General features: G+C 71.1%; 68 protein-coding genes and 1 pseudogene. 42 read left to right on the forward strand and 27 right to left on the reverse strand.

All coding sequences use genetic code 11. The features are described 5' to 3' along the window. Window positions 1–115 precede the first annotated feature (115 nt). Together ACZ6ZN_RS06510 and ACZ6ZN_RS06515 are read left to right on the forward strand one after the other, a co-directional pair. Window positions 116–559 (forward strand): hypothetical protein, encoded by a 444-nt coding sequence (locus ACZ6ZN_RS06510; protein WP_469643566.1) that lies wholly within the window; start codon window positions 116–118, stop codon window positions 557–559. Between the two features lie 79 nt (window positions 560–638). Beyond that, complete coding sequence (locus tag ACZ6ZN_RS06515; protein ID WP_469643569.1) at window positions 639–1,331, forward strand: hypothetical protein; 693 nt, start codon at window positions 639–641, stop codon at window positions 1,329–1,331. A 171-nt stretch (window positions 1,332–1,502) separates the two neighbouring features. Here the strand turns inward: ACZ6ZN_RS06515 and ACZ6ZN_RS06520 are convergent, their stop codons facing one another. From ACZ6ZN_RS06520 to ACZ6ZN_RS06530, 3 genes are all read right to left on the reverse strand, one after another. Beyond that, entirely contained in the window at window positions 1,503–2,324 is an 822-nt protein-coding gene (locus tag ACZ6ZN_RS06520; RefSeq protein WP_469643572.1) for an SPDY domain-containing protein, read from the reverse strand. Window positions 2,325–2,339: 15 nt separating this feature from the next. Further along, the gene (locus tag ACZ6ZN_RS06525) at window positions 2,340–2,630 is read right to left on the reverse strand and encodes a hypothetical protein (RefSeq protein WP_054100434.1); all 291 of its coding nucleotides are present in this window, start codon (window positions 2,628–2,630) and stop codon (window positions 2,340–2,342) included. A gap of 105 nt (window positions 2,631–2,735) precedes the next feature. Continuing rightward, window positions 2,736–3,089 (reverse strand): SPDY domain-containing protein, encoded by a 354-nt coding sequence (locus tag ACZ6ZN_RS06530; RefSeq protein ID WP_469643575.1) that lies wholly within the window; start codon window positions 3,087–3,089, stop codon window positions 2,736–2,738. A 278-nt stretch (window positions 3,090–3,367) separates the two neighbouring features. Between ACZ6ZN_RS06530 and ACZ6ZN_RS06535 the strand changes: the two genes are divergently transcribed. After that, window positions 3,368–4,228 carry an abortive infection family protein gene (locus tag ACZ6ZN_RS06535; RefSeq protein ID WP_185015068.1) on the forward strand — a complete coding sequence of 287 codons (861 nt, stop codon included), beginning with the start codon at window positions 3,368–3,370 and terminating at the stop codon, window positions 4,226–4,228. A gap of 186 nt (window positions 4,229–4,414) precedes the next feature. Here ACZ6ZN_RS06535 and ACZ6ZN_RS06540 read toward each other — a convergent pair whose 3' ends face one another. From ACZ6ZN_RS06540 to ACZ6ZN_RS06650, 23 genes are all read right to left on the reverse strand, one after another. After that, the gene (locus ACZ6ZN_RS06540) at window positions 4,415–4,942 is read right to left on the reverse strand and encodes an ATP-dependent DNA ligase (RefSeq protein WP_469643578.1); all 528 of its coding nucleotides are present in this window, start codon (window positions 4,940–4,942) and stop codon (window positions 4,415–4,417) included. Window positions 4,943–5,184: 242 nt separating this feature from the next. Continuing rightward, window positions 5,185–6,288, reverse strand: coding sequence for a DUF4037 domain-containing protein (locus ACZ6ZN_RS06545; RefSeq protein WP_469643580.1), 1,104 nt, complete (start codon window positions 6,286–6,288; stop codon window positions 5,185–5,187). A gap of 257 nt (window positions 6,289–6,545) precedes the next feature. Beyond that, complete coding sequence (locus ACZ6ZN_RS06550; RefSeq protein ID WP_469643583.1) at window positions 6,546–6,890, reverse strand: DUF6233 domain-containing protein; 345 nt, start codon at window positions 6,888–6,890, stop codon at window positions 6,546–6,548. Between the two features lie 131 nt (window positions 6,891–7,021). Continuing rightward, a complete protein-coding gene (locus ACZ6ZN_RS06555; protein WP_469643585.1) occupies window positions 7,022–8,044 on the reverse strand; it encodes a SpaA isopeptide-forming pilin-related protein in 1,023 nt (340 codons plus the stop codon). Between the two features lie 33 nt (window positions 8,045–8,077). After that, the gene (locus tag ACZ6ZN_RS06560; RefSeq protein WP_333934318.1) at window positions 8,078–8,824 is read right to left on the reverse strand and encodes an SPDY domain-containing protein; all 747 of its coding nucleotides are present in this window, start codon (window positions 8,822–8,824) and stop codon (window positions 8,078–8,080) included. Window positions 8,825–8,925: 101 nt separating this feature from the next. Beyond that, a complete protein-coding gene (locus ACZ6ZN_RS06565) occupies window positions 8,926–9,414 on the reverse strand; it encodes a hypothetical protein (protein WP_061441558.1) in 489 nt (162 codons plus the stop codon). A gap of 28 nt (window positions 9,415–9,442) precedes the next feature. Next, window positions 9,443–10,309, reverse strand: a complete 867-nt coding sequence (locus ACZ6ZN_RS06570) for an SPDY domain-containing protein (RefSeq protein WP_469643589.1) — start codon at window positions 10,307–10,309, stop codon at window positions 9,443–9,445. Between the two features lie 25 nt (window positions 10,310–10,334). Next, window positions 10,335–10,964 (reverse strand): HAD family hydrolase, encoded by a 630-nt coding sequence (locus ACZ6ZN_RS06575; RefSeq protein WP_406721952.1) that lies wholly within the window; start codon window positions 10,962–10,964, stop codon window positions 10,335–10,337. Continuing rightward, complete coding sequence (locus tag ACZ6ZN_RS06580) at window positions 10,961–12,112, reverse strand: MFS transporter (RefSeq protein WP_469643592.1); 1,152 nt, start codon at window positions 12,110–12,112, stop codon at window positions 10,961–10,963. Before ACZ6ZN_RS06580 ends, ACZ6ZN_RS06575 begins: the two co-directional genes overlap by 4 nt. Further along, window positions 12,109–13,353, reverse strand: a complete 1,245-nt coding sequence (locus ACZ6ZN_RS06585) for an ATP-grasp domain-containing protein (protein ID WP_469643594.1) — start codon at window positions 13,351–13,353, stop codon at window positions 12,109–12,111. Before ACZ6ZN_RS06585 ends, ACZ6ZN_RS06580 begins: the two co-directional genes overlap by 4 nt. Before the next feature lie 50 nt (window positions 13,354–13,403). Continuing rightward, a complete protein-coding gene (locus ACZ6ZN_RS06590; protein ID WP_054100383.1) occupies window positions 13,404–13,706 on the reverse strand; it encodes a hypothetical protein in 303 nt (100 codons plus the stop codon). Window positions 13,707–13,735: 29 nt separating this feature from the next. Further along, window positions 13,736–14,923: an MFS transporter gene (locus tag ACZ6ZN_RS06595; RefSeq protein WP_469643597.1), complete on the reverse strand. Its 1,188-nt coding sequence runs from the start codon at window positions 14,921–14,923 to the stop codon at window positions 13,736–13,738. Between the two features lie 44 nt (window positions 14,924–14,967). Next, complete coding sequence (locus ACZ6ZN_RS06600) at window positions 14,968–15,483, reverse strand: regulator (RefSeq protein ID WP_127436006.1); 516 nt, start codon at window positions 15,481–15,483, stop codon at window positions 14,968–14,970. Beyond that, window positions 15,480–16,322, reverse strand: coding sequence for a winged helix-turn-helix transcriptional regulator (locus tag ACZ6ZN_RS06605; RefSeq protein WP_127436007.1), 843 nt, complete (start codon window positions 16,320–16,322; stop codon window positions 15,480–15,482). The genes ACZ6ZN_RS06600 and ACZ6ZN_RS06605 overlap by 4 nt, the downstream gene beginning before the upstream one ends. A gap of 47 nt (window positions 16,323–16,369) precedes the next feature. Continuing rightward, the gene (locus tag ACZ6ZN_RS06610; protein ID WP_185908255.1) at window positions 16,370–16,783 is read right to left on the reverse strand and encodes a hypothetical protein; all 414 of its coding nucleotides are present in this window, start codon (window positions 16,781–16,783) and stop codon (window positions 16,370–16,372) included. A 10-nt stretch (window positions 16,784–16,793) separates the two neighbouring features. After that, window positions 16,794–17,237, reverse strand: coding sequence for a hypothetical protein (locus tag ACZ6ZN_RS06615; protein WP_061441567.1), 444 nt, complete (start codon window positions 17,235–17,237; stop codon window positions 16,794–16,796). Next, window positions 17,234–17,716, reverse strand: coding sequence for a hypothetical protein (locus ACZ6ZN_RS06620; RefSeq protein WP_381725564.1), 483 nt, complete (start codon window positions 17,714–17,716; stop codon window positions 17,234–17,236). Before ACZ6ZN_RS06620 ends, ACZ6ZN_RS06615 begins: the two co-directional genes overlap by 4 nt. Window positions 17,717–17,816: 100 nt before the next feature. Next, entirely contained in the window at window positions 17,817–18,137 is a 321-nt protein-coding gene (locus ACZ6ZN_RS06625) for an SH3 domain-containing protein (RefSeq protein ID WP_406723319.1), read from the reverse strand. A 181-nt stretch (window positions 18,138–18,318) separates the two neighbouring features. Beyond that, window positions 18,319–19,062 carry a hypothetical protein gene (locus ACZ6ZN_RS06630; RefSeq protein WP_439454025.1) on the reverse strand — a complete coding sequence of 248 codons (744 nt, stop codon included), beginning with the start codon at window positions 19,060–19,062 and terminating at the stop codon, window positions 18,319–18,321. Between the two features lie 25 nt (window positions 19,063–19,087). Then, window positions 19,088–19,786, reverse strand: a complete 699-nt coding sequence (locus tag ACZ6ZN_RS06635; RefSeq protein WP_054100376.1) for a hypothetical protein — start codon at window positions 19,784–19,786, stop codon at window positions 19,088–19,090. 18 nt (window positions 19,787–19,804) lie between these two features. Beyond that, complete coding sequence (locus ACZ6ZN_RS06640) at window positions 19,805–20,290, reverse strand: hypothetical protein (protein ID WP_469643602.1); 486 nt, start codon at window positions 20,288–20,290, stop codon at window positions 19,805–19,807. After that, entirely contained in the window at window positions 20,287–20,838 is a 552-nt protein-coding gene (locus ACZ6ZN_RS06645; protein WP_179342576.1) for a DUF4913 domain-containing protein, read from the reverse strand. Before ACZ6ZN_RS06645 ends, ACZ6ZN_RS06640 begins: the two co-directional genes overlap by 4 nt. A gap of 251 nt (window positions 20,839–21,089) precedes the next feature. Beyond that, window positions 21,090–21,845, reverse strand: a complete 756-nt coding sequence (locus ACZ6ZN_RS06650) for a DNA-methyltransferase (RefSeq protein WP_054100374.1) — start codon at window positions 21,843–21,845, stop codon at window positions 21,090–21,092. 513 nt (window positions 21,846–22,358) lie between these two features. On the opposite strand from ACZ6ZN_RS06650, the gene ACZ6ZN_RS06655 reads away from it, so the two are divergent. The 37 genes and pseudogenes from ACZ6ZN_RS06655 to ACZ6ZN_RS06835 all read left to right on the forward strand — a co-directional run. Then, a complete protein-coding gene (locus tag ACZ6ZN_RS06655) occupies window positions 22,359–23,480 on the forward strand; it encodes a C40 family peptidase (RefSeq protein ID WP_469643605.1) in 1,122 nt (373 codons plus the stop codon). Between the two features lie 138 nt (window positions 23,481–23,618). Further along, window positions 23,619–23,933: a DUF6112 family protein gene (locus ACZ6ZN_RS06660; RefSeq protein ID WP_054100372.1), complete on the forward strand. Its 315-nt coding sequence runs from the start codon at window positions 23,619–23,621 to the stop codon at window positions 23,931–23,933. Then, the gene (locus tag ACZ6ZN_RS06665) at window positions 23,933–24,625 is read left to right on the forward strand and encodes a hypothetical protein (RefSeq protein ID WP_469643608.1); all 693 of its coding nucleotides are present in this window, start codon (window positions 23,933–23,935) and stop codon (window positions 24,623–24,625) included. Before ACZ6ZN_RS06660 ends, ACZ6ZN_RS06665 begins: the two co-directional genes overlap by 1 nt. Before the next feature lie 36 nt (window positions 24,626–24,661). After that, window positions 24,662–26,044: an SCO6881 family protein gene (locus ACZ6ZN_RS06670; protein WP_469643610.1), complete on the forward strand. Its 1,383-nt coding sequence runs from the start codon at window positions 24,662–24,664 to the stop codon at window positions 26,042–26,044. 80 nt (window positions 26,045–26,124) lie between these two features. Next, the gene (locus ACZ6ZN_RS06675; RefSeq protein ID WP_469643612.1) at window positions 26,125–27,597 is read left to right on the forward strand and encodes an SCO6880 family protein; all 1,473 of its coding nucleotides are present in this window, start codon (window positions 26,125–26,127) and stop codon (window positions 27,595–27,597) included. 101 nt (window positions 27,598–27,698) lie between these two features. Further along, entirely contained in the window at window positions 27,699–28,160 is a 462-nt protein-coding gene (locus tag ACZ6ZN_RS06680; protein WP_061441576.1) for a DUF6238 family protein, read from the forward strand. 28 nt (window positions 28,161–28,188) lie between these two features. Next, window positions 28,189–29,703, forward strand: coding sequence for a VirB4 family type IV secretion system protein (locus ACZ6ZN_RS06685; protein WP_427900890.1), 1,515 nt, complete (start codon window positions 28,189–28,191; stop codon window positions 29,701–29,703). A gap of 14 nt (window positions 29,704–29,717) precedes the next feature. Continuing rightward, window positions 29,718–30,290: a hypothetical protein gene (locus tag ACZ6ZN_RS06690; RefSeq protein ID WP_469643615.1), complete on the forward strand. Its 573-nt coding sequence runs from the start codon at window positions 29,718–29,720 to the stop codon at window positions 30,288–30,290. Between the two features lie 24 nt (window positions 30,291–30,314). After that, a complete protein-coding gene (locus tag ACZ6ZN_RS06695; protein ID WP_469643617.1) occupies window positions 30,315–31,430 on the forward strand; it encodes a hypothetical protein in 1,116 nt (371 codons plus the stop codon). A 10-nt stretch (window positions 31,431–31,440) separates the two neighbouring features. Then, entirely contained in the window at window positions 31,441–32,517 is a 1,077-nt protein-coding gene (locus ACZ6ZN_RS06700; RefSeq protein ID WP_469643619.1) for a DUF8094 domain-containing protein, read from the forward strand. Between the two features lie 144 nt (window positions 32,518–32,661). Next, entirely contained in the window at window positions 32,662–33,171 is a 510-nt protein-coding gene (locus ACZ6ZN_RS06705) for a hypothetical protein (protein WP_165684259.1), read from the forward strand. 43 nt (window positions 33,172–33,214) lie between these two features. Continuing rightward, a complete protein-coding gene (locus ACZ6ZN_RS06710; RefSeq protein ID WP_469643995.1) occupies window positions 33,215–33,958 on the forward strand; it encodes a glycosyltransferase in 744 nt (247 codons plus the stop codon). Further along, entirely contained in the window at window positions 33,951–35,057 is a 1,107-nt protein-coding gene (locus ACZ6ZN_RS06715; RefSeq protein ID WP_469643622.1) for a hypothetical protein, read from the forward strand. The genes ACZ6ZN_RS06710 and ACZ6ZN_RS06715 overlap by 8 nt, the downstream gene beginning before the upstream one ends. 36 nt (window positions 35,058–35,093) lie before the next feature. Then, the gene (locus ACZ6ZN_RS06720; RefSeq protein ID WP_469643624.1) at window positions 35,094–35,552 is read left to right on the forward strand and encodes a hypothetical protein; all 459 of its coding nucleotides are present in this window, start codon (window positions 35,094–35,096) and stop codon (window positions 35,550–35,552) included. After that, a complete protein-coding gene (locus tag ACZ6ZN_RS06725) occupies window positions 35,549–36,739 on the forward strand; it encodes a hypothetical protein (RefSeq protein WP_469643627.1) in 1,191 nt (396 codons plus the stop codon). Before ACZ6ZN_RS06720 ends, ACZ6ZN_RS06725 begins: the two co-directional genes overlap by 4 nt. Window positions 36,740–36,776: 37 nt before the next feature. Next, the gene (locus ACZ6ZN_RS06730; protein WP_153181644.1) at window positions 36,777–36,998 is read left to right on the forward strand and encodes a hypothetical protein; all 222 of its coding nucleotides are present in this window, start codon (window positions 36,777–36,779) and stop codon (window positions 36,996–36,998) included. A 191-nt stretch (window positions 36,999–37,189) separates the two neighbouring features. Then, window positions 37,190–38,332 carry an AAA family ATPase gene (locus ACZ6ZN_RS06735; RefSeq protein ID WP_469643630.1) on the forward strand — a complete coding sequence of 381 codons (1,143 nt, stop codon included), beginning with the start codon at window positions 37,190–37,192 and terminating at the stop codon, window positions 38,330–38,332. Next, window positions 38,329–40,119 carry a vWA domain-containing protein gene (locus ACZ6ZN_RS06740; RefSeq protein ID WP_469643632.1) on the forward strand — a complete coding sequence of 597 codons (1,791 nt, stop codon included), beginning with the start codon at window positions 38,329–38,331 and terminating at the stop codon, window positions 40,117–40,119. Before ACZ6ZN_RS06735 ends, ACZ6ZN_RS06740 begins: the two co-directional genes overlap by 4 nt. A gap of 172 nt (window positions 40,120–40,291) precedes the next feature. Continuing rightward, window positions 40,292–40,783: a hypothetical protein gene (locus ACZ6ZN_RS06745; protein WP_469643636.1), complete on the forward strand. Its 492-nt coding sequence runs from the start codon at window positions 40,292–40,294 to the stop codon at window positions 40,781–40,783. Between the two features lie 100 nt (window positions 40,784–40,883). Continuing rightward, window positions 40,884–41,321, forward strand: coding sequence for a hypothetical protein (locus ACZ6ZN_RS06750; protein ID WP_107475947.1), 438 nt, complete (start codon window positions 40,884–40,886; stop codon window positions 41,319–41,321). Continuing rightward, a complete protein-coding gene (locus ACZ6ZN_RS06755) occupies window positions 41,318–42,106 on the forward strand; it encodes a hypothetical protein (RefSeq protein ID WP_469643639.1) in 789 nt (262 codons plus the stop codon). Before ACZ6ZN_RS06750 ends, ACZ6ZN_RS06755 begins: the two co-directional genes overlap by 4 nt. Further along, complete coding sequence (locus tag ACZ6ZN_RS06760) at window positions 42,103–42,951, forward strand: relaxase/mobilization nuclease (protein WP_469643641.1); 849 nt, start codon at window positions 42,103–42,105, stop codon at window positions 42,949–42,951. Before ACZ6ZN_RS06755 ends, ACZ6ZN_RS06760 begins: the two co-directional genes overlap by 4 nt. Window positions 42,952–43,001: 50 nt before the next feature. Then, a complete protein-coding gene (locus ACZ6ZN_RS06765; RefSeq protein ID WP_469643643.1) occupies window positions 43,002–43,670 on the forward strand; it encodes a hypothetical protein in 669 nt (222 codons plus the stop codon). A gap of 25 nt (window positions 43,671–43,695) precedes the next feature. Further along, the gene (locus ACZ6ZN_RS06770; protein WP_469643645.1) at window positions 43,696–44,454 is read left to right on the forward strand and encodes a hypothetical protein; all 759 of its coding nucleotides are present in this window, start codon (window positions 43,696–43,698) and stop codon (window positions 44,452–44,454) included. Beyond that, the gene (locus ACZ6ZN_RS06775) at window positions 44,451–45,110 is read left to right on the forward strand and encodes a hypothetical protein (protein ID WP_439454008.1); all 660 of its coding nucleotides are present in this window, start codon (window positions 44,451–44,453) and stop codon (window positions 45,108–45,110) included. Before ACZ6ZN_RS06770 ends, ACZ6ZN_RS06775 begins: the two co-directional genes overlap by 4 nt. Window positions 45,111–45,127: 17 nt before the next feature. After that, window positions 45,128–45,535, forward strand: a complete 408-nt coding sequence (locus tag ACZ6ZN_RS06780; protein WP_193458592.1) for a hypothetical protein — start codon at window positions 45,128–45,130, stop codon at window positions 45,533–45,535. A 272-nt stretch (window positions 45,536–45,807) separates the two neighbouring features. Then, complete coding sequence (locus ACZ6ZN_RS06785) at window positions 45,808–46,191, forward strand: hypothetical protein (RefSeq protein WP_127433504.1); 384 nt, start codon at window positions 45,808–45,810, stop codon at window positions 46,189–46,191. After that, window positions 46,188–46,991, forward strand: a complete 804-nt coding sequence (locus ACZ6ZN_RS06790) for an SPDY domain-containing protein (protein ID WP_332056860.1) — start codon at window positions 46,188–46,190, stop codon at window positions 46,989–46,991. The genes ACZ6ZN_RS06785 and ACZ6ZN_RS06790 overlap by 4 nt, the downstream gene beginning before the upstream one ends. 26 nt (window positions 46,992–47,017) lie before the next feature. Further along, the gene (locus ACZ6ZN_RS06795) at window positions 47,018–47,371 is read left to right on the forward strand and encodes a hypothetical protein (RefSeq protein WP_168723761.1); all 354 of its coding nucleotides are present in this window, start codon (window positions 47,018–47,020) and stop codon (window positions 47,369–47,371) included. Next, on the forward strand, window positions 47,362–48,183 hold the full coding sequence (locus tag ACZ6ZN_RS06800; RefSeq protein ID WP_469643649.1) for an SPDY domain-containing protein: 822 nt from the start codon (window positions 47,362–47,364) through the stop codon (window positions 48,181–48,183). The genes ACZ6ZN_RS06795 and ACZ6ZN_RS06800 overlap by 10 nt, the downstream gene beginning before the upstream one ends. Before the next feature lie 239 nt (window positions 48,184–48,422). Further along, the gene (locus ACZ6ZN_RS06805) at window positions 48,423–48,782 is read left to right on the forward strand and encodes a hypothetical protein (RefSeq protein ID WP_469643652.1); all 360 of its coding nucleotides are present in this window, start codon (window positions 48,423–48,425) and stop codon (window positions 48,780–48,782) included. A 2-nt stretch (window positions 48,783–48,784) separates the two neighbouring features. Continuing rightward, the gene (locus tag ACZ6ZN_RS06810; protein WP_469643655.1) at window positions 48,785–49,561 is read left to right on the forward strand and encodes an SPDY domain-containing protein; all 777 of its coding nucleotides are present in this window, start codon (window positions 48,785–48,787) and stop codon (window positions 49,559–49,561) included. Between the two features lie 91 nt (window positions 49,562–49,652). Continuing rightward, window positions 49,653–51,386 carry a type IV secretory system conjugative DNA transfer family protein gene (locus ACZ6ZN_RS06815; protein ID WP_469643997.1) on the forward strand — a complete coding sequence of 578 codons (1,734 nt, stop codon included), beginning with the start codon at window positions 49,653–49,655 and terminating at the stop codon, window positions 51,384–51,386. Further along, the gene (locus ACZ6ZN_RS06820; RefSeq protein WP_345626937.1) at window positions 51,383–51,841 is read left to right on the forward strand and encodes an XF1762 family protein; all 459 of its coding nucleotides are present in this window, start codon (window positions 51,383–51,385) and stop codon (window positions 51,839–51,841) included. Before ACZ6ZN_RS06815 ends, ACZ6ZN_RS06820 begins: the two co-directional genes overlap by 4 nt. Beyond that, on the forward strand, window positions 51,838–52,473 hold the full coding sequence (locus tag ACZ6ZN_RS06825) for a hypothetical protein (protein ID WP_469643657.1): 636 nt from the start codon (window positions 51,838–51,840) through the stop codon (window positions 52,471–52,473). Before ACZ6ZN_RS06820 ends, ACZ6ZN_RS06825 begins: the two co-directional genes overlap by 4 nt. Further along, on the forward strand, window positions 52,470–53,129 hold the full coding sequence (locus tag ACZ6ZN_RS06830) for a hypothetical protein (protein WP_469643659.1): 660 nt from the start codon (window positions 52,470–52,472) through the stop codon (window positions 53,127–53,129). Before ACZ6ZN_RS06825 ends, ACZ6ZN_RS06830 begins: the two co-directional genes overlap by 4 nt. A gap of 165 nt (window positions 53,130–53,294) precedes the next feature. Beyond that, window positions 53,295–53,465, forward strand: a pseudogene (locus ACZ6ZN_RS06835) (transposase); the annotation flags it as partial. A 90-nt stretch (window positions 53,466–53,555) separates the two neighbouring features. Here the strand turns inward: ACZ6ZN_RS06835 and ACZ6ZN_RS06840 are convergent. After that, window positions 53,556–54,062, reverse strand: coding sequence for a hypothetical protein (locus tag ACZ6ZN_RS06840; protein WP_469644000.1), 507 nt, complete (start codon window positions 54,060–54,062; stop codon window positions 53,556–53,558). Window positions 54,063–54,580: 518 nt separating this feature from the next. On the opposite strand from ACZ6ZN_RS06840, the gene ACZ6ZN_RS06845 reads away from it, so the two are divergent. Both ACZ6ZN_RS06845 and ACZ6ZN_RS06850 read left to right on the forward strand, forming a co-directional pair. Continuing rightward, on the forward strand, window positions 54,581–54,961 hold the full coding sequence (locus tag ACZ6ZN_RS06845) for an SPDY domain-containing protein (protein WP_469643660.1): 381 nt from the start codon (window positions 54,581–54,583) through the stop codon (window positions 54,959–54,961). A 53-nt stretch (window positions 54,962–55,014) separates the two neighbouring features. Next, window positions 55,015–55,305 (forward strand): SPDY domain-containing protein, encoded by a 291-nt coding sequence (locus ACZ6ZN_RS06850; RefSeq protein ID WP_469644003.1) that lies wholly within the window; start codon window positions 55,015–55,017, stop codon window positions 55,303–55,305. Window positions 55,306–55,404: the final 99 nt, after the last annotated feature.

The raw sequence follows: 55,404 nt of genomic DNA on the forward strand, positions 1-55,404 counted from the left end.
GTCCGCCCGGCATCGGAGTGTCGGCGCCCGAGCCGCAGCCCGCCGAGCCGACCGCCATCGTGGACGACTTCCTCCCGCCGGAGCTGCGGGTGCCGAGGTAGAGGAGGACGCCAGGGTGTTTCACCGAATACGCCGCAGGGCCAAGGGGCCGAGCGGAGCTCAGAAACGGTTCGCCGAGCTGCACGCGCAGATGCAGGGACAGGTCCCGCCCGGCATCGGAGTGTCGGCGCCCGAGCCGCAGCCCGCCGAGCCGACCGCCATCGTGGACGACTTCCTCCCGCCGGAGCTGCGGGTGCCGAGCCACGACCAGATCGAGGGCAAGATGATGCCGTGGAAGCAGCCCCTGGTCCTCGACGGCGAGATGGCCACCTGCGCCGAGTGCGGCGCGTACCGGGACTGGCTCATCCTCTCCACCCGCGGTGAGATCTGGCTGCGCTGCAGGGCCGGACACCAGCAACTGGAGACGCGCATCGACACCGCCTGGTACAACCGGCACTCCGGGCCGGCGGACTCGACGCACGCCACGTTCGAGGACTGCCTGCGCCACCTCGGGCACTGACCACCACTCCTACGACCCCACCGGGCCCGCGGGCCCGCACTGACCACCCGTCGCCTAGCACCAAGGGGTCAGTTCCGTCATGCGCGTTCGCGTCGCCACCACCGCACTCGGCATCACCGCCGCCCTCCTCGCCGTGCCCGCCTGCTCCACCGACACCCCCGGGTCCAAGCACCGGACCGCCTCCTCCCGTACGGGAAAGCCGACCGAGGTCGCCCAGGAGCCGGCCGCGCTCTCCTCGGCCGCGCTCGAGTCCCGCCTGCTCGACCCGCGCGACCTCGGCAGCGGCTACCTTCCCCAGCCGGAGCGTCCGGCCCAGCACGATGACGTCACCGTCCTCGGCTGCCCGGCCCTGAGCGAGTTGGGCGGTGACGCGGCGACTGGCGGCACACTCGCCTTCCCGCACAAGACGAAGGCGGACTTCACCTACGGCTACAGCTCCTCGGAGATCTCCGAGGAGCTGTACAGCGACAGCGTGAAGAAGCTCTCCGACGGCACCGGCCGGATCTTCGATGCCATGACAGGCTGCCCGGCCTATCAGGTCGTCGCCGGTGGCACCCAGGTCGACGTGACCTCGCAGAAGCTGCCCGCGCCCAGCGTCGGCGGTGATGAGCAGTGGAGCCTGCTTCTGACGTACATCGCCGGGGGCCGGAGCACCGTGGTCAAGCAGACCGCGATCCGCGACGGCAGCCTGCTGCTGGTCCTCTCCGGCTCCCCGGCCCTCGTCGACCGCCACCTCGACAAGGCCCTCGCCAAGGCCACGGCAACGAGCTGACCTGCGTGCACGTCACGCTGCTGCCTCCGACCGTCGCGGTCGGGGGCAGCAGTGCGTTATGGGCTAAGCACTAACGACCCGACCGGCCACTTCGCCCAGGAAACAAGAAAGTCCGGCACCCCCAACTGGGAGGATGCCGGACTGCGATCGTCGAGAGGGGTGCGCGGGACGTTAGATGGCCGGCGCGCGCAGGAGGCGCTCCTGGGTGGCCTCGGGCAGGACCCGCCGCAGGACCGGTGCGGTCGAGCTGAGGGAGGCGGCGAAGGCGGCGACGAGATCGTGCGGGACGCTGGCGGCGAACGAGGCCACCCACAGAAGCGGGGCGCCGAGTACGGGCTCGGCCCACGCCTGCCATCCGGCCGGTCTAGTCTCGTCGTCCTCGGCGGACAGGGCCCGTAGGTCGCCGTCCTGGATGAGGGGCGGCACCTCCCCCAGGCTGATGTGCGAGGTGAACGTCGGGTCCATCGCCGCCGCCTCGGGTTGGTCGATGTCGCGGAACCAGCCGTGGGCGGCGACAGCGTCAAGGACCAGCTCGGTTCCGGCGAGCGCCGAGGCAGGCTGGTTGCTTGCGTCGAGCGCGACGAGGAAGTCGACCACCGCCTCGCCGGGGACGTCACGGGTGAAGTAGGCCGACCACTGGGCGAGCGGGCTGCTCGTCTCGGCTCGGGCGGAGATCTGCCAGGCGATCGGCAGCCCACCCAGGTGGAACGGCTCGTCCGCCAGCCCCCACTGGGCCCAACGCAAGGCGTCGGGGCTGATGTGCAGGACGGTGCTGCGCAGGACCTGGCGGTCCTCCGGTTCCTCGTCCGGCTCGTGCCGTCCGCGGACGATCGTCAGGCTCGTCCAGCCCAGGCCGGCGAGCGCGTCGGCGACGACGTCGTAGAGGCGTCCATCGTCACCGGCTAGGTGCCGGGGGCCGACCCAGAACGCGGGCTGGCCGCCGCGCGGGGCGGACGGGTCGGGCGGAAGGTCGGGGTACAGGGGCGCCTCCAAGGGCTCGGTGCGTGTCTAGTTGCCGCCGGCACGGCGGCGAGGGCGGCGCGGGGGCGCCTGGACGGGGCCCTGCCACGTCAGGGCGATGGCGACCTCCGGCGGAAGGTGGCCGAGCTGTGCGTCCTCGTCCCGCCCTTCGGCGAGGTAGACAACGGTCCGGCCGGTCTCGTCGACTGACTGCAGGACCTGCGCCAAGCGGTGCGCCATCGGGAAGAACGGGTTCATGGCCTGGCGGACCGGAGCGCTCCGGTCGCAGCCGGACAACAGATCGATGAGATCGCCGACGGTCATCTCCGGGGACGTCACGGACAGCCTCCTGGGGTTCGAGGGAAACGGGGGCGGTGGAGCCGGGCCGGCCTACGGCACCGCCAGCGCTCATAGGACGGGCGCTATGTATCGGTGGCCGCGCTGTCAGAGGCGGCGTGAGGTCTGCAGCACCCTCGCCACGGTGGCGGCGACGATGTCGGCCGGCGTCTCGGTGTCGAACGACATGTGGTAGCCGCGGACCTGAGCGGTGCCGGTGACAGCGATCTTCCGCCCCTCGCCGTCCGTGCCGGGTCGGCCGTGCGGAAACCAACCGAGGTAGAACCGGCCGTCCTTGGAGCTGACGTGCACGTCCGCGCGATCATCAACGATCAGGTGGAAGTCCTCGGCCGAGAACTGGTCCAAGACCAGAGTCGGCTGACCGGGGCCGAGCTGCCACTCCCGCAGTCGCAGGGCCTCGACAGTGGTGGAGAAACCGGGGCCCGCAGGGGCTACGGTCACGAGCAATCACCTCTCTGACCTGGGGTTTCTTGCAAGGTCGTCTACGTTGACATGCCCTCGCGCCCGTTGGCCAGTCTTTCCCGGAACATTTCTGTCTGCCCCCGGCGAACTGCCGTCCGTCGACAGTGTGGGATCTCAGATTCCGTGGCCGAATCTCACGACCAACGGCCAAATCAGCCACAACCACAGACTGGTTGGCTAGACAGGCTCGGCATGGATCAGACATCACCTTGGGAAAAGACAGTGACGGTGTCAGGGTCTGCTCCTATCTTCAGACCATGACCGTCACCGCACGGCGGGAGCTGGTGAGCCCGGCGACCCGCAACGCCTTCCGCTCTCTGGCCACGGACCTGACCGTCCGGATTGTCGCCGAACTGTGGGAGGACCACGGGTTCGCGCCCATCCCGCCAGATGAGCTGAAGTACCAGGACTCAGGCCAGCGGCGGACTGAATTCATGCTCTACGCGGAGGGTGTGGACTGGTCGGATCCGAACCAGGTTCGACGTGTACTCCTGGTCTTCGAGGACTTCATCCGCGCGTACCGGAACCCGGACGATCAGGGAACTCCTAAGTGGCTTGACGACATCAGGGTCCGCTTGGAGCGGGACGGCTTCACTCTCGATAAGGAGGGGAGGATCTCCTGGTCCAACCCGCCAGTGCTGGTCCGCGACCTCAGCACCCTGAGCGACGCCTCCGGCATCACGATCGAGTTGGAGCGCATTCGGAGGGACCTGACCACCGATCCCCATGGGGCCATCGGCGCGGCCAAGCAGCTCATCGAGGCAACGGCGAAGACCGCCCTCGGGGAGCTGAACATCGAGGTCGACCGGAACGCCGCGCTCCCGGCCCTGATCAGCACGGTCCAGAAGGCGCTGAAGCTCGACGCTGGCTCGGCTCCTGATGGGCCGGACGGCAGCAAGGCCGTGAAGAGAATCCTTTCGGGCTCGGTGAACATCGCAGTCGGCGTCGCCGAACTGCGCAACCAGGGCTTCGGCAGCGGTCACGGTCAGGCGAGCGCACCGTCCGGGCTTGGAGTGCGTCATGCCCGCCTGACGGTCAATGCTGCCGTGACCTGGTGCGAGCTGATCCTCGACACGCTCTCGGACCCCGCCGCGCCGTGGCGCAAGACAAAGGTCTGATTACTTCGCGAAGAGGGCCAGGTTTCGGGGTGGAGCAGATCGCGCCACCCCGCGGGCGTGAATTCAGCTCGCCAACTTGGCCCTCCCGCCACCGGTCCTGGCGGGCCTACTACACCCTGAGGAAATGCCCCGGCCGTGAGACGGACCGGCTGTGCCATCAACTTGAGACAGCGTAAGAGCTGCTGGTCAGCAAGGACGGCCCGTACCACGAGCCGCGACGGCCACCAGCGCCGCCGCGACCTGCGCGGCCAGCTGCGCTCCGAGCCGCTGAGACAATGCAACACGGCCGTCAGGCAACCGCACCGCCAGCGCCCGCGGCCGACCCGCCGCCCCCGTGAACCCCACCACCTCCGCGTCGATCGTCTCCGCGTGTCTGACCTTCTTCCACGACGACGACCGCCCGGCCCGGTACGGCGACCGCCCCGACTTCGCCACCACCCCCTCCACACCGGAGCCGGTCAGCGTCTCGTACCAAACCCGGGCGACCTCCACGTCTTCCGTCGCCGACACCGCCTGAATTGGCGACCCCTCCGGCAGCCCGGCCACCATGTCCAGCATCAAGGCGCGCCGCTCCTCATACGGACGCGCCCTCACGTCCCCGGTGGGCAACGACAAAACGTCCCACACGATGAGCAGCGCAGGGTGCCGCGCCGCCAGCTCCCGCGCCCGTGCAGGCGAGGAAGCCGCCCGAGCCTGAGCGGCCTCGAACGACACCTGCCCCGTCAACCACGACGACTGCCTCGCCGTCCAGGACGACGCCAGGCGGCAGGGCCATCCCCGCCACGGCAAGATCCATCCAGGGCGTCGTCACGTCCCGACCCGACCGCGCTTGAAGTCGAACCGTCTCAGCCAGCCGCCACAAAACTGTCCGGTGACCGTCCTTCTCCAGACTGCGAGGTGTCTCATGAGACACGCGTGAGTGCGTGACGGCGTCGGATCGAGGTTTGGTGACGGCGTCACGGATCTGGGACGAAGGCTGTGGCCCGGGTCACCGCTCGTGTCCGCTGCGGGTTACTGAGGGCGTCGGTGCTGTCAGCGAACTGGTCGATGGTGCCGATCAGCGGCAGCGCGCGGACGGCCGGGTCGGTGATGCGGGCGGTCAGCGCCGCGGTGAAGCGTTCGGCGTGCAGAACCTTGTACGGCCTGCTGTGGTAAGGGCGCGTGGTGGGGTCGACTGGAGCGGTGAGGCCGAGCCGGTTGTGGGCGGCGGCGACGGTCTCGTAGGCGCGGGCCAGGTGGTGTTCGCGGCTGTGCCAGTCGGTGGCGGCGAGGGATGCGGTGAGGACGGGCGTGAGGAAGGCGGCATGCGGGGTGCGGGCGAAAGAGCTGCCGAGCCATTTGCTGTACGACGGGTATTGGCGGTCCATGAGCAGGCAGAGCCGCATCAGATCGCGGACCAGGCGCGCGGTGACGACGGCGGAGCCAAGTTCGTCGCCCACTTCGCCGCACCGGCCGACGAAGGCTTCCTCGCGGGCGATGCGTTGCCACTGGCAGGCGAGTAGGTGGAGCCAGAGGTCGTGCGGGTACCAGGCGAGCCGCGCGCGGGCCGGGCCGAGCCGGTCGAGTCCGTCGTGGAAGACCGCGCCGGCGGTGATCTCGGCGAGCCGTTGTGTGGGGGTGGCCAGCCAGTCCAGCGTGGTGACGTCCTGGCCTGGGTCGAAGCCCAGTTGGTCGGTGAACCAGGTGGCCGGGTCGGTGATGTCGACGCGGTGGTGCACCGGTCCGTCGGTCGCCTGCATGATCCGGATGCCCGCCTCGGCGGTGGCGGCGAAGTGCGTGGGGTAACCGAGGAAGGTCTTCGGCAACCTTGCGGAGAGGAGCTTCTTGATCGCCGTCCCGTGGCGCGTGTCGTCCTGCGGGTGCAGGAACAGCTGGAGCCGGGGTCCCCACTCGTGGTCAGCGGAGCGAGCGGTGTCGAATCCCAGAACCTCCGAGCCGCCGCCGAGACGGGCAGCGGAATGAGCGATGCCGGGGGCGGCCTCGTCCAACAGAGGCCGGACGGCTTCGAAGTAGAAGCGGCGGGAGAGCTCCAGTCCGGGGATGAAGGGCGGTGTGGTCATGGCCTGGAGCCTGCCGGACCGGCATGACGTTGGTCGAAGGCTTTTCCCCGGAACCCACGCTGCCCTGGTCGGCAAAATGCCTGACCCGACAGCGACTTGGTGAGACAGTGTTGAGTGTCTGGAGAACCGTCGAGCTTCACTTCATACCACCAGCGCGGCCCGGTCGGCAGTTGCGGCACCAGCTCGGCCAGGGCAACGTCGACAGGGAACTCCACCCCGCCACCCTCAAACGCCGCCCGGGCCGCCCGCGCGCCGGGCTACTCCAGCAGGCCCAGCCGCGTGTCCGGCCGACACTTCGAGCACGCCGGAACCTGCTGACGTATCGCGTCGCGTGCCTGCTCCCGCGTCGCCGGCATCTGGCGCTTACCCGGGTCCCAGCAGTCCCCCGTGTGCACCGCCACCAGGCTGCTCCGGTCAAGGCACCGCTCAATCAGCCACTCCGGGGGCGGCAGTCGCCGCTCCTCGGCCTGCCGTCGCTCGGCCTCGCGACGCTCCTCGTCCGCGATCCACCGGTCTAGCTGCCGAAGGCTCGCCCGCGCCTGCTGCTCGACCACGCGGCGCGTGAACTGCAGCAGTTCCAGACGGGACGGAGTATCGCTCACACGTTCGATTATAGAGGGGCGGTTCACAAACACCGAGGCCCCCACATCCAGGAGGACGCTGTTGGCGGTCGCGAACAGCGTGTCCAGCTGGGGCTGCGGGGGCTCCGTGTAGTGAAGAAGGGTGGGTGCGGTCAGCTCCCGGTGTTGTCTTCTGTGTGGCTGTCGGTGCGACTGCGGCGTGCCACGGTGAGGGCGCCTCCACCGGCCGCGATCAGAACGGCCGCGCCGCCGATCAGCCACGGCGTGGCGTCAGCACCGGTGTGGGCGAGGGAGCCCGTCGGCGTCTTCGGTGTGGAGTCGCCGACCGGGGTGGCTGCGATGGCGGAAGTGTCGGTTTCCGGTGTGTCGCTATCCGTTACGGACGGCGTGGCCCTGTCCGTACCGCTGTTCGGCTTGCCTGGGCTGGAGGAGAGGGTGTCGGTGGGCGTGTGCGTGGGCTTACCCGAGGGTTCGGGCTTCGGGGTCGTGGTGGTCTTGGCGTTGGTGACGGTCACGGTCACCGGGTCGCCGGGACCAGCGGTGAACGTCTTGGTGGGCTTGTACAGGTCGTAGCCGGCAGGGGCTTTGATCTCTTTGACCCAGAACTGGGCCTTCCGGCTCGACATGGGCAGCTCTCCGGAGGCCGTGCCCTTAGCTCCCGTGGTCAGAGTGAGCAGCGTCGAGCTGCCGGTGCCGATGTTCACGGTCGCGCCGGGCAGGAGCTTGCCGGTCTTGTCGTCCTTGGCCTGCAGGAGGACCTTGGCGGCCTTGAACGGATCGGTGATCGTCAGCCGGGTGGTCGCGCCCGGGGTGACGATGACGTCCTGGTCGGCGACGACCTCGTGCAGCGGGCTGCCGGAGGCCGTCTCCTTGAGCCGGTAGACGCCGGGCGCGAGGTCGGAGAAGGTCAGCTTTCCCTGTGCGTCGGTCTTCCCGTGTCCGGCTTCCTGGCCGGCGGAGTCGAGCAGCAGGAACACGGCGCCGGGCAGGGCGTCTCCGGCTGTGTCCCTGGTGGTGATCTCGACGCTGCCCGCGTCCGCGGCCGGAGTCTCGGCAGCGGCGGAGGCTGAGGGGGTCGGTTCGGTGGGCTCGGCACTCGCGGCCGGTGCCCAGGTGAGGGTGCCGGCCGCGGCGACGGCGATGGCGGCGGCGGATCGGACGAGATGTGCGTGCACGAGGAAGGGGACTCCTTGATCGGTCGGGGAAGGTCAGCGGGCGCGGCCGGCGGGGTGGGGTGCGGACGGCAGAGCGGGCGGCAGATGGCTGGGCGGCTGCGGGGTTGCAGCCGGTGCGACGTAGAGGTGACGACGGGTGTGGAAGGGGATCTGCTTCACGGCCCGGTGCAGCGGTTCGGTGGAGATCAGCGAGGCGGTGAAAGCCGCGGCGAGGGTGGTGGGCGCGCCGGCAGAGAACTGGGCCTGCCAGTGCGGTTCGCTCGGGTATCCGCCCCAGGCCCGCCAGACCGGACCGTCGGACCCAGTGGTGGCGTACCGGTGGCGCACACCGCCAAGGCCCTCTGGTGGCAGAAAGGTCTGCGTACCGTCCGTTTTGACGCTGTGGCTCCAGCCGTGGGTGAGGAGCGGCGTGTACACCTCGTGCGGGGCCGTCGGATCCTCGACCAGGTGGTTCTTGTCGCTGTGGCGGTCTTCGAGGTACAGGTCGAGCAGTTCGGTGTGGACGTCGCGCAGGAGCTCGGCGGGGGTGGTGGCGTCGAAGGTGATCTCCCAGGCCCGCGGGCCGAAGGGGGCACGGTCCATGCCGATGGTCCACGTGTCTGCGCCTCGCTCCTCGGGCTTGGGAGCGAAGCGGGTCCACAGCCGGGCGCAGGGGCTGATGGCGAACACCATCCCTTCGAGTCCCTGGTGAAGGTGCCATCCGTCGTCGAAGGGGAAGGCCCAGATCGTCTCCAGGTCTGCCTGGCCGGGACCGGCGAGGTGACGCGGGAGAACTCTCACGGTCTGGGCAGGGTCGAGATTGTTGAAGGGGTCGCGTGGTGGGTCGGGCAACACGAGGAGATGCTCCTGCTGAGTAGGTGGCGCGGGGATCGGGACGAGGCTCAGCGGGTGCGGGCCCCGGCGGGGACGGTCGGCGGAGCTGGAGTGCTGCGCGGCGTGGGGCCGGCCGCACGCTTGGGCGCGGAGGCAGCCCAGGCGCCGGGGAACCAGACGGCCGTGTACTGCTCGATGGCGTCGCGCAACCCGGTGGTGACGGCTCCGTCCCACGGGGGGCGGCCGGGGCGGTGGTAGGTGCCGAAGGTGCCGTACTGCTTGGTGTTCGGAGGGGTGTTGGTGGCTTCGTCGCGGCGGTGGAAGGTTCCGTGGTCCACGAAGCTGAGTGCCACCGCGTCGATCTCCCCGCGTTCCGGGTGGACGACTGCGACACGCAGCCCGCCGTAGGTGTCCGCGTGGATGGTGCGGGTGAAGTCAATCCGCAAACGCAGCGGCGTGCCCGGCACGGGGGCGGCGTAGTAGGTGTTGCCCACGACGGCGTGCTCGTGGAAAGGAAGGCACAGCTCGGTGAAGAACTCGGGAGCCTGCAGGAACACGAGGGTCTCCGGTCGGAGTTGAGTGGAGTCAGCGGCGTTGGCCGGGCAGGGCATGTCGGCTGGTGGTGCTCCAGCACGGAACGCTGGCCGCGGGAAGCGCGGCCGGGCGGCGGGACGCTGCGGCCCGCCGGACGTCGAGCGGGGTGGGCGTCGGCGGAGAGGGCGGGTGGATCGGGGAAGTCTGGGCGTGGTCCTTGACGTAGCTGGAAGTGTCGTCCCGCCATCGAGGCAGGGGTGCGGGGTCGGCCACGGCCTCGGTCACAGCTCGCAGAAGGGCTGCGGGGGTGTCGGTGCTGGCCGTGGCGTACCAGTAGGGCCGAGCTGAGGAGGTGCCGGCCCACAGGTGCCAGCGCGCGTCGCGGGTTTCCAGCTCGATCGGCGGGTCGAGGTCGCCGGTGGTGTATTCCAGCGTGGCGAGCCCGTCGGGTGCGGTGATGGCGAAGGTCCTTAGATCCGGGCGGTCGAAGCACCAGCCTCGGTTGATGAGCGGGTCAACGGCCTGGAACGGGTCACGGTCGGTGCTTCCGGCAAGCGGGCGGGCAAGGTAGCGGTCTGGGCCCTGCCGGTACGCCTCGGCGAGGGCGGTGGTGAAGGCAGTGACGAACTCCGTGGGCGCGCTGTCGTTGAAGCAGACGCCCCAGGCCGGTGGGCCGAAGGCGTCCTTGTAGGCGTTGATGCGCCACAGGCCGTCGTCGTCGCCTTCGGGGAGGTAGCCGAGGCGGACCTTGCCGTCGGGGGCCGTGAGGTAGGCGTTGCCGAGGTGGTCGTGGTGCAGATCCCAGCCGAGGTCGTGCAGCGGGTCGAGGCCGGGGTCGCTGACCGCGGTGGAGCGGGCCAGGTGGCGTGGGAAGACGTAGACGTCGCCGTCGATGGTGTCGTGGTCGTCGTGGGGCACTGAATCCTGGGGGGGAGGAAGCGGGTCAGTTCGGGGGCTGCAGGGCGGCTGCGAGGTCGGTGGGGTGGCCGGTGTAGTGCAGGGTGCGCAGGCCCAGGTGGCGGGCTGCATGGCAGTTGTCGTCTCGGTCGTCCACGAAGAGGACGCGGTCGGGGTCTGCGGCGCCGGTGGCGTTCATCGCGTGCTGGTAGGCGGCCGGGTCGGGTTTGCAGACCTGGAGCCGGGCCGAGTAGAAGGCGTGGGTCATCAGGCGGCGCCACGGGCGGCGGTCGAGGACATCGCTGAGGTGGCGGGGTGCGTTCGACAGCAAGACCAGCGGCAGCCCGGACTCGTGGGCCTGGTGGAGAACATCGATGACGTGATCGTCGATGGACGTCCACATGTCGGTATCGGCGTCGCGGAGTTCACGCAGCCTGCGGGCACCGGGGTGGTGGTCGAGGACCGTGGCCCAGTACGCGAGGTCGCTGAGGTGGCCTGCGTCGTAGGCGGTGCGGGCGGTCCAGAAGGCGTGCTGGAAGGCGGGGAGGTCGTCCTCGGGCCACAGGGCGGTGCGGGCCAGGCGGAGCCACTGGTCGGTGGTGGGTTGCAGGCCGATGACGCCGTTGTAGTCGAGGATGACGGCGTCCAGGCCCGCGTGGGCAGTGGTGGGTGTCAAGGGGTGGTGTTCTCCAGGGCGCGGTGGGCGAGGGCGGCGACGGCGGCTGCGAGGAGGGCAGGCAGCAGCAGGGCCGTGGGCAGGGTGGTGGCGCTGGCCAGGGCTCCGATGAGGGCCGGGCCGGCGAGGAGACCGAGGTAGCCGGTGGCGGTGACCGTGGCCACGGCCTTGGCGCCTCCGGCGCCGGCCGCGGTGATGAGCGAGGGGACGGTGGTGGACAGGCCGAGTCCGAAGACCGCCCAGCCCGTCAGCGCCAGTGGGGTGCTGTTCCCGATGACGCCGATGGTGAGACCGGCCATGGCGAGAAGGGCTCCGGCCCGTACGACTGTCGGGGCGCCGAAGGCAGCGGTGAGCCGGTCACCGGTCAGCCGTCCGGCCGCCATGGCCGCGCTGTACAGCGCGAACGCGGTGGCGCTCGCGGCCGTCGGGGCACCCAGGGTGTGCAGGTGCACGGCGGCCCAGTCAGCAGCGGCTCCCTCGCCCAGCAGGCTCGCAGCGGCCAGCGCGGCCAGAAGCCAGAGCTTCCCCGGCGACGAAAGCAGGGGCAGCTTCCCGGCGCCAGCGCGCATTGCGGGTCGGTCTGCGCCGCTCAGGCTTCGGGTGACCGGCACCGCTGCGACAGCGGCCCCGGCCAGGAGGGCGCCTGTTGCGGTGAAGAGTGTGCTGTGCGGGGCCTGGGCGGTGAGGGCGGCCAGGGCGGCGCCGGCGAGGGCGCCGAGGGAGTATGCGGCGTGAAGACCAGACATGATGGGCCGGCCGAAGGCGTTCTGGCAGCGGACGGCCGCAGTGTTGGCGGCCACATCGAGGACGCCGTGCGCGAGACCGAACGCGAGAGCCGCCGCCAGCAACGCGGACAGGCTCTCGCCTTGCCCCACCAGGACGAGGCACCCGGCCAGGGCGAGGGACCGACTGGTGAGCTGGGCTGGTAGCCGCGCCGGGCGGGCGTAGCGGCCTCCGAGCTGCAGTCCAGCGACCATGCCGACGGCGGCGGCCAGCAGGACCAGGGCCAGCCCTGCGGTGCCGAGGTGGGCAGCCTGCTGCACGGCGGGCATCCGGGCGCCCCACACCGCCATGATGGCCCCCAGGCCGAGGAAATAGCCGGTCAGCAACGCCCGGCTATGCCGGTCAGCCGCAGACACCGCGCTCACGCCGCAGCGCTACGGGGGCCGGAGGTCCGGTCGAGGACCGCGGTGACGGCACGAGCAGCCTGGTCGGCGCGTGCACGCGCCTGCTGGCCGGTGGTGGCGGTGGTGATGAGGTAGCCGATCCGGCCGGTGTACAGGTTTCCTCCGTCGGCGGGGAGGAGGAGCTGGTCACCGGGGCGGCACTGGTAGTGCAGCCGGTCCAGCCACGTCGGGCGGGGCCCGTCGTAGGTGAGGTGGGTGAGGGTGCCGGAGGTGTCCGGATAGAGGAGCCGGATGGCGGCGGCCGACGACCTGGTGGGCGTGAGGTCGGGGGTGCGGTCGCAGGCGATGTCGGCGGCGGCACGGACCAGGTCGATGCCGGTGGCGAGACGCACGAGGTGGCCGATCATGTCTCCGGCCAGGCGAGCGTTGACCTCGATGAGGCGGGGCCTGCCGTCGACGAGGCGCATCTCTATGTGGCTGACGCCGTCGGTGATGCCGAGGGCGTTGATCGCCGCCCGGGCGGCCGGCGCGACGGTCTCCCGGAGCGGGTCGTCGGCGTCCACACTGTGGGCCAGCTGCTCGAAGTGCGGCGGAGGGCTGATGGTCTTGCGGTTGACCGCCACCAGCGTGGTGGCGCCGCGGTAGGTGACACACTCCACGGAGATCTCCGGCCCGTCGAGGAACTCCTCGACGAGGACGCTGGTGCTCTCGGTGCCCTGACCGGCCGTCCGTTCGGCCGCCCGGTAGGCGGCCGTGAGCTGGTCGCGGTCATCGACGCGGAGCACGCCGATGGCACCCGCGTGTGCGGCAGGCTTCAGCACCACGGGATAGCCGATCCGGTCGGCGGCGGCTTCGGCCTCCTGCCGGGTACGCACGCTCACCGAAGCGGCCGAGGGCACGCCGTGGCGGGCGAACAGCGACCGAGCGGTGGCCTTGTTGCGGCACCCCTGCATCACTTCGGGCACGGTGGTGGACAAGCCGAGCTGGCGGGCGAGTCGGGCGGTCGGGACCACACTCCACTCGTCCCAGGTCATGACACCGGCGAAGTCGTGGCGTGCGGCCAGGGCCCGGCCCCCCGCCAACAGCGCGGCAGGATCGCTGAGGTCCACGACGGCGTGATCGGTGATGTGCGGCTTCTCCCACGAGGGTTCGGTGCCGGTGAGCAGCACGACTCTGTAGGCGTCGGCGACCTGCTCAAGGCAGTAGCCGCGGTAGTTCTCATCTCCGGGAGCGACGACAAGTACAACAGGGCGAGCGGGCAAGAGGGAATTCTCCGTATCAAGGGACGGCAGGGCAGGGAAAAGGGGGTGTCTCAGGCGGCGCGGCGCCGGCGCAGCTCGAACGCGTGGGACCAGTGGGGGTGGTCGTCGATGAGGCGACGGGCGTAGAGAGCGGTGAAGTTGTTGTTCAGCCCGGCGACGCCGTACGGGAGTTGGCGTCGCAGGTCTTCGAAGAGGTCCTTGAGGCTGATCCGGGTGGCGCCGGCGGCCAGGCGGCGGGCGGCCATGCGTTCGAGGGATCGGTACACGTGCGGGTTGCGGGCGTCGAAGGCGTGGAACTGCTCGGTGATGGTGCGGCCGGTCGCTCGGTGCGACCCGAGGGCGGCGATGGTCATAGGGGTCCTCCACGGGCGGGACAGCCGGGTCAGGCGCGCAGGGCAGGGTCGGTGCGCAGGCGGGCGAAGGCGCAGAACAGGCCGAGGGTTTGCAGGGCGGCACAGGCGGTGATGACGTGGCCCAGCGCGTCGGGCGGGGTGAGCGCGGTGAGCACGCCGGCGAGGGGGAAGGGCAGCAGGAGGATGAGGATGGTGGCCGACAGGGTGCTGCCGAATGCCTCCGGGGGGATCAGGCGGGAGCGCAGGGTGCGCAGGACGACCGCCAAGCCGCCATCGGCTGCCATCAGGACTGCGACCATGACCAGGTAGGACAGGTAGTCGGGGGCCAGGGCGGCTGCGAGACAGGCGAGCGAAGCGATGAAGGAGCAGGCGACTCCCACCGGCCACAGGCCCAGGCGGTCCAACGCGAACCGACAGACGGTGACGGCCACCAAAGTGGCCGCCGCTGCGGCGGACCACACCAGGCCGACGGCCGTGGTGGACTGCCCGAAGTGCTGGACGACGATCACCGGACCGGCTGCCTGGAGAAGGCCGATAGACAGGTTGGACAGGGTCAGCCCGGCCACCAACCAGCCGAGCGCGGGGAGCGCGCGGATGGTGCGCCACCCGGTGACGAGCCCGGCGCCGGGCCGCCCCTTCGGCGCGCGGGCCGGGGCCACGGGTGAGGGCGGTGTGCGCAGGGCGAGCAGCGCGGCAAGCAGCGAGAGCACGGTGACCACCGCGAGCATCGACGGCGGCCCGGCGAGCAGCAGCACGCCGGCGAGCGCCGGTCCGGCCAGGGTCGCCGTCTGGTCGATGCCGAGCAGGGCAGCCTGGACACGGTGAGCCCGAGGTCCCGCTCGGCGGCCGGCGGCGGCACCTGCAGTCTCGACGGCGATGTAGCTGAACTCGGTGAGCACACCGGTCGCCGCCGCCAGCACCATCACCGTCACGCTCGCCGCAGCACCGGACGGGTAGAGGTACAGCAGGACAGCGCCGGCGGCGAGAGCCAGCGCCCGTCCCAGGGAGGCGAGGTGGAAGACCACCGAGGCGCCGCGTCGGTCGACGATCGACCCGGCCCACCCGAACGCTGCCAGGCGCGGGATCCACTCCAGAGCGAAGGCGGCCCCTGTCAGTACGGCGGATCCAGTCGTGGCCAGAACGAGCAACGGGATGCCGTAGGTGGACATCGCGAATGCCAACGCATCCGCCGTGCGCGGCAGGTAAATGCTGCTCATCAGCCCGGCCGTGTGGCGTGCGTGCCGGGGTGTGACCGCTGCGCTCACGCGGCCCGCTCGGGCTCGGCCCTGGTCACCTGGGGGTTGCCGGCCAGCCACTGGATCAGGTGCGTGCGGACGCGCGCTAGGTCCGCCTCAGCCTCCGCGCTGATCGGGTGCGCGTCGGGCAGGGGTGCGGGGCGGTCGGCGTTCCCGGGGGTGAGTGAGGGTGCCAGCAGGCCGAGAACGTGCTGGATGCGGCTGCTGAACTCGCAGACGGCGGCGGGGGCCGAGTGACGCCGCGCCCACCGGGCTAGCGCGTCGTACAAGTCGGCCAGTTCCATCCCGGAGTCCGTGAGTTCCAGACCGGCGCCGGGCGCGACCCGGACGAGGCCGTGGGCACGGGCCGTGTCGGATGCACTGCGCAGTTGGTGCGCGGAAAGGTCGGGCAGGGTGCCGGCGAGCCGTCGCGGCGGTATGGCGCCGTTGTCGTCGATCTCGGTGACCAGACGGATCAAGGAGCGTGAGGCCAGCAGGTCGATGACCTGGCGCGCTTCGGCAGGGGGGAAGGAAGTGCTCATCGGCGCGGGCCTCCCGCCGGGATGGCTGCCGTCGGGCGGCCGGTGGCAGCGTGCGAGAAGAGGTCGCGGTGGTGCCACACCGGGGACGACCCAACCGCCCGAGCAGGTGGAAGCGCCACGGGCGCCGGCCGTGACGGGCTGCTGACCCACGGCCTCGGCGTGCTCTTGGCCTGCGGCTGCCCCCAGACGGGGTGGCTGGCTGCCTGGTCGAGGGGTTGCCCGGCGGACCAGGCGGACAGCGTGCCGAGGACGGGGCCCAGGGCGTCGCCGGCGGCGGACAGCCGGTAGGGCCGGCCGTTTCCCTCGGTATCGGCCAGACCGTCGGCAACGAGCTGGCGCAACGGCGGATAGATGTTGGTCCAGTCGCTGCTGGGCATCACGATCCGGGCCAGAACCCGGCCACTGACCTCCTTACGCGACTTGAGCACCCACAGGATGGCGGCAGCATGGCGCCGGGTGAGCAGGGTGAGGCTGTCCTCGATCTGCTCGATCGCGGCCAGCGGGCGCTCCGCCTTCTCCAGGTGCTCTTCGGCCCAGGTGACGATCATCGGCAGGATCGGCAGCAGGGCAGTGGCTCGCTCGGTGTGGCCGTAGGTGACGTGCCGTGCGGTGTGTTCGGTGCGCTCGACGAGACCGGCGTCGCACAACGACTTCAGCTTGGGGTGGAGCTGGCCGTTCTGCAGCCAGGACACCTTGGCCGCCAGCTCGCTGTAGCGCAGCGGCGGGCCGGAGAGGGCCAGCAGGATCCTCACGTTCCAGCGCGGGGTGATCATGGCGAGGGCCTCGGTGACCCGGGCGATGTCGGCGTCGGCATCGGGGGGCAGAGCGGTGATGGCCAAGGGAGGAACTCCTGGGTGAAAGAAGGGGGAATCGCCTGGGGGTCGGGTCAGCGGCTGTGCGCCGCGCTCTGCGCCATAAGGGGCGCGGCCGGAGCAGGCGGCGCGGGAGTCGGAGAGGCAGACGTCGGGGCCGGGACGCGGGCCAGGCTCTGCAGGACGGCTGCGACCGATGTGGCCTGGGCCTCGCGGACGGCGACGGCTTCGGCGAGCCGGCGGGTGCCGTCGAGGAGGTGGGACACCTCGTGCGGGCCGATCTGCCGCTCGGGGTGGACGAGCCGGGCCAGCTGGTCGCGGTGGAAGCCGATGCTGCGCTCGGCCAGGGCGAGGGCGCCGTGCATGCCGAGCAGGGCGGAGAGCATGCCGGGGGGCTGGTCCTGTGCATGGGCTTCGAGGTCGGCGAGCGGTGCGCCGTACAGGTCCTCGATCCGGTCGGCTATGTCGGTAGACGTGAGGTGGGGCAATCGAGGGCTTTCACGGTCGGCGGGCCCGGGCCGCCCCGGCACGCTGAGGTGCCGGGGCGGCAGACGGAGGCAGGGTGGCGGTGGCCTTGAGCTGTGCCGTGCGAGCGGGCCGGGTTTGCTTTGCAGGCGGGGGCATGGTGCGCAGCAGCTCGCCGAGGGCTGCGCGGTAGCCGTCGCGGGCCTCCAGTGCCGCTTCCAGCCACTGCGCGTCGAAGCGGAGCTTGTCCGCCGACAGTTCGCCCATGTCCCGCTCGGGGTCCATGTCGGCGTGGACGCGGTCGCGGACGCGGGCGACCTGCTCCTCGGTGAGCGCCAGGAATGAGCGCAGCTCCAGGGCACGGGCTAGCTCGGGTGAGGCATCGTGGCCGGCAGCAGCCTCGTACAGCTCGGGTACCGGGTTCCCGAAGACCTTCTGCAGGTCGGTGTCCATGGTGCTGGCCTTGTCCCGGCTCATCGGGCGGACCTTGCCGGCCGCCACGCCGACGCCGGCGCGGGTGTCCCTGCGGGACGATGGGGAGCGCTGGTCTGCACTGCCGGGCCGCTTCGGGGCCGGAGGCGGGCCAGGCGCTGTGCGGCGAGGTCCTTCTTGCCCGGGGCGTCCGGGTCGAGGAGCCACCGCACGACCATGGCCCGGCCGTCGCGGGTGGTGACGGCGGCGTTCACCCGGTGGGCGAGGCCCATCGTCGGGTCGTCGACCTCGCTGGGCTGGGTCTCCAGGGCTGCGAGGAGGTCGTCCTCTGCGCGCTCCAGCACGGACTGGGCCTCGACGAGGAGGCCGTGCCACTTGACGACGTCGGTGGCGTCGGGGTTCGCGGTGGGAGCGGCGGCGACCGCGGCCTTTAGCTGGTCCATGCCCATGTCGAAGCGGGCCTCGATCCGTTCGGTGAGCACGCCCACGACATCCGCAGACTCATCGGATATGCCGTCGGTCAAAAGGGATCTCCTGTTCTGGATGGGCCGGTGCCTGCGGAATGTGAGGGGCGGCTGTGCTCGGTGCCCCCGCCGCTGGGCGGGACGTGCTGGATCCGGTCAGTCAGTCCAGACACATGCGGACGTCGCGGTAGACGTAGGTGCCGGAGACCCAGCCCTTGACGCCGGTCGTCTTGTCCGTGATGTAGAGCCAGTTGCCGCTCTTCTTGGACACGCTGAACTTGTGGCTCTTGTAGAGCACACCGAGCGCGGTGGACTTCGAGCTGGCCTTGGACCGGATGGTCACGGCCTTGGTGTGCACCGCGTACGGGAGCGGCGGCAGGTTGTGGCAGCTCACGGCAGGGGTGGCGGTTGCTGCGGTGGGTACGGTCACGGCGCTGGCGGGCGTGGCGGACAGCGCCGGCAGCGCGAGCGCGCCGAGCATCGCCGCGGATATGGCGATTCGGGTGGAGCGCATGCGGAAGAAACCTCCGTGGAAGGCACAGGGAATGCGGGGAAGTGGCCGCGGGAGTTGTCCCGGCGGCTGTATAAGAGTCCGGAGAATCGGCGGTTTGGCTAACCGGCGATCGTCGGCTATGTTGCGCCGCCCGCGACTGGAACAGCGCTCAGCGAGAGCGGCCGGGCGGGTGTGGGGCAGGGGCCTTCGCTACACCTGCCGGGCGGCTGGGGGTGGCTGCCGGGCGGATCGGCGGGAGCGGCCCGGCCTTGCCGGTGAGGCGGTCGTCGCACCACTGCAGGGCCTCACCGGCCGTGTCGAAGCCGCCCTCCCGCAGGGTGTGCGTCCACGTCTCGGTATCGACCTCCTCGACCACCACGCGGAACGGGCTGGGGACTTGCTCGTCCTGTGCACGCAGTACCACGACGATGACCATGTCGTCCGGGTCGTCGCTGGTGTAGGAGTAGCCCATGGCGTAGTGGTCGCCGTCGCCGACGAGGCGTCGCTCCAGTGCTCGCGTGGCCTCGTCCGCCGGTGGCGGGCCCAGTTCGGGGTGGAGGCCGATGGCGTCGGGCGGGCAGCCGCGGTGGATGAGCCAGGACTGCGCCATCGCAGACAGCGGCAGCTGAGCGTGCTCGAAGCTGAACATGCCTTTTTCGTGGTCCCGTTGCAGATGTACGGCGAGCACCTGGGGCATGCCGGGGCGTCCCCAGGTGGCGGTGCGGTCGAACAGCACGTAGTAGCTGTTCGGGCCGTCGTGGTGTTCGGCGAGGGGGACGAGCATGTCCTCGTGGACAGCGACCTTGCGGTAGAAGTCGAGGTACCTCTCCTCGTCGGAGTCGAGGTCGTCCAGCTCGAAGTCGACGTGGGGGATGGTCTTCCGGGCCGGCGCCGGTTCGGTGGGGGACAACAAGAGCCTTTCGGTGGATCGGTGCAGTTCAGCGCCGCTTCGCTGGAGTGGACGGCGGGGCGCCGGGGCGAGCCGGGCTCGTCGGCGCATGCGTTGCAGGAGTCCGGCGGGCGTCCAGCAGTGCGGCTCGTCCGGCGTCGGTGAGGGAGACGGGCTGGCCGGCGTGCACAGGGTGGCTGGTGTCCCGGACGGTGAGGCCGGCGCGTTCCAGCTGCTGCATCTGGGGATAGGGGATGCGGGTGCCGGAGGAGGCGGTCACGGACAGTCGGCCTGTCAGCAGGTGTTCGTGGAGCTTGGCACCGCCGGCGATGGCGAGCAGTGCCGCCCGGTCGTCGGTCGAGAGTCGTCCTTCGTCGGGCGTCGATGCTGCGGCGGCGGCCTCGATGGGCTCCAGGGCGGCGAGCACCTCTTGGGCGGCGGCGTCGCGCGCGTTGGCGGCCTCCTCCAGTTGGTCCACGGTGCGGTCGATGCGTACGAAGAGGGCACCGTCGACAGGGAACTCACCGCTCGTGAGACGGTTGAGCAGCTTGAGGTAGAAGGTGACGCCGATCTGGGCGTTGGCCAGGGTGCGGTGCCGGTCGACCAGCTGGGTGTGTGGCTCGTCGAGGGCGCCGCGGTCGCGGTAGGTCCACAGGGTGTCGATGTCGTGGCCGGTGACCGCTTCGAGGCGGTGGTCGAGCTGCGTGACCGCACGCCGGGTGGGAGTCGGCGCGGGTTGAGGGGGCATGGGCGGCGCTCCGTGCGTTCAGAGGGTGGGATGGTGCGCGGGGTTGGGTGCGGGACGGGGCAGGCCCGGCAGTGCGGCAGGCGGCGGACCGGGCCGGGGCTTGGGAGGACGGGTGGTCAGCTGCGGGGAACGCGAGCGGGCCGCGTGCGTCCGAGCGCTCAGCGGCCGGCGGGTCATCCCCAGGCGGCGGCCGACCTCGTCGTAGACGTCGTTGCCCGCACGCGGCCGTACCGCGACGACGTGGATCTCCTTGGGGTGGGCGGAATCCGCGGGCGCCGGGCGGACGCCGTAGACGACGCGCCAGTCCTTGCGGCGGTCCACGAACAGCTTCCGGAATCCCTCCAGGTCGCCGTCGAGGCGCTGTCCGAAGCGCTGGGCGTTCACGACTTCCTGCAGGTAGGCGAGGGTGAGGTCGCGGATATCGCTGGGGGCCTGAAGGAGATCGGTCAGCGCGCGAGGGTCGAAGCTCAGTCCGAAGGCGGGCTGTCCCGCTCCCGCGGTCATGGCGTCGGCTCGCCCGGCTCGGCAGTGCCGGCGCCATCCGCCGTGGCCGCGGTCTCGGTGCGCACGGACGGCGGCGGGCCGGGCAGGAGACGGTGAGCGGGCCGGTCGGGGGAGGTCATGCAGGCCGACAGCGGTCCGCCCGGCGCGCGAATCGCGGCGACGGCGTGGGTGAGGAAGTCGCGGTGCCACACGAACAGGCCGGAGAGCCCGGCTTCGGGGTCCTTGTGCTGCTGGTAGGCGAGCCACAGGGCGTGCAGCCAGGCCACGACGTCGTCGTGCTCCTGCCACTGCAGGCACCAAGGTGCCGCGGTGGTGACCTCCGCTCCGTAGACCGGGAGGAAGAAGTCGTCGACCCAGTCCGAGAGGGCGTCGAGTTCGTCTTCCCGTTCCTCCCCGTCGAGTTCCAGGATCGGGCGAGGCTCCGGCGGAACGGCGGCCGGAGGCCCGCCGAGTCCCGGCATGCCGAACGCGGCGAACGGTGACCCGCTCGGCGCCGGCGCGGATGCGAGGTGGTCGAGCTGCTGAGCCTGTTGAGCCGACTGCTCCATGAGCCGCCGCACGCTCGCCTCGATTCCCTCCAACTGCGGATCCGGAATACGAACCGGCTCCAGCTCCCCATCGTCAGACGGCCTTGCGGATTCGGACATTGAAAGTTCAGCCTCCTACGAGACACGGGTTGGGAGAAAGGCGAAGACGTCCTTGCACGGACCGGGCAGTGAAATTGCACGTCCACTCCGGCGGTGCTCCGCCGGCGGCTCAGCAGGGAGCCGGTTGCCTTGGCGGCAGGAGAGGACGCGGCTCAGGTTGCGAGAACCACGTCGTCCTTGGTGAGGGTGGCGCGGATCGTCTCGGTGAGCCGGTCGGCCGCGATCGACGCGTAGTGCTCGGTCTTCTCCACGCCGATGAAGTCCCGGCCTTCCAGCAGGGCGGCGACGCCCGTGGAGCCGGAGCCGGCGCAGAAGTCGAGGACCGTGCCGCCTTCGGGGCTGATCTTGACCAGCTCGCGCATCACCTCCACCGGCTTCTGCGTGATGTGCTGGCGCTTGGACCCCGAGGGCTGCGAAGCCGAGTACATACCCGGTAGGTAGACCGGGTTCCGGGAGCCGTCGATCGGCCCCTTGGACGCCCAGACGATGAATTCGCAGTTCTGGGTGAACCGGCCCTTCTGGGGCCTGGCCTGCGGCTTGTGCCAGGCCAGCACACCCCGCCACAGCCACCCGGCCGCCTGGATCGCGTCCGTCGTCGTGGGGAGCTGGCGCCAGTCGGTGAACAGCAGGGCGGTCCCGCCGGTCTTCGTCAGCCGGTGCGCTTCGGTCATGATCTGCGTCAGCCAGAAGCCGTAGGAGCGCTGGTCCATGTTCTCGCCGGTGAAGTCGGCAAGGTCGTTCTTGGCATCGGCGGAGGTGTACTTCTGCTTCGCGGAGCGGGTGGTGCGCTCCTTCGCGGTCCGGCCGCCGCTGTTGTACGGCGGGTCGGTGATGACGGAGTCGACGCAGCCGTCCGGTAGGCCGGAGAGAACGGCCAGAGCGTCGCCCTGGTGCAGGGAAAAAGGCAAAGAGGAACCCCTATTCGGGTGCGGAAATCGCGGAGGGAAACCCCGCCTCACACAGGAGTCCTCGCGGGCCGAAAGCGGGCATGCAGAAGCCCGTGGCCGCAGACCGAGGAGGGCGAGGGGGAGTCAAAAAACTGTAGAGGCGAATCCGCCGACGACCAAGAAACCCGTACCGATGTACCGGTTTTCGGCACCTCACGCCGAGCTTTTTGGTCAACCGCCGATCCGCACCTACTGTTTTTGAACCGCCCGGCGCACACCGCCGCTGGCTACATCCTCGCCACACCTCACGGAGATACCCCTGCCCCGGCACACCTAGCTCACAGCACGGCCGCGCGGAGCGAGCGGCAACTCCCCCGCACCGGCCCGCCTCCGATCGCCCACCCCGGCTGCCGCGCCCTTCCACCACGCCTCGCGAACGCGACACGCCGGACACCACATCCCGAAGGACTCGTTCATGACGTCTGACCACCCATCCATGCCCGAACCCGCTGACCGGCGAGCGGTCCGCTCGGGTTGAAGGCACTCGCCGCCGGCATCGGCGTCGTCTTCCTCTCCCCGATCCTGCTCGCCGGTACCGGCATGATGCTCGCCTCCTCCGCCGAAGCCGTACAGAGCAGCAGCTCCTTCAGCAACTGCCTGACCGACATCGACAGCGACAAGGTCGCCGAGCAGGTCATCAAGATCCTCGACGGCGCGTCCGGCAAGGACGTTGACATTGAGGGCCTGGACCTGCCCGCCGAGCAGGTCCCCAACGCGGCGACGATCGTGGCCGCCGGCCTCTCGCTCGACGTTCCCAAGAAGGGCCAGATCATCGCGCTCGCCACGGCGATGCAGGAGAGCCGGCTGCGCAACCTGGGCTACGGGGACCGCGACTCCCTCGGTCTCTTCCAGCAGCGTCCGTCCCAGGGGTGGGGCAGCGCCCAGCAGATCCGCGACCCAACCTACGCGAGCGAGCAGTTCTACAAGCACCTGCTCAAGGTGGACGGCTGGCAGCAGATGACCGTCACCCAGGCCGCGCAAGCCGTGCAGAAGTCCGGCCTGCCGGACGCGTACGCGCAGTGGGAGAACCTGGCCACCGCGCTGCAGGCCGCCATCGTCAAGACCTTCCCCGGCGCCGGGGATGCCACGGATGACAAGGACGAGAAGCCGTCGACCAGTACGACCGGCTGCGCGCCGGGCCAGGACGGTTCCGGCTTCGGCCGCATCTCCGAAGGGAGCGTCCCCAAGGGCTACTCGATCCCCAAGGACGCCGACCCGAAGGCCCGTAAGGCCATCGAGTGGGCGATGCACCAGCTCGGCACGCTCTACCAGTGGGGCGGATCCTGCACCAACGCGCACGGCCCCGACCCCATGGGCCGCTGCGACTGCTCCAGCCTGATGCAGCAGGCGTACGCCCATGCTGGCATCACGCTCACCCGCACCACGTACACGCAGGTCAACGAAGGCAAGGCTGTCTCGCCCGCTCACCTCAAGCCCGGCGACCTGATCTTCAGCCGCGGTACCGCCGCACGGCCTGAGCACGTCGGCATGTACATGGGCGAGGGCCTCGTGATCGAGGCGCCACGCACCACCAAGCCGGTGCGGATCACCCCGATCAAGGACTGGGACATTCTCGCCGTCCGCCGCGTCCTCTGACGCCGCCCCGCCCGGTGTCAGCCCGGGCGGGCCGGGCTGACGCGGCCACTTCCGGGCCCTTCGCTCGCCTCTCCCTCCGCTTTCACCTTCCCGTTGGGCCTCGCCGGGCCCGCGTATGCAAGGAGCCTCGCACCACCTATGTCCGTCCCTCTCGCAGACCGCGTCATCCAGCTCGCCTACGACCCAGGAATCACGCCCAAAGGCGGCGGGCTGCCTGGCCTCGCCGTGCTGAAGAACGTGGTCAACAGCATCAACATGTTCGGGATCATCGCCGTCGTCGGCGCCCTCGCCGTCTCGCTAGGCGTATGGGCCTGGGGCCACCACACCGGTGGACACCAGGCCGAGGCCAACGGGAAGAAGGGCGCCGTCGTCGCCGCCGGCGCCGCCCTCGGTCTGGGTGCCGCGAACGGCATCGTGGCCTTCTTCTCCGGCCTGGGATCGCAGGTCCACTGATGCGGAAACGCTTCCCCTCCTCTCCGCTGTCCTCGTACGGCTCGGGCTGGTCGACGAACCAGCGCATCGCGATCGGCGCCACCGTTGTCGCCGTTCTACTTGCCCTCGCCGGGGTCGTTGCCCTGCTGACCGGCGGTGGCAACAGCCAGCAGACTCCCGATGCCGCGCCACCGGCTCCCACGGGCGGCCCGTCCCACTCCGAGGCTGCTCCCAAGCCTTCCTCCGGGTCCGGGTCGGTGCCCAAGCCGCCGCAGATCGCCGAGCCGGTCGCCTACGCCAAGGCAGCGGCCCAGATGCTCTGGTCCTACGACACCCGCGACACCAGCCGCGACCAGCAACTCGCCGGCATGCGCGCCTGGATGACCACCGAGACCAAGTACGCCGACTGGACCTCGGTCGCAGGCCAGGTCCCCGACCCCGTGCTGTGGTCACGGATGGCCGACCAGGACCAGCACGCCACCGCCCACATCACCGAAGGCCACTACCCCGGCGCGTTCAAACAGGCGCTGGCCGAGGATCCGTCCGCGATCACCGAGGCGTACATCTACGTCGTCACCGTCAACGGCAAGCAGACCCTCAGCTGGAAGAAGGGCGGCGGCGGAGCCGAGGAACGCGCCGTGACCCTGGCCGTCCAGTGCCGCCCGAACCACGACTGCACCCTGGCCGCCATCGCACCGAGCGTCACGCAGTGACCCGCGCCTGAGACACGAAAGGAGGAGTAACTCCTCGTGGGTTTCTGTGATTTCCCCCTGGCGGACAAACTGTGCGCCGTCGGCGACGCGGTGGACTTCGCCTCGGACCCGGGCAAAGCCATCGGTGACTGGATGGCGAAGTCCGCCGGTGAACTGGCAGCCGCCGCAGCCGACCTGGCCGCCGAAGCCGTCAACACCACCACCAAGGTCGATCTGAACGCCGGGTGGTTCCGCGACAACTACGAAATGCTGTTGCCGCTGGGCCTGGTCCTGCTGGTCGCCACCTTCTGCGCGCAACTGGTCCGGGCCGCCATCAGACGCGACGGGCAAGCCCTTACCCAAGCATTCACGGGCACCGCGTCCGGAGTCCTGTTCGCCTTCTGCGCCATCGCCCTGACCACAGTCGCCATCGAGGTCGTGGACGCCGTCAGCGACGGCCTGTTCAAAGCCGCACACTTGAACATCGAATCGGCCGTGCGCCGCGTGGTGAAGGTCAGCCAAATCGGGGCGCTGTCCGGTCTCGGCTGGCTCGTCCCGGTCGTCACCGGACTCGGCGCCGCCATCGGCGCCTTCCTCTACTGGTGCGTGATGATGGTCCGCAAGGTCGGCATCCTCGTCATGGTCACCCTCGCGGTCTTCGCCTCCGCCGGCGGCGGCTGGGAAGTCGCCCGGCGCTGGCGCAAGGGCTGGATCGAAGCCACCGCCACCCTCGTCGTCTCCAAGCTCCTGATGACCGTCATCTTCGTCCTCGGTATCGCCGCCATGGGCAAGACCGAAGCCAATGACGGCATCGCCGCGCTCGCCGACGTCATGTCCGGCATCGTGATCATGGTCCTGGTGCTGCTGTGCCCGTACGCCGTCTTCAAATTCGTGCACTGGGCAGCCGACGGCACCGACGGCGAGTCCATCCACCGTGCCGGTGGCGCCGGAGCACAGATCGCCAAGGCCCACGCCGAGAAGGCCGCCCGCAAGGCCGCCGCAGCCGCAGCCACCGCCGGAACCGGTGGCGCCGCAGCCGGAGCAGGTGGCGCTGCCGCCATGGGGAGTGCCGCACCGCAAGGCCCCGACGGCGGCGGATTCCCCGGCGACATCGCCACCGCCCCGACCGGCGGCGAAGGAAAGGACGGCTCGCAGGGCGGTGGTACGGGCGGCTCGCCCGGCGGCGATGCCGTCAAGTCCGGCCTGGAGAAAGCCGTCCAGCCCGCGCCGACCAGCGTGTCCGACGACACCAGCGGCCAGGTGGGAGGCACCCCCGGACCCGGCGGATCCGGCGCAAATGCCGCGTCCGGCCAGGGCGGCGGATGGCAGACCACTCCGCCGACAACGACACCGCCTCCACAGGGCGCACCCCCGTCCTCCGGCTCACAGGACGCCGCGTCGAGCGGGTCGGCACCGCCGCCGCCTCCGACCGGCCTCTGACCCCTGCCCGACGCCCGGGGGCGGGACGTGCACACACCTCCCGCCCCCGGCCTCCACCCGCGCCTCCAGGACCCGCCCCCATGACTGACCTCTCTGTTGCTCCGGTCACGGTGAAGTTCCCCCACCGGAGCCGCCGCGGCATCCTCCTCGGCCTCTCCCTGCCCCAACTCGTTCTCGTCTCCTGCACACTGGCCCTGCTGCTAATGACGGTGATCTCCACCGGGCTACTCGGCGCCGTTGCCCTGGCACCGCTGTGGGCGGCATCCGGCGCACTCGTCGCCATCCGCCGCCACGGCCGCTCCCTCATCGACTGGGCACCGATCGTCACCCGGTACACGCACCGCCGCCGCACCGGCCAGACCCTCTGGCTCGCCCGACCTGTCACCAGGCCCCGGCAGGACGGCCTCCTCCATCTGCCCGGCACCGCCGCTTCCCTCAAAGTCGTCACCCCCGGCGACTCCGCCAACGGAGCCGCAGCCGTCCACGACCCGCACCAGCAGACCCTGACCGCCATCGCCCGCGTCACCAGCCGCGCCTTCGCCCTCCTCGACCCCGCCACCCAGAACCACAACGTGAGCAGCTGGGGGCGCGCGCTGGCAGGTATCGCCCGCACCGGGCACGTCGCCACCGTGCAGGTCCTGGAGCGCACCGTGCCCGACAGCGGTGACACGCTCACCCGCCACTGGACCCAGAACGGGCAGCCCCAGACCCCCGTCGCCGGACAGATCTACTCCGAACTGGTCGCCTCGGCCGGCCCGGCCGCCGCTCCGCACGAGACCTACCTCGCCATCTCCCTCGACCTCAAGGCCGCCCGGCGCCTGATCAACCAGGCCGGCGGAGGGCTGCCCGGGGCATTCACCGTCATGGAGCAGACCACCGCCTCCATCGCCCAGGCCGCCCGCAACGCCGGCCTGATGGTCACCGGCTGGCTGAGCGCGCGGGAGATCGCCGCCGTCATCCGCACCGCCTACGACCCCAAGGCGCTCGCCTCGCTCCAGCAGTGGTCCGAGACCGGCCGCGCTGAGGCCGACCCCGCAGCCGCCGGGCCCGTCGTGCAGTTCGAGGAGTACGACCGCCTCGCCACCGACAGCGCGCGGCACGCGACGTACTGGGTGGAGAACTGGCCGCGCACCGAGATGGGGGCAGGGTTCCTGCACGGGATCATGTTCACGGCCGGCGTGCGCCGCACCCTGTCCCTTATCTACGTGCCGCAGGGGCTCGAGTCCGCACTGCGGGACGTCCAGCGCAAGAAGGCCGCGATCATCGCCGACGCCAACGAGCGCGCCCGCCGCGGGCAGGTCGACTCCGAAGAGGATTCCGTCGAGTACGCCGACGTCAAGACCCGCGAACGCCAGCTCATCGCCGGGCACGCGGACGTGGCCCTGACCGGCCTGGTCACCGTCACCGCCGAGACCGACGCCCTCCTGGACGCCGCCTGCGCACAGATCGAGACCCACGCCGTCACCTCCGGCGTCGATCTCCGCAGGCTCAACTACCAGCAGCCGGACGCCTTCGCCCTCTCCGCGCTCCCGCTCGCCCGCACCGCCCTGTGAACCAGCAGCGCCCGTGCACGCCCTGACCCACTGCACTCCGGATCACCCGCGACGGGACGCCCCTTCACCACCCTGCCGACCGGCAGGAAGGACCACTACCTTTGACCTCTCCCCCGCGCCCCGACGACGCGCACCCCTACCTCCGCGCCGCGAGCGCCGGCATCCGCCACCACACACGCGCCCTCACGCCCTCGGACGCAGACCCGCCCAGGCCCGTGGACCGTCTGCACCTCGATGTACTGCACGCCCACCTCACCGCTCTGCTCCAGCTTCTGGACCGGCTCGCCGACCACACCCGGCCCCCGCACCCGGCCGCCGGACGTCACCTGGCCACCGCCCACACCAGGCTCTGGCAGGCCACCACCGAAGTCCACGCCGCCTTCCACCTGCTGCCCGGCACACCCCAGGCCGACGCCGAGACAAGCGCCTGCCATCCAGAGCGGCTTCCCGAGGGCCTGCCCGTGCTGACGATCTGCCAGCGCCACCTCGCCGCCGGACACGTCGTCCGCCGCAAGACCACCCCCACCGACCTCCGCCCGCACGCCACGGCCTGCGTGCGATGAGCACCACCCGCAGAATCGAGGGCCCCCGATGAGCCACCGGCCCGCCCGCCGCGCCCGCCGCGCGTCCGCCAGCCCGCTGTTCACCCCCCACGGCACCGACCGCGCCAGCCGCAAGGCCGCCCGCCGCCAGCTCGCCGAGGCCGCCGCAAAAGCCCGCGCGGAAGCCAGCGCCCACCAGAGCGAAAGCACCCGCCCCGAGCAGCAGATGCCCGCCCCGCTCTACCCACCGAGCGGACGTCCCGGGCCCGCCTCCGCTCGCGGGAACCGGCTAAAACTTCCCGCCCACCGCATGACCACCGCCGTCGCGGCCGGCGCCTATCCCTTCCTCGCCGAAGGCGGACTCGGCGCCGAGGGCATCTACATCGGACGCGACGTCCACGCCGAGGCGTCATTCGTCTTCGATCCGTTCGCTCTGTACGGCAAGGTCGAGGGGTTCACCAACCCGAACCTGCTGCTCGCCGGCGTGATCGGCCAGGGCAAGAGCGCGCTGGCCAAGTCCTTCGCGCTGCGATCGGTCGCCTTCGGGTACCGCGTCTACGTCCCGTGCGACCCGAAGGGCGAGTGGACTCCGGTGGCCGAAGCCCTCGGCGGCCGGTCCGTCGCCCTCGGGCCCGGACTGCCCGGACGCCTGAACCCCCTGGACGCAGCCCCGCGCCCGGACAGCGTGGCCGAGGCCGACTGGGTCGGCGAAATCCGCAAGCGGCGCCTGCTCCTGCTCGGCTCCCTCGCCCGGACCGTACTGGGCCGGGACCTGATGCCCATGGAACACACCGCCCTGGACGTCGCCCTCGACGCCGTCGTCACCCGCGCCGCCGACACACACCGCACCCCGCTCCTCGGCGACATCGCCGCCACCCTCAACAACCCGACCGACCTCGATGAGGCCGCCGGGATGATGGCGGGCCAACTCGGCGACGCAGCCCGCGACCTGGCCCACGCCATGCGGCGCCTGGTCCACGGCGACCTGGCCGGCATGTTCGACGCCCCCTCCACCGTCGCCTTCGACCCGAACGCGCCGATGCTCACCATCGACCTCTCCCGCCTCGGCGGATCCGGGGACGACACCGCCCTCGTCCTCGCGATGACCTGCGCGAGCGCCTGGATGGAATCCGCCCTGTCCGACCCCGGCGGCGGCCGGCGCTGGATCGTGTACGACGAGGCATGGCGCCTGATGCGGCACGTCGGCCTCCTCCAGCGCATGCAGGCCCAGTGGAAGCTCTCCCGCGGACTCGGCATCGCCAACCTCATGGTGATCCATCGGCTGTCCGACCTGCTCACCGCCGGCGACGCCGGATCACAGGGCCGCGCCCTGGCCGAGGGTCTCCTGGCGGACTGCTCCACCCGGATCATCTACCGCCAGGAGACCGACCAGCTCCACGCCGCAGCCTCCCTGCTCGGCCTGACCTCCGTCGAGATGGACGCCATCGCCCACCTCAACCGAGGGCGCGGATTGTGGAAAGTCGCAGGTCGGAGCTTCATCGTGCAGCACCTCCTGCACAGCCACGAATTGGCGCTCTTCGATACCGACGCCCGTATGCACTGAGGAGCAAAAGGCCCGTGAAGCCCGATTTCCAACGCGACCTGATACCGCGCGACGACGCGCTCCACCTTATCGGCGCACTCAACGCCATGAAGGACAAACTGCACGACGCCGCCCAGCGGTGGGAGCTGCTCGACGAGAACGGGCACGTTCCGGCCGCGCCGTCCTACACCGCGCTGCTCCAGCACGCCACCGACGCGCAGGACCTCTCCCGCGATGTCCTCCGCCTGGCCGACGCCTTCGCCCGGAGCCCTCACCACACCACCCGGACCGGCCGGACCGTCCTGAAGCAACTCGCCACGGCCGCGACCATCTCCAGCCACGCAGCCCCGCACTTCACCGAGACCGCAGAGGCCGCCCTGACCCTGCCCCGGACCACCAACCCCACCGACCGGCACTACCTCACGAATCGCATGGTCATCGACCACGCCTCAGCGCGAGCCTTTCTGCGGCGTGCCTCGGAATCCCTCCGCGACGCAGCCAAGGAACTCGACGACCACCTCGGCGTCCAGCGCTTCCTTGCGCCTCTGACCCGCCGGGAGGGACCGCCGGAACCACCGCCGTCACGGCCTGGCGGTCTCCACCGCTGACCGCACCAGAGCCGTGAGCTGCTCGTGCAACAGATCGCCACCCCGGTGCAGTCCGCCCGCAACGACCCGCAGCCCGCACCAGCCCCGAAGGACTCCTGCATCATCCCCCGCGACCCAGACTTCGAGCTCTACGACAACGTCGGCCGCGACGCCGACCAGATCCAAGCCGCCCGGTACAACCTCGCCACCCGCGGCGACTTGAAGCGGTGGGCACAACGCGACGCACAGCCCTTCCGCGCCGCGTACCCCCTACCCGACCAGCCCTGGCCAGCGCCCGACCTCACCCCGTACCTGGACGCCCTCGCCGCAGCCCGGACCCCGGCGGAGATCGACGCGGTCACCGACCACGTCCTGGACGCCGCCGAACCCGCACTGCGCGCCCTGAGTGACTACCTCGTCGCCGCAGCACGGTGGAAGCAGGAGAACCGCGACGCGGCCAAGGGATCGCCTTCGCACCTGCTGATGACAGCGGCCAGCCGGGCGCTGTCCGCCCTCGCTCTCGCCGACGAAGCCGGTCTGAACAGGCTGCGCGCCGCCTATGACCCGGCCCCCGCCCCCGCCGCAGGAGGAGCCATGGCCGCTGACGAAACGACCACTCCAGAACCCGGCCAGGTACCGCTCGCACCGCTGCCCGACCACCGCAACGTGCACACGCCGTGGTGGCAGGAGCTGTGGCGTCGCCACGCACACGTCATCACGCCGCTTCGGGCACGCGGGCTGCAGTGCGACATCGAATTCGGCCTCAGCACCTACAACGTGCGCGTCTCGCTCCCCGACGACAGCTACCTGGTCATCAGTCCGCCGCACGACCCGCCCTCCGAGCGACCGCCCGGAGACCCGGTGGGCTGGATCGCCACTCGCGAGCACCCCGACGACCCGACGCTGTTCGAGGTCATCTACGACTCGGCGCCCTCCAACGACCCCAGTGCTCCCCAACGGCCCGAAGCCCGCCACGGCGGCAGCACCCAACCCCTGATCGAGGCGATCGACCACCGCCTCGCCCAGCTCAGGCTGCTACCGCACCCCGCCTTGCCCCACGAAAACTCACACGTTCCCCCAGCCCAGCCGTCACCCCTCCCGCCACGGGTCCTCCCGCCGGCATCGCCGAAAGCCGCCCCACCGGCCAGACGCACGCCCTGACTTCTTCCCCTTGCGAACCCTTGGAGCCTCCATCCGCACCGCCCGCCGTACTCTGCCGCCGATCATCGGCGCCGCCTGCCTCACCCTGGCCCTCACTGGCTGCTCCGACGAAGACGGCCCAGCCCAGGCCCGACAGACGCCCAGCGCCAGCACCGCCCCGAAGCCCGCGCCCGCTCTCAGCGCTGCTCAGGCCCGCGACGTCATCACCCGCTATTCCAAGATCAACAACGAGGCCAACGCGGACCGCGACCGGCGCCTCCTCGACACCGTCGAGGACGGACCCCTGTACGCGATGTCCGTCTCGGACTACACCGAGACCGAAGGACTCCCCGCCAAGGACCGCGAGCCGTACGAGCGCTGGTCCTACGACCTCGCCAGCGCCAAGCTGTACATCCCCCGCCTGGCCGACGGACAGGACCGCTGGTTCGCTGCCGCCCTCTCCAGCGAGAAGGGCAAGGCCCCCTCTCGCTTGGCCGTGTTCGCCGAACAGCCCCACCACAAGCGCTGGGAGATGGTGTCCGTCGTCGACCTCGACAGCCAGAAGCTGCCCGACGTCGCCCTGGACCGCGAGGGATACGCGACCGCCGTCGCCTCCAATGACAACAAGCAGCTGGCCGCCGACGCCGACCTGCTGCGTACTGCCGTGCTGGACAACTTCACCACCGGAGGCACGAACACCGGAAACAAGGTATTCGCGCCGACCAAGGCCAGCAAGCGGCAAGTCAAGGTCCACAACGATGCCGCAACACGCTTCGGCGACAAGGGAACCAGCGTCTTCGACGAAGCCGACAACCGCTTCACGGACGCCTACGCCCTCAAGACGGAAGACGGCGGCGCGCTGGTCCTCTTCTCCCACACGCACACCCAGACCGACGCCGTCGCGCACTCCGGCCTGCAGATCAACCCCGGCAAGGAAGACCGGGCCTGGCTCCACGACGTGCCCCGCATGTCCATCCAGTACACGTTCGTGTGCAACGACGCCGCCACCGTCCCCGCGAAGGCCGAGCCCTCCCGCCTGATCGGCTACACCTGCGCCCGCACCGACGCCTCCGGCCCCCCGGTCCCCTCCTGGTCACACCGCGCGTAGCCGCACCCGCCCGCCACTTCGACGGCCACCGAGGACATCCCCCGCCCCCTGCTCGCTCCGGAGAACTCCCTGTCCACACACTCCTTCATCGCCCGCCCCACCCCCGGCACGGGGTACAGCGGCATCCACGTCCAGCTCGACGGCGTGCCCAGCAACCACCTCCCGCTCCTCCTGGCCGCCTACCAGTACAAGTTCGGACGCGACGTCGAGGCCATGGCCCAGCACCTCATCGACGACATCGCCGTCGGCTGGGACGAACTCGGCACCGATCTCCTCGACGACGCCCCGCCCACGCTCGTGGCCACGCTGACCGGCGGCGAACACTGGCCCAGCCGGACCCTCGATCACCTGATCACTCCGGACGGCTCGCCCCCGGTGCGCATGACGGTCACCGACACCACCGCCAGCGACCTGGGCATGCCGTGGGGCTACATCCTGCATCCGCAGGGCATCGAAGTGATCAGCATGGCTCACACAGGCACGGGCCCCCTCGTGGCCTGGGACACCGACCCCAACACCCCCTTCAGCGACCACCCGGCGCACTGGCCCGCCATCACCACACGCCGGACGCCCACCACCTCGCGCACCGCGCGCCCACCGCGGCCCGCTGCCGGTGCAGCACCGACCGGGCCCCGCACGGCTGCCCGCCGCTGACCCTCACCTCCCCTCATTGCCGGAGACTTCCCTGCCCGCTCCCCTGATTACGGTCGTCATCGCCACCCGCCTGCGCGACGACCGCCTCGACTACCTGACCACCATGCACGCCAGCCTCACCTGGCAGTCCGTGCCGTGGGAGGCCGTGATCGCGCTCGACGGCACCACACCCGAACGCCTGCCGACCGCGCTCGCGCAGGACTCCCGCATCCGCACACTGACGCTGCCCCGGCCGGTCGGCGCCGCCTGCGCCAGGAACCTGGCCCTCACACACGTGCGCACCCCCTACGTCAACTGGGCCGACGATGACGACCAGTTCACCGATGACGCCATGTCCGTACGGCTGGACACCCTGGAATCCACCGGAGTCGGCTGGTGCGCGGGCTGGAGCGAGGACCAGCACCCCGACGGCTCGACCCGTCTGTGGCGCTGCCCGACCCCGCCCGGCCGGCACGAGGCCGGCGACGTGTGGACCTATTGGAAGACGCCGACGGACACGATCCCCATCGGGCCGACCACGATCCTCGCCCGCACCGATCTCGTGCGCGCAGCGCCGATGGGCGGCCTCGTCCAGGGCGAGGACTACTGCGCGGCCCTCGGCGTCACCACGCTCGCGCCCGGAATCCTGCTGCCGGTGCCCGTGTACCGGTACCGCAAGCACCCCGGGCAGATGACGGCCCAGGTCGGGTACGACCAGCTGGAGGCGGCGGCCCGGCAGCACGCCTGGGCGTACGGGCGCAGCCTGCGCGCCGTCCTGCGCGGTGGCGAGGACCTGGTCCTTGGCTGAGGCGCAGATCATCCTGTCGCACAGCCGGGAGTCGGGGATCGTCGCCATCGCCTCGGGCGAGCAGTATCCGTGGGCGCACACCGCCCTCGCCGAGAGCGGCTTCCAGCGAGACGACGACGGCGTCTGGCACCTGGCCGCGGACGGCACCCAGACCACCGTGGTCGATCTGGTCACGTGCGCGAAGCGGCACCGCGCCAGCGTGCACACGAGCAGCCGGCGGTACATCGGCGACGCCGCCCGTGACCTCGCGCGCCTGCTGCCCGGCCAGTGGCACGCCTCGGTCGAGATCTATGCGCACCCGGCCTGGCAGGAGGACCTGGTCCCGTGGATCTGGGACAGCGGCGACCTCGGCCGCGCCGTCCAGAGCGAGCGGATCCCCTACGCCGCGGTCCTCACCGACGCGGCGCAGGGCACCACACTGTTGTTCGTCGAGCGGCCCGGCCATCATCTCGGCTACCTGGTGGGCGCCTTCTCGCCGGAAGGGCTCGAAGGAGGCTACGGCGACCCCCACGCTCCGCCCAGCATCGTCCTGCCGCCGTTTCCCGGGCGGGCTGCCCAGGCCCTCACCGACCGGTACCTTCCCGCCTACGAGCAGGCCGTCCATGCCCGCCAGACGGCGGCCATCGCCGGCGTGCTCGCAGACATCCGCTCCGAGCACGACGCCTGGCAGGCCATGAACGCCTCCGGCAGCTACAGCGACGCCACCCCGCTGGGCGCCGCCGCCCTCGGCGCCTCGACGGAGCTGTTCCTCGACCACGCCTGGCGCCGTTTCCTGACCGTCGTCGACCACGCCCCGACGCTGCTCGACCGGTGCCGGCCCGCGACCAGCCCGTGGCCCGACGACGCCTCAGCCCTCTCCCGTCTGGCCGACGCCGTGAGCGATGCCGAAGCCCTGCTCGACGAGATCGTCCACGGTGATGCCGTACCGGAGCAGGAGCGCCGAGCACGCGCGTGGCCGGCGATCGAGACGTGGCTCACCGACGGCGACGCGTTCTTGCGCCAGGCCCGCCTGAGCGCACCCCACCGCCGCCCGGACCTCCCCGTCACAGCCCCAGCCCGCCCCCTCGCCGCGGCCCGGCCGGCGTACCGCAGCCACTGACCGTTCCCCACGACAAGTCTGGAGATTCCCGCCCCTTTGCAACCCGGCACCCACTTCTCCTTCGGCGACCACAAGGAACACGGCTTCGTCGCCTCCTTCACTTCCTCGATTCCCCAGCACCTCGCCCACTGGTTCCTGGAGCGCGAGCAGTTCGAGCCCGTTCCCGGTGAACCCGGGCTGTATCGCCTCAGCGAGCCCGAGCGCGACGGAGTCCGCCGCACCCGCCAGGCTGTCCATGACCTGCGCCGCCACGGTTACACCGTGCAGGCCGGCATCCGCCTCAATCCGGCCCTCTCCGCCGGTCCGCCGCGCCCTGTCCGGCCCCACGGGCTCCAGGAGCGCCGCAGCAGGCTCGCCCAGGCCGCCGCCGGCCGAACGACGCAGCGCTCCACCCCGCCCACCACCTACCCTCCGTCGGCCCGGCCGATCCCGCCGAAGCCCACCTACGCTCCCACCGTCCACCTGACGGCCGCAGCCGACGGGCGGTCCCGATGACACCCACGAACAGCCCGGCCCCCGACAGTCCTTTGCCGACGGCGTCCGAACTGGCCAGCAAGGCAGGCGACTTCCGGCTGCGGATGGCCGTCATCGACTGCGAGACCGATGCCGCCCTCGACATGACACGCGACCGCCACGGCCGCACCGTCCACGCAGACGCCGCCGCAGCCGCACGAGCCCACCGTGACAAGGCGGCGGTGGAGGCGTACGTCACCCACCTCGCTCCGCACGCCGAGGCTCTCCTCGATGCCGCCCGACTCGCGCTCGACGATTTGCCGCCCGCCCGGCACCTGACCGGGTGGCGGGCCGTCCTGGACGGCCTGGCATCGTCCGCCGCCGAGATCCGCCGGGCCCTCGACCGGCCGGCCGCGCCCGGCTCTCCAGCCGAACGTGCTCAGCACGCGGCTCTGTGGGCGCACCTCACTGCCTGGGCGGACCACAGCCCGATCGCCAGCAACCTCGCCGACCAGCGCGACGGCCGGCACCACCAGGCTCCGCTGACCGACGAGGAACAGCAGCTGTGGACCGACAGGGCCCGGGCCGCACAGATACGTGGTGCGCTGGAGCTGACCGAGTCGTGGTATGCCGCCGACGGACAGCCGATCACCCTCGCTTACCTGGTCGAGGACGACGACTCCACAGTGGTCGCGCTGCGCGGCGACCCGGGCGTCCCGGGCTGGCAGGTGATCGGGCACTTCGCCCACGAGTACGAGGCAGGCAAGGCCCTGCCCGCTCCGGTTCCGCCCGGTGTGCTGCGCTCGGACATCTCCCGGTTCAACCGTCCGGCTCCGGCCCCGGAGCTGTCCCTGCAGGACCTCATCCGCGACGTCGTCGAAGGCCACAGTGCCGGTGACGCATCGAATGCTCTTCTGGGAGCTGTCCAGCGCGGTTACGCCGCCGGCCCGATGGTCCGCCTGCAAGAACTTCTGGAGACGACCAGCCAGTTCGCCAGCGCCCTGGAGACCGTGCAGGGCCGCCAGATCGCCGCCCGCCTCTCAGCGCTGGGACGGCAGATCGAGTTCCTCACCCGCGAAGTCGAAGAGGCAGCCGAGGACCTCGGTGCGACCGTCGCCGTCCTGCCTCCGCACCGCACCCCCGTGCTGCGCACCCGCCCGCGCCCGGCCGTGGACACCACACCGCCCGCGCCGCCGCCCCGCGCCAGCACGACGGCCCGCCACCGATAGGAGATCCGCTTTGCCCGAAGCAGCAGCAGAGCCGTTCATGCCGATCCGGCACACCATCACCGGCGAGATCACCACCACCGGCTACAACGCCGCCGCCCGGCGGATCCTGCTCCAGGACGGCTTCGAAGAGACGCCCGGCTGCGCCTGCCGAGTGACGGAACTCGGTACGGAGCAGGCGCACGGGGCTGCCCTGCAACCAGCCAGCTGCTCGTCGCCGGCCGTCCCGTGCCCCTGGACCGAGCCCTCGGCCGGCCGGTGAGCGCCGACGGTACGCCCCGGTTGGCCCGGTCGCCGATGTCGGCACAGCCCGTGATCCCCTCCGAGAGCGGCCGGCCTCTTTAGCGCATCGCCCACCCCGCCCCCACCCACACCTGTTGAAGGGTTCTCATTTTGACCACACCCGGGCCTACCAGATCAGCGCGCACCAAGGGCGGCGAACTACGGGCCAAGGTGGCCCGACTGCTGGCCGACCGGCCGACGGACAAGCTCACCATAGGGGACATGGCCAGGCAGCTGGGCCACTCCCATGGCGCCGTCCGCAACGCCGCCCTCACCCTGGTGCGACGCGGCGAGGCCGACCAAAGCGGGACCGGACAACCGCAGTTCCGCGCGAACGCGAAAACCGCCACAGCCGCGCAGAGGGCTGTGATCAGCCCACCGGGCACCCACTCTCCCCGCGCCCAGGCGGCCACGACCCGTACGACCTACACCGCAGCAGCCGCGCCCAAGCAGACCGGCCCGATCCGCCGCGCGGGGGGCCAGCTCTACCACCCCCGGGAGCTGGCCGATCTGCCCGACGTCGAGGCGTTGAACCGCTTGCGCGACGCCGACGTGCCGGTACTGCTCTACGGCCCTCCGGGCACCGGCAAGACGAGTTTGGTCGAGGCGGCGTTCCCGGACCTGCTCACCGTCGCCGGTGACGGCGACACCACGGTCGGCGACTTGATCGGCGAGTACACACAGGACGACGCGGGAGCCTACGTCTTCCAGTACGGTCCGCTGGTCACCGCGATGACCGAGGGCCGCGCCCTGCTGATCGACGATGCCACCTTGATCTCACCGAAGGTCCTGGCGGCGCTGTATCCCGCGATGGACGGGCGCCGGCAGATCCAGGTCAAGGCCCACAAGGGCGAGACCATCAAGGCCGAGCCGGGCTTCTACGTGGTGGCGGGCCACAATCCCGGCGTCCACGGGGCGGTGTTGACGGAGGCGCTCGCGAGCCGGTTCAGCGTGCAGATCCAGATCGGCACGGACTACGACCTCGCCCTGGCCTTGAGGATCGATGCCCGGGTGGTCCGGGTCGCCCGACACCTCGCCCAGCAGGTCGAACTCGGCGAGCTGGGCTGGGCCCCCCAACTGCGGGAACTGCTCAGCTACCAGAAGACCGAGGCCGTCCTCGGTACCAAAGCCGCGCTCGCGAACCTCGTCGGCATCGCTCCTGTGGAGGATCGCTACGCCGTCGCCGACGCCGTCACGAAGGCTGTCGGCATCAAGAAGATCGCACCTCTCACCCTCGGCAAGCAGCTCCCCGCCTCAGCCGCCCGGCAGCCTCCGGGCAGCACCGGCTCCGCACACCGGGGCCGCCCGCGATGAGTGCCCACCACCACATCCAGTCCACGCCGGAAGACGACGCCGACCTCGCGCGCTGGGACGACGACGGCGCCCCGCCCGCGCAACCCCGCTCCTCCCCGGCCGCGTGGCTGCGCGTGGGAGCCGAACTCGGCGACCGGCTGGTCGCCCTCTCCGGCCGCCAGGACCTCCTCGTCACCTGCCGCCCCGGCACGCGCAGCGGCGCACCGGCCGCGTTCTTCCCCACGCTGGGCGAGGTCGAGTTCGACGCCCGCCTGTTCGCACCCCTCCAGCCCCACGAGATCCATCCGCGGATCGTGGGCGACGAGGAGCGGTATCCCGCCGCTTGGGGCGTGTTCGTCCACGAGGCCGCGCACGCGGCCCACTCCGTCTGGACACAGCCTGCCGGAGCCAACCCCCGCGTCGTCGAGGCCGCGCTCCTGCTGGAGGAGAGCCGCGTCGAAGGCGCGCACCTGATCACGCGGCCCACGGACCGCACGTACCTGCGCACCAGCGCCCGAACCCTGGTCATGCCCGACATCGCCCACCCCACCCTCCAGGGCATCGAGCAGGCCGCCGCCGCGGCAGCCCTGATCCTCGGCCGCCGGGACGTCGGCATCCTGGACGCCGGCGAGACCCGGGCTGTCGCCGATCTGTGCGAAAAGGTGCTGGGCGCGCCCTTGCTGACCACCCTCACCCGCATCTGGACCGCAGCTCACCAGTGCGCCGACCACGACGCCACGACCATGCTCGCGCACGGTCAAGAATGGTGCGACGCTCTGGACGCCGCGGCCCCCGCCCTGCCCGTGCCGGAGGGCCTCTCCGATCTGCTGACCGGCGCCGTGGGGGTCGTCATGGACCACTCGGCAGCCACCGACGCGGCCGACCTCGCGGCACAGGACGCAGCGGCCAACGCCATGGCGTCGCGCTCCAAGGCGCAGGCTCAGGACCGCGCCCAGCGAGCCCGCCAGCGACGCAAAGCCGCCGCCACCGCCAAGTCGGTCTTCAACGCCCGTAGCACCACCGTCCACCCCGACGGCACACCGGCACCCTCCGGCAACCCCGTCACCGGCACCCGCAGGCCCACCGCCGCCGAGCAGAGTGCCGCCGCGCGCCTGAGCCGCGCCCTGCGTGCCGCCGCCTACCGCGAGCGGACCGAGGAACGGACCACCAGCCCCACCCCGCCCGGCCGCCTCAACATGCGCGCGGCCCTCGCCCGCGACGCTCAGCGCGCGACCGGGTCGGTCCCCACCGCAGAACCGTTCACCCACACCCGCCGCCGGAACTCCCCCACCCCACCACTGCGTGTGGGGATCGCCGTCGACGTCTCCGGCTCCATGCGCGCCGCCTGCAAGCCCGTCGCCTCCGCTGCCTGGATCGTGGCACGCGCAGCAGCCCTGACCGACCCCGACTCCCGTACCGCCACCATCGCCTACGACAGGCACCTGACCGCACTGACCCGACCCACCCACCGAGCACCAGAGCGCGTGACGACGTTCGATGCCACCGGCGGCCACCACAACCTCGCCAACGCCATCGACGCACTCGACCACGGCCTCGAACTCAGCCGCCCCGGCGCCGGCCGCCTCCTCGTGATCGTCACCGACGCCCACTACGGCAGCGCCGAAACCGCTCAAGCCGTCACCCGCATCAAGCAGCTCACGACCGCCGGCTGCGCCGTACTCCAGCTCACCCTCACCGCGGAATCCCGCCACTTGCCGCGGACCACCTTGCTGCACCTGCCCCAGCCCTCCAGCGCTCCCGCCGCCATCGCCAAGGCGGCCACAGACGCCATCCGCAGGACCCGCTGAGACGACGCAGAAGGCGAAAGCGTCCCCGAGACCACCGCCAAGCACTCCAGACCACCCCCGTCCGTCGCATGACTCGTGCAACCCCAACCGTCAACGAAAGGCACTCGATTTGAAGCCCCAGACCAGCAGCCCGACCTCGAACGTAACGCCCATCAAACGGAATTCCCCGGGGGTGCCTACGCACTGGACCGTGGAGCACGCCTGCTCCCACCGGGTAGATCACGACCTGTCCAACCGCCCCGCCGACAAGCGGGCCGGCTTCGCCCGTTGGCTCGCGTCGAAGGACTGCACCGACTGCTGGAAGGCGGCGCGCGACGCCGACTCCGAGTCCAAGGAGAAGTGGCTCGCGGAGAAGCGCGCCGAGGAGCAGGAGGCAGCCGCCACCTGGGCCAAGCAGTTCGACATGCCGCCGCTGGAGGGCCCGGCCAAGGCCCTGGACTGGGGTGAGCGCTCCCGCCATCAGCTGATGATGGCCGCGCACACCGCCCTGGTCGTCGAGGGCAGTTGGGACGAGGCGGACTGGGCGGAGCTGGAGGAGAAGGCCCGCTCCATAACCCGTGCCGGTTGGTGGATCGACCAGCGTGACGCCGAAGGCACTGACCTGCTCGAACTCCTCGACGCAGCCACCGAGGCGGACCGCGGGACGGAGAATCCGTTCCGCTGACGGCGGGGCAACATAGCCGGGAAACGCCGGTTAGCCAAACCGGCGTTCCTCCGGACTATTGATGCTCCCACCCCGACAGCCATCGCGTGGAAGGAACCGCGTGCTCCCTCCGTCCTGGGACCATCAGCCCACCCCCGTCACCGCCCTCACCCCCGACCCGCTCACTCCCACCCGAGATATCACTCACGCCCACTTTCAGGCCGGAGACACCGTCGTCGTCCTCAAGGGGGTGGCCGGCGGAGAACTGTGGGGAGACTCCATGCGCATCGTCGCCCCCTCCTGGCACACCCCCACCGACGAGGACGGATGGCGACTGCGTGACCCCACCGGGGGTGCCCAGTCCTACGTCACCGCTCACCCCCGCTACCTCGTGCACCTCTCGCGCCGCTGCCCGGACTGCCTGATCTACCTGCGGGCCATGGAAGACGCCCTCCTTACGCGGTTCGCCGGCCGCGACGAGCTGATCGACTGCGGCTGGTACACCACCACCGCCCTGGGCCAGCTCGTGCACACCGCAGACACCAGGGGCGGCCGGTGACTCCCCCCACGAACCGCCCCGACCGTGCCGCTGCCCTCCACAAGGCCAGGGCCCGCGCCACCGCAACTGCGGACGATCCTTCCTGGCCGCTGCACCTGGCCGAAGACCTCCACGGCATCCGGGCCGACTGGAAAACCTCAGCCGAGGTGTGCGCGGACGCCGCCTGGGCGGCACGGTCAGCCGACCGCAGCGTCCTGGGCTTGCTGTCCCCGGAGGATGTCCTCGCAACGAACCGCGATCCGATCACCACCCGCACCTTGGCGCATCTGTACCTGAGCGCCCTTCGGTTCGACTTCCGCTGCCCCACCCTCCAGCGCCTCGTCGAACAGCTCGCGCAGACCGCGCGTCAGCCGCTGGACTGCTACACCCGTGCCCTGTACGCCTTCGCGCTGCTGGGCCAGTCCCGCCCCGAGGGCCTGACGGTTATGGACGAGGTCCTCGCCGAGGCCGAGGAGCACCCCAAAACGCTGCACGTCCTGCTGCACGGACTGTGGCTCGGCCAGGACCTGGACCAGGGCGCGGAGCGTCTCCTGGCCCTCAGCTCCCGGCCCGCCCTCGCCACCGGCACCGATCCGATCGTCCTCTTCCGCGTGGCGGGTGCCCTGCGCCGGCTGGGCCGGTACGACGAGGGGCTGAGCGCCATCGACAGAGCGATCGACTGTCTTCCGCCAGGAGACATCTCGGTCCACGCCGACCTGGTGCGCGAGCGCTCGCTGCTCTGTGCAGCCCGCGACCTTCATCAGCACCGGTCGCCCACCCGCACGTCGAGCGGGGTGCCGTCGTGATCCCCCGCCTGCATGCAAGGGCCCACTCGCCGCGCGAGCCGCTTGCCGAGGCGCTCGGGCGGCCCCTTTCCCCGAACGAGGGCCTGACGGAGTACACCGTGGTCGCCCACTGGCCGGGCCTGGACTACTACACACCGGACGACGAGCAGAGGACCTGGACGTCCGTTGAGTGGGCCGAGCACCTCGAAGATCCTTACCTGGAGCATCCGTTCGCTGCCAGCCCGGACGACGACCGGCACGCGATCCTCCATCTCGACGTCCGGCTCCACCGGGACGACCGGGAGCTGACAGGTCCCGAGTGGTCCGAAACCGCCCACCGGTTCGCGCGGGCCGCTGGTATCGAGGTACCTGGCGCCGCAGAGCACGGGTGGCGGTGGATCGCTGTCCAGGGCCAGCCCGGACGTCTGGATCTGATCGCCAACCTGATCCACCTCGACGGCACCTGGCGCACCCCTCCCGCCGACATCCTGCGACGGCTTGCGGACGAAGCGCGCCGCATCGAGCAGGACCTGAACCTGATCCCCGTCCGCACCGGCACCACGCAGTGGTCCGCTGCCCGTACGGTCCCGACCGCATCGGCGCAGCTCGCGGGCGTCCTCGCGCAGCTCGCCGACGAACAGGTCGGCCCGCTGGCCACGGTCCGCGGACTGGTCGAGCACACCGCTTACCGAATCGCCCGCCAACCGGGGGCTGCCGGCACGGACACAGCGCACCGTCTGGAGCTGATCGCCCGCCGCCTCCACGCGATTCAGCAGGACCTGGACGCCACTGCGGCCCATCTGGCCCAGCCCCGGGCCGCCGCCGCACCGGCCGCGGCCCGGCGCACCGCCCACCGATCTCCGTAGGAGAAACGTCTCTTTGCCCCGCACCACCGGCCGCTTGCTGGACATCCGCCGTGACCCGCACTCCGGCGAACTCCTCGCCCGCGGGGGGCGACGCTGAGGCGCACAGCCTTCTCCAGCGCGGGGGATTCGTCGCGGTCGTCCGCCTCCACGAGAGCTACCACCGCGCCCCCGCCGGCCTGACCGAGGACGACGAGTCCCGTCTCGCTACCGATGCCGTAGGGCGCCTGCGGGCCGTCGGGTACCACGTCGACTGCGACGAGCCCTTCGACACCGAAGCCCGCCCCGCGGCCTATCCCACGCTCGGCGCCTCGGTCTCCCACCTCGCAGAACGCCTCCGCGAGGCCACCGACACCGCCGAGGCAGCCGACATCCTCACCGAACTCACCGCGCCCCACGACGGCATCCTCGCCGGGTTCGAGGAAACCCTCGGCGCCCTGGCGGAGTTCTTCGATGGGCTCGGCGACGCGAGCGATCCGTACACCGCCGGGCGCCTGCGCTACCTCGCCGACGCATACGTCCGCGTCATCCGCTCCGACCTCGCGCACACCCGCGAACGGCTGGCCGACCGGCATGCCCCTAACCCCGGACGCCGCGCCTGCACAGAGCAGGTCCCCGGCCATGAGCCCGAACGCTCCGCGGTGTGCGCCTGCCCGCCCCCGCCGCGTGCCCTGCCAGCCCCGGCACCGCCACCCGTCGGTGCCACCCGCCTGCGCCGCTGAGCCCCTTCAACTGCCCAAGGACACCATGCACGACCACGTCAACTCCGAGCGCCTTGCCTCTTACGCCGACGTCCTCGCCGGCGAACTCCCCGACACCTGGACCAGCACCCACCTGACGGGCGACGCCAAGGACGACCTCGCCGAACTCACCGACCGCATCTGGGACCTGGACCTGGTCGCCGCCTTGCTGGCCGAACACCCCCTGCAGCAGGCAGCCGTCCTCAGCCGCCCCGACGGCGCCCAGCTCGTCCTGATCGACCGGCACGACGAACGCGACGGCTTCCTCCTCGCCGCCGTCGCCCCGCACGCCCTGCCGGACGAGGCGTACCGCGGCGTCCCCGAGCCCAACGGCATCGCCCTGACCGACGACCCGTTCCTCGGCGCCGAGCAGGTCGCCGGCGATCTCCTCGTCCGCTACGACCGTGCGCTCGCCCAGGTCCGGCACAACGCCCTGGACGGCATCCAGCCCTCCCAGCCGGACCGGGTCGTCCTGACCTGGCAGCCGGACGGCAGCGTCGCCACCGCCCCCGCCGACGACCGGGCCGGCACCATCCTCGCCGCCCACGGCTTCACCCAGGACCCGCACAGCGGCATCTACCGCCTGAGTGGCGACGACACCCAGGCCCAGGCCCGCGCGCTGCGCGAGATCGGCCCGCAGCTCGACGCGCTCGGCATGGGCACCGCCCTCCAGCACCCCGCCGGACGCCACGCGCCCACCTCCGCCCCGGCCTCCATGCCGCCGGCCCCCGCCGGCACCCGCACACCCACCGCCAGGACGCGATGAACCAGACGGAGCCCGACTTCTGGGTCCTGGAGTACGTCACCATCACCAAGGACCCCCGCACCGGACTGGTCGTGGCCATCGGCGGCACCGAGCAAGCAGCAGACATCCTTCAGCGGACCGGCGGCTTCCTCACCTCTCCCGGACCCCGCGGGGACTACCACCGTCTTCCGCACGGCCTGCCCATCGAGCAGCAGCGCCTGAAGGCGACCACCGCCTCGCACGCCCTGCTCGCCGCCGGCCACAGCGTCCACCTCGACCCCGCCCTGAACATGCTGGCCGCCCCCGACGGCGACCGTGACGCAGCCCTGCGCTACCTCACCCAACTCGCCGAGCGGGCCTCGGCCGCCGAGACCAGCAGCGAGGTGGCCGAAGTCCTGACCGAGGTCGCGGCCCCCGTGCACGGGCTGCTGCCCCTGACCAGAGAAGTGATCGTCCGCGCCTGGATCGCCGCCAGTGATCTCCACGGCGCCGCGCCCGGCGAGGAACCCGAGCCCATCGCACGGCTCGGCAGCACCGCCAACTCCCTGAGCGAAGCCGCCCGCGTCATCCTGCACGCCCGCAACCACGCCGCCCGCCCGGCGCAGCCGCCAGCGACCGCACCGGCCCCGACATCGGCAGCGGGCCGTGCACCGTCCCCGGTTTCCCGCCGCCGCTGACCGCGGAGAAGAAACGTATGGCCAATCTGGCCGACGAGTACGGCACAGACGTCGAGATCTACATCAAGGCCCTGACGACCACCATCCACGCCGACACCCCCACCGGCGCCCCCGCCGGCCTCCATGACCTGCTGGAACAGCTCGGCCTCGAACGCCACGAATACCCCACAGGCGAGCCGCTCTACGTCTGGCACACCGTGCCCGATCACCTCGGTGCCGAGGAGCAGAAACACCTGGCGAACCGTGCCATCCCCGCCCTGCTCATGGCCGGATACACGGTCAACTGCGACCCCGAAGTCTTCGACGAGGCCCTCTACCAGCAGGCCGTGCACCGCCTCCAGGCGCGCGCGGCCCGACCCGCCCCGCAGCAACCGGCGCCCGCCAGTCCCCCCTCGCACTCCGCACCGGTCCGCCGCACCCCGTAAGCCCGGGCGGCCCCGGCACCACGCCGGGGCCGCCCACCCCCCGCCCGATTCCACGGAGAAACCCGTAGCAGAACGCACACCCGCACCGATCAGCCATCGGCTCAAACCCCGGCTCGCAACCGCCCTGTTCCGCCGCTATCTACGCGCCTGCATCACGGCCGGCCCCGACCGCGCCTCCCCACTGGCCGGCGCCGGCCCGCAAGCCGTCCCCAACGAGGCGCAACGCGTCGGGCAGCGCCACCACCACTGACCGTCCACACACCCGGAGGAGCATGTCCCACCCCGCCCCCTACCCGGTGGCACTGGCCGACGAGATCACCCGCCAGCTCGGCCAGCTCTCCGACCACCTCTCTCAGCTCCCCCCGCCCCAGGCAGCGCAGGTCATCGCCCGCGTCCTCGACCCCGACAACGGAGTCCTCGGCGGCGTCACTCACCTCGTCATCACCGGCAGCCACTTCGCCAAGAGCGAGGCAGAACGAGGCGCCCTGCCAGCGGAGGTATGGCTCGCCCTGGGCCGTGCCGCCAACGAACTGCACGACATCAGCCTGGACCTGGACGAGCACCAGGACCTCCTCCAGCACCTCGGCACCCGACCGGCCACCAGCGCGGCGAAGCCTCCGGCTCCTGCCCCGCTCGTCGTACGGCGGCGCCGGTGAAGAAGAAGCAGTGGCAGGGCTGGGGGCCGGGCGAGCAGGCCGAGCAGCACTACCTCGTCCAGCCCCGTGCCCTGGCCGGCGGCGGTGACGTCCGGCACGTCTCGGAGTTCCTGCGCGCCTCGGGCTGGCGGGAGAAGTCCAAGAAGGGCGGCCCGCTGCTCATGGAGAGCCCGGACCGCACCGTCCGCGTCGCCTACGACCCCTACATCCTGCCGGGCGGATGGACCATCCACGGCCGGGCAGGCGGCGCGACCGGTGAATGGTCTGCGCACCTGGGCCGGCAGACTCCGGTGGAGATCGTCGCCGGTCTTACCGACGCCCTCACCCGCCCCCGCTCCGCACACGCCCCTAACGTCTGGGCACCTCTGCAGGAGCAGAACTGGCACACGCGGTTCGAGGGCCAAGACTATTCGGCGAGCAGCCCCGACGGCACCGCGTGGATGCAGTACCGCCAGGGCGTCGATGGCTCGGCGATGTGGTGGACCGGAGCGCAGGACAAGCAGGGCAACGGCTGGACTGCCCACTTCACGCCGAACACGCCGATGCACCTGGTCCAAGCCTTCTCCACCGAACTTGCCGGCCCGGACCCGGTGATGCGCCCACGCGGACGTGTCCCGCACAGCGCCCAGATCCGGACCTGGTCGGTCTCCGTCAAGCCCTCCCAGCTCAGCGCCTGGCAGCAGGCCCGGATTACAGCTGCCCGCGCCGCCACCTGGGCCCGCAACAGCGCCCGAAGCGCCCGGCCCCGCACCACCGCCCGTCCCTACGCCCCGGCCGGCGGTGCCCGGACCCGCCGCTGATCGCCATCCCCATCTGAAGGAGCCCGATGCCTGCCCCCACCCCGGAAACCCTGCGCGCCCTGACTGAAACGCTGTCGGACGTCACCGAGTACCTGCGCGAGAATCCCGACCCCGATGAAGCCCTCGCCCTCGTCGAGCCGCTCCTCGACGAGTACACGGGCCTGCCCGTCCAGCTCGCCGACACGCTGCGTGCCCTCGCCCGCACCATCCAGGAACACCAGGCCATCCCGCGTACCGCGCACGTCAACGTCCTGATCGCCGAGCTGCGTTCAGCCGCCTGGGAACAGACCGACCAGCACACCCTCCACTACGTCCTGGACGAGCTGCGTGCGCTGCACGACGACGCCGAGAGCGAGCAGGGGTGCAGCCGGTGCCGTTGAGCGAGCGCCAGCTCGACGCCTTCGCCGACAAGCACGCCGGGCAGATCCCCTTCGACACCAGCCCCCGCCACCTCGCCGGCCCGGGCGACGCCCGTCACGTCACCCACGGCCTGGCCGCGGCCGGACGGGCCACGGTCTCCGACCCGCTCAGCGCCGAGATCGTGATGGCCAGCCCCGATCACCGCTACCGCCTGCAGTTCGACCCGCAGTCCGCCACCTCCGCCTGGTGGCGGCTGCGGGCCGCCCCCGGCGACAACGACCATGGCTGGTACGCCGAGTTCGGTGAACTCGTGCCGGCCGAGGTCCTCGCCGGCCTCACCGACGCCCTCATCACACCGCCCTCATCGCAACCGGACCCCTGGCAGCCCGTGACCAGCGCAGGCTGGCAGTACGAGGATGCCGGGAGAGCGTTCTCTCCGGACTCGCTGTGCCGGATCGAGCACCGCCCCATGAGTGAGTTCCATGAACGGCCGTCCTGGCACATCGAGGTCAGGACAAGCAGCGACGAATCATTCCCGGGCCCGCGGATCTGGCATGCCTTCCTCGACGAGCACGTTCCCGATCGCCTCGTAGGTGCCTTCCTGGGCGCGCTGGCCGACCAGAGCCCGCTGCAGCGCGGCATGTTCGACCGCACCGCCCACTACAGCGCCGTCCAAGAGCCGAGCCCGCTGCGCCCGCAGCAGGTAGTCGACGCGCACACCGCCCGGGTGAAGACGCTCCGCGCACAGGCCCGCGCCGTGCGCCGTCAGCAGACTGCCAACGCGACACCCCCGGCGCCCACGACCGCCGTCCAGTCGGCCGCCCGCCGCTGACCTCAAAGGATGCTCTCATCTCCCGCACCACGAACCACGGCCGCCGCACCTCGCTGCGGCGCCTCAATCGCTATCTGCGCCACAGTGAACGGATCCTGGCGTCCTGGGACGCTTTCACCGCGTTCAACACGGACCTGGACGGTTGGCCCTTCGACGAGGACGCCTACGGCCGCCGGGCCGCCGTCCGTGACGCGGACACCGCCGCAGCGTTCGACGGCATCCGTCCTGGCGCTCGCCAATTGCTGGCCACCGCCCGGCTCCAGCTCCAGCACCTGCCCGCACACCTCACGCGGGACAGCTGGCCCGGGCAGCTGACCATCCTGGAGGAGGCACTGAGCCATCTCGACGCCTTGGACGCACAGTGGCGCCAGACCCGGGCCCAGCTCCCCGAGGGCGCCGGTCCGGGCAGCGACGCGTACGTCGACGCGCTGGACGAGCACCACGCAGAGTGCTGGAGCTATCTGGACGACTGGGCCTGCCACGGCCGCGTCATCCTCGACATCCAGGCCGCCGCACGCCGCGCACCGTCCCGGCCGAAGCGCTCGCAGCTCCCCGCCCTGACGTCCCGGCGCAGCGGACACGGCGCGAGGGGGCGGTGACCATGCCCGAGGTCGCCGTCAACGTTGACATCGACTATGTCGCCCCGCGCCACCTGGCTGGCGGCGGCGATCCAGCCTGGATCACCGTCCCCCTCCACCGTGCCTGCGGCTGGAGCTACGGTCACGACCCCCTGATGCCTCGCGTTCTGCTTTCCAGCCCCGACCAGAAGGCCCTCCTGCGGCTGGAGCCTGACCCCGACGGACGGTGGTGGACTCTGCAGCACGCCCCCGCGCCGGACCGGCCCGCCTGGTTCGCCAGCTTCGATGCCCGCACCCCCGTCGAGATGATCGCTGCGTTCACCGACGTGCTGACCGATCCCACTGCCAATCAAGGAGACAACTGGGATCCGCAGGAGCCGCTTCTGACAGCGGGCTGGTCTCCGGCCTACAGCCACCACCGGCTGGCCTCACCCGACGGCACCGTCCGCGTCGAGGCCGACGAGGCAACCGGGGCCTGGTGGGTCGACACCGCCCTCCGCGACTTCCGGACTCTGCTGTGGCAAGCCCACTTCAGCGAGCACACCCCACCGCACCTGATCACCGCGTTCACCGCCGCGCTCACCGACCCCCAACCGGTGCCGCGCACCGCAGGCCCCTCCAGCCTCCCGACTCGCAACCCGGACCTCATCACCCTCTCGCACCGGGAAGTACCCGCCCAGCAGGTCGCCGGCGCCCTGGAAGAACGCGTCCGCTCCCTCGCCGCACGCCGATCCGGCCCGCCGGCGACGAGCACGCATCCTCCGCAACGGCCGCAGACCGAGCGCCACCGCCTGCGCTGATCCCTCCGTCCCCGCCTGGAAGCACCTAGCCCTTGCCCCCCCCTCCTCCTCCAGCAGCAACACCGACGGATACGACCTCGTCCTGCGCCTCCTGCTCGGCGTGGTCGCCGTCGTCGTCCCCCTGTCCCACCTGGCCTGGCTGTGCGGCAACCTCACCGCCTCCCTCGCCGGAGGCAGCTGGGCCCCCTACCAGCCGACCAACGCCTTGCTCCACCCCGAGCAGGTCTGGCCCGAGGCCGGGGAGAACGCCCTGCTCATCGGGGCACGCATCGTGCCCGTTCTGCTCCTCCTGGCTCTCGGGGGGACGGCGGTCGCCCTGTGGCTCCGGCACAAGAACCGCGGCGGCGGCCGGAAGAGGATCACCGGCATGGCCAAGGCCAGGGACATCGAGCCCTTGATGGCCAAGGCGATCACCGACAAAGCCCGCTCGCTGCGCCCGAGCCTGAAGGACGCCAAGCACATCGAAGCCCGCGACACCGGCATCCTCCTGGGCAATCTGCAGAACACCCGGCACGAGGTGCGCATGGGCTATGAGGATGTGGCCGTCGCCATCATGGCGCCCCGCTCGGGCAAGACCACCTCGCTCGCCATCCCCTCCATGCTCGCCGCGCCCGGCCCCGTCCTGCTGACCTCGAACAAGGCCGCAGGCGACGCATTCACCGCCACATACGAGGCCCGCTCCCGCGTCGGGCAGGTGTGGACCATGGACCCCCAGCAGATCGCGCACGCCGCACGCGAGATGTGGTGGAACCCCCTCGCCAGCGCGAAAACCCTGGACGGAGCGAACCGGCTCGCCGGACACTTCCTCGCCGCCTCGGTGGACGCCTCCCAGCAGGGCGACTTCTGGTCCAAGGCCGGCAGCAACATCCTGTCCCAACTGCTGCTGGCCGCAGCGCTCGACGAGCGGCCCATCACCGACATCATGCAGTGGCTCGCCTTCCCCGCCGACCGCACCCCGCTCGACATCCTCCGCGACCACGACTTCGCCGCCGTCGCAGCCCAGCTCAAGGGCACCGTCGAAGGACCCCCGGAGACGCGCGACGGCATCTACGAGACTGCCCGCCAGTACGCCGCCGCCCTGCTGAACAACGAGATCGCCGCCTGGGTCACCCCGCAGAAGGACGTTCCCGAGTTCCGCCCGTCGGAGTTCGTCACCTCCACCGACACGCTGTACCTGCTGAGCAAGGACGGGGGAGGCGGGGCCTCGGCACTGATCGCCGCGTGCGCGGACTCCGTCATGCGCGCGGCCACCGCCCAGGCCGAACGCGCCGGCGGACGCCTGGACCCGCCCATGCTGGCGATCCTCGACGAGGCCGCCAACGTGTGCAAGATCAGCGACCTGCCGGACCTGTACTCCCACCTCGGCTCCCGCGGAATCATCCCGATCACCATCCTCCAGTCCTACCGCCAGGGCCAGAAGGTCTGGGGAGACGCGGGCATGGACGCCATGTGGTCCGCCTCGACCGTCAAGGTCATCGGCTCCGGCATCGACGACTCCGACTTCGCCGACAAGCTCTCCCGCCTGATCGGCGACCACGACGTCGAGACCACATCGACCTCGCACTCGGAGTCCGGCAAGAGCACGTCGGTGTCGATGCGGCAGGAACGGATCCTGCCCGCCGACGCGATCCGAGCCCTGCCCAAGGGCACCGCCCTGTGCTTCGCCACCGGCATGCGCGCCGCCATGCTCGACCTGCGACCGTGGTACCGAGAGCCAGGAGCCGGGGAACTGTCCGCGGCGTCCGCCCGCGCGTCGAAGGCGATCACGGCTCGCGCCGTCGCGAAGCACGCGCCGACACAGTCCGACTTCGGGACGGCCGCGTGAGCGACATACCGCTGCACCTGGTGCCGGTCCGCTCCCGTGAGGCGAAGGACTTCGTGCGCACCTGGCACCGTCACCACCCGCCGCCCGCAGGACAGATCTTCGCGGTCGGCGCCGCCGACGAGAGGGGCACGCTGCGCGCCGTGGCCATCGTCGGCAGGCCGGTGGCCCGGCACCTGGACGACGGCGCCACCCTCGAAGTCACCCGGACCGCCACCGACGGCGCCCGCAACGCCAACTCACTGCTCTACGGGGCCGCGTGGCGGGCGGCGAAAGCCCTCGGCTACCGACGACTGGTCACCTACACGCAGGACGGCGAGAGCGGCGCATCACTGCGCGGCGCCGGGTGGCGCGTGATCGCCAGCCGGCCGCCCCGCGCCGGATGGCACACCCCGTCCCGCCCACGAGCCGGCCACGGCAACGACCACGTCACCCGCCTGCTGTGGGAAGCCCTGTGACCGAGCCCGTTCCTGCACAGCAACGGACCGAACATCTCACCTTGCCCCGTACCGCCCCGCGTCCTCCCGGAGTTGTCCTGCACACCGTCGACCTGACCGAACACACCCGCCTTCTCAGCGAGGTGGCCCCCGCCCTGAAGGAGCTGTCCGTGGAGGCGGCACGCATCCGGGAGGGCGAGATCGCCAAGCCCGTCCGAGAGATCGCACCCCTGAGCCTGCGGGTGCACGAGCTGGCGATGAAGTGCACGCGGCAGGTGCACGACCTGTCGGTCAGCCAGTACCCCGCAATGAAGGACGGGGCCGACAACCTGGCGCTCCTCGCCGGCGCCTGCTCCCAGATCTCACTGGCCGCCACCCTGTGCAACCTCGCCATCCATCACCGCACCGAAATCCTGCTGTACGAGGACGCCGATCCCACCCCGGCGACCAGCCGTGATCAGCTTCGCCGTGCCGGTATCGAGATGCAGCAAGCGGCCACCACTTATCGCGCCGTAGCGCGACGGCTCTCCCGACGCCTCGCCTCATTCTCGGCGCGCGCTGAAGACCGGCAACTCATCGCCGAGGCCCAAAGGCCCAGCCCGCAGAAGGCGCCCTCCACACCGCCCGTGCTCGCTGCCCGGCGCCGCGTATGACGACGCTGCCCGAGGACTTCCTGTTCGACGTGGCCGCCCCGCCGACGCCGGTTGAACGCCTGCTGCTGCTCGCAGACCAGTACGTGCAGCACAACGACATGCTCGACCGTCTCCTGCGGGCCCATCCGCCATCCGAGCCCAACGCCCACGCCGCCTCCGCCCAGCGACTCGCTTCTGCGACCCGCACCGCCCTCAAAGCGGTCACCGACGTACGCCTCTTCCGCAGTCCCGACCTGTCGGACGCAGTGGTCCGCCTTGAGCAGCTCGCCTTCCTGAGCAGTGCCTCCGCGGACCAGCAGCTCCCGATGGCACGCACTCTGACGGCCTTGGCACCCGAAGCCACGATGGGCTGCGCCAACACCCTCGCCTACGAAATCCGACGCCGCGGGGGGACGGCAGCAGACGACGGTCCGGAGCACAGCCTGACCGCCGCTCACCACACCGCCCTGTGGGAGATCGCCTGCGGGAACGTGGTGGTCACCAGCTCCCTGGGACGGCAAAACGTCCACTACCGCGACGAGCGCGTGCTCCTGGGCACACTGCGGGCGTTTGACTGGCTGTTCCCTATCCGTTCGCGTGCTCGTTCGGCCTCGAACAGGGCCCTGGATCGGGTGAGATTGCTGGTGCCGAGGCATGAGAGAAGGGCCTCTTGGTAGCTCGCGGATGTCGAGTCCAGCGAGGAGCAAGAGGCCCTGTTGTCGAAGTGTCGCGTGGTCACGGTCGCCGGGTCCAGTCCGGCCACTCCTGGGTGTGACTGTCTCGCCCACAGGTTCGGGAACGCAGCCGACAGGCCGGAGCGCCAGCCCCGGTACGGCTCGGACATGAGCGATACCGAGTGGGCTCTGGTGCGGGATCTGCTGCCGGTGCCGGGATGGCTGGCCGGCCGGGGCGGGCGGCCGGAGGGCTACTGCCACCGGCAGATGATCGACGCGGTGCGCTACCTCGTCGACAACGGCATCAAGTGGCGGGCGATGCCCGCCGACTTCCCGCCCCCTGGTTCCTGCGCAGCCGGCGCTTGGTCCGTGATTACGAACGGCGCACTGACACCAGCGAAGCGGTAGTCCTGTGGTCGATGACCACCCTCATGAGCCGCCGCCTGGCCGCCCGGCAGCAAAGCCCTGCTCCGCCGCGGGCAGCGTGAACCTGCCCGGTTTCCCCTCGACCAGCCAGCCCCGTTCCACCAGCCTCTTCAGCCGTGCCCTGGCACCCTCGACGCGGGAGGCGGACGCACTGTCCCAGCCCAGCACCACCGCCGCCCGCCGAGCGCCGAGCCCGTCGCCTCCCGCCTCCAGGGCGGCGGCCATCAACGCCTGGTAGTCCACCGACAACACCTCGGTCCCGTGGGCGTTGTCCCGGTGGGGCACCGCCCGGCGCGGCCCCACCGGCTTCTTCTGTAGTGCTCTGCCGACCACCACGTCGGGCGCCTCCTCCTCGGCCAGCGCCTCCAGATACTGCTCCAGGCCGATCACCCGACGCCTGAGCACCTCTTCCGCCTCCACCAGAGCCGCCCGCACCCGCTCCAGCTCGGCTTCGAGTTCCTCCACCCGCACCGCCGCGGCCTTCTGCCGCGCTTCCAACACCGCCCGCATCGACGGCATCCGCCACCCCCCACGCCATCTCGATCAGCAACGGACCGAGACTCCCGCGCCAGCCGCCATGCCATGCCGGACCAGCGGAAACTGCACACGAAGTTCGGAAAGAGAACGACCTCTGAGGCAAAGGGGCTCGCGGAGCGCGTTCCGCAGTCCGCGCCTGCCGCCTATGTGGGCGGCCCGCTCCAGGACCGAGTCCGCCTCACTCCCGCCGGCACCACCGCGCTGGCCACAGCCATCAGCCTCCCGCCCACTCGCAGGGCGCCCGGCACGACGCCCGCGCCCGCACCCACCGCTGCGAAGACGGCCGCCCGCAGCCGTTAACTGACCCATCGGAGCCCACAGCAGCCTTTGACCTCGCACAACCGCGCCCAACACCCGGATCCACCCCGCGCCCGGGTGGACGGATACGAGGCCCCGCCCGCACGCGTCCCAGACGTCTCCTGCACACCGGCACCGACGCGCTGCACCCGATCAGTCCTGGCCCACTGCCACCTGCGGTACAAGGCCCGGCGGTGAGGCCCTTCGCGCCCCAGGACCGGGTCCTGGTCTCCCCGCGCTATCTGGCGGGAGCGGGCATCGACCGGCTCGCCGATGCGATCGGCCCGCTGGTCCACCTCTTCGGCTGGCAGAGCGAGCACGATCGCGCAAGCGGACGCATCAGCGTCCACAGCCCCGACGGCAGCCTGTTCGTCAACTTCAACTCCCGGCATACGCACGGCCACTGGTGGTCCCTCGCGCACCACGAGCCGTACTGGGAAGCCCGCTTCACCCGGCAGACCCCGATCGAGGCCATCGCCGCCGTCACCCAGGCTCTGCCCCAGCTGCTCGGCGACGACCGGCACATCGACCGGATCCCGCTCACCACCACCCCCTCGCGCAGATCGCCGAACTGAACCACTGGCACCGCGAGGAAGACACGTTCACCTCGCCCGACGGCCACTGCCACCTGCAGCACACTCCGGCGGAAAAGACCCCGTGGCGCTTCCGGCACCACGTGTACGACGGCTTCGACACCCACTGGGACGCCTCCTTCACCCAGGACACCCCCGAGCGGCTCGTCGCCCAGTTCTTCACCCATCTCGCGACGACCACCCCGGTCGAGCGCACCTTCCGTGACGTCCCCTACCTCGTGCAGAACCTGGACGACGCGCTCATCACCCCCGTGCACCGAGCCGCCGTGAACCCACACGTCCACCACGCCGGCGCCCAGCTCGGCCGCGTCGTACACCGCCGCTGACACCGGCCTCACCGAAACCCGTCATCCCCAGCTGAACGAGCCGACTGGGCCGGCCGAGCACCTCCTGCTCCTCGCCGGCTACTTCACCCGGCACAACGC

The organism is Streptomyces sp. NPDC053665, from assembly GCF_055585285.1.

Excerpts from the sequence above, each read along its gene's own strand:
- ACZ6ZN_RS06515 (WP_469643569.1), top strand. The coding sequence starts at position 639 with ATGCGCGTTCGCGTCGCCACCACCGCACTCGGCATCACCGCCGCCCTC.
- ACZ6ZN_RS06535 (WP_185015068.1), top strand. The coding sequence starts at position 3,368 with ATGACCGTCACCGCACGGCGGGAGCTGGTGAGCCCGGCGACCCGCAAC.
- ACZ6ZN_RS06545 (WP_469643580.1), bottom strand. The coding sequence starts at position 6,288 with ATGACCACACCGCCCTTCATCCCCGGACTGGAGCTCTCCCGCCGCTTC.
- ACZ6ZN_RS06590 (WP_054100383.1), bottom strand. The coding sequence starts at position 13,706 with ATGACCATCGCCGCCCTCGGGTCGCACCGAGCGACCGGCCGCACCATC.
- ACZ6ZN_RS06595 (WP_469643597.1), bottom strand. The coding sequence starts at position 14,923 with ATGAGCAGCATTTACCTGCCGCGCACGGCGGATGCGTTGGCATTCGCG.
- ACZ6ZN_RS06600 (WP_127436006.1), bottom strand. The coding sequence starts at position 15,483 with ATGAGCACTTCCTTCCCCCCTGCCGAAGCGCGCCAGGTCATCGACCTG.
- ACZ6ZN_RS06615 (WP_061441567.1), bottom strand. The coding sequence starts at position 17,237 with ATGAGCCGGGACAAGGCCAGCACCATGGACACCGACCTGCAGAAGGTC.
- ACZ6ZN_RS06625 (WP_406723319.1), bottom strand. The coding sequence starts at position 18,137 with ATGCTCGGCGCGCTCGCGCTGCCGGCGCTGTCCGCCACGCCCGCCAGC.
- ACZ6ZN_RS06635 (WP_054100376.1), bottom strand. The coding sequence starts at position 19,786 with ATGCCCCCTCAACCCGCGCCGACTCCCACCCGGCGTGCGGTCACGCAG.
- ACZ6ZN_RS06640 (WP_469643602.1), bottom strand. The coding sequence starts at position 20,290 with ATGACCGCGGGAGCGGGACAGCCCGCCTTCGGACTGAGCTTCGACCCT.
- ACZ6ZN_RS06645 (WP_179342576.1), bottom strand. The coding sequence starts at position 20,838 with ATGGAGCAGTCGGCTCAACAGGCTCAGCAGCTCGACCACCTCGCATCC.
- ACZ6ZN_RS06660 (WP_054100372.1), top strand. The coding sequence starts at position 23,619 with ATGTCCGTCCCTCTCGCAGACCGCGTCATCCAGCTCGCCTACGACCCA.
- ACZ6ZN_RS06665 (WP_469643608.1), top strand. The coding sequence starts at position 23,933 with ATGCGGAAACGCTTCCCCTCCTCTCCGCTGTCCTCGTACGGCTCGGGC.
- ACZ6ZN_RS06675 (WP_469643612.1), top strand. The coding sequence starts at position 26,125 with ATGACTGACCTCTCTGTTGCTCCGGTCACGGTGAAGTTCCCCCACCGG.
- ACZ6ZN_RS06685 (WP_427900890.1), top strand. The coding sequence starts at position 28,189 with ATGAGCCACCGGCCCGCCCGCCGCGCCCGCCGCGCGTCCGCCAGCCCG.
- ACZ6ZN_RS06725 (WP_469643627.1), top strand. The coding sequence starts at position 35,549 with ATGACACCCACGAACAGCCCGGCCCCCGACAGTCCTTTGCCGACGGCG.
- ACZ6ZN_RS06730 (WP_153181644.1), top strand. The coding sequence starts at position 36,777 with ATGCCGATCCGGCACACCATCACCGGCGAGATCACCACCACCGGCTAC.
- ACZ6ZN_RS06740 (WP_469643632.1), top strand. The coding sequence starts at position 38,329 with ATGAGTGCCCACCACCACATCCAGTCCACGCCGGAAGACGACGCCGAC.
- ACZ6ZN_RS06770 (WP_469643645.1), top strand. The coding sequence starts at position 43,696 with ATGCACGACCACGTCAACTCCGAGCGCCTTGCCTCTTACGCCGACGTC.
- ACZ6ZN_RS06775 (WP_439454008.1), top strand. The coding sequence starts at position 44,451 with ATGAACCAGACGGAGCCCGACTTCTGGGTCCTGGAGTACGTCACCATC.
- ACZ6ZN_RS06780 (WP_193458592.1), top strand. The coding sequence starts at position 45,128 with ATGGCCAATCTGGCCGACGAGTACGGCACAGACGTCGAGATCTACATC.
- ACZ6ZN_RS06785 (WP_127433504.1), top strand. The coding sequence starts at position 45,808 with ATGTCCCACCCCGCCCCCTACCCGGTGGCACTGGCCGACGAGATCACC.
- ACZ6ZN_RS06795 (WP_168723761.1), top strand. The coding sequence starts at position 47,018 with ATGCCTGCCCCCACCCCGGAAACCCTGCGCGCCCTGACTGAAACGCTG.
- ACZ6ZN_RS06810 (WP_469643655.1), top strand. The coding sequence starts at position 48,785 with ATGCCCGAGGTCGCCGTCAACGTTGACATCGACTATGTCGCCCCGCGC.
- ACZ6ZN_RS06830 (WP_469643659.1), top strand. The coding sequence starts at position 52,470 with ATGACGACGCTGCCCGAGGACTTCCTGTTCGACGTGGCCGCCCCGCCG.
- ACZ6ZN_RS06840 (WP_469644000.1), bottom strand. The coding sequence starts at position 54,062 with ATGCGGGCGGTGTTGGAAGCGCGGCAGAAGGCCGCGGCGGTGCGGGTG.